50 protein-coding genes, 1 tRNA gene and 3 pseudogenes are annotated in these 46,853 nt (G+C 42.3%); 45 read left to right on the forward strand and 9 right to left on the reverse strand.

What is annotated here, in order from left to right; translation table 11 throughout:
* From HGJ98_RS16355 to HGJ98_RS16510, 33 genes and pseudogenes are all read left to right on the forward strand, one after another.
* A partial coding sequence (locus HGJ98_RS16355; RefSeq protein WP_291352730.1) for an RNA polymerase subunit sigma-70 occupies positions 1-420 on the forward strand: 420 nt, incomplete at its 5' end.
* A gap of 79 nt (positions 421-499) precedes the next feature.
* Positions 500-1,312: a virulence-related protein gene (locus HGJ98_RS16360; RefSeq protein WP_291352732.1), complete on the forward strand. Its 813-nt coding sequence runs from the start codon at positions 500-502 to the stop codon at positions 1,310-1,312.
* Positions 1,313-1,491: 179 nt separating this feature from the next.
* A pseudogene (locus HGJ98_RS22445) lies at positions 1,492-1,593 on the forward strand (DUF6329 domain-containing protein); the annotation flags it as partial.
* 45 nt (positions 1,594-1,638) lie between these two features.
* Positions 1,639-1,800: a DUF5049 domain-containing protein gene (locus tag HGJ98_RS16365; RefSeq protein ID WP_291352814.1), complete on the forward strand. Its 162-nt coding sequence runs from the start codon at positions 1,639-1,641 to the stop codon at positions 1,798-1,800.
* 315 nt (positions 1,801-2,115) lie between these two features.
* Positions 2,116-2,388: a hypothetical protein gene (locus HGJ98_RS16370; protein WP_291352734.1), complete on the forward strand. Its 273-nt coding sequence runs from the start codon at positions 2,116-2,118 to the stop codon at positions 2,386-2,388.
* Positions 2,385-3,542 carry a DNA modification methylase gene (locus HGJ98_RS16375; RefSeq protein WP_291352735.1) on the forward strand — a complete coding sequence of 386 codons (1,158 nt, stop codon included), beginning with the start codon at positions 2,385-2,387 and terminating at the stop codon, positions 3,540-3,542. Before HGJ98_RS16370 ends, HGJ98_RS16375 begins: the two co-directional genes overlap by 4 nt.
* Before the next feature lie 3 nt (positions 3,543-3,545).
* Complete coding sequence (locus tag HGJ98_RS16380; RefSeq protein WP_291352736.1) at positions 3,546-4,229, forward strand: HNH endonuclease signature motif containing protein; 684 nt, start codon at positions 3,546-3,548, stop codon at positions 4,227-4,229.
* A 108-nt stretch (positions 4,230-4,337) separates the two neighbouring features.
* Positions 4,338-4,664, forward strand: a complete 327-nt coding sequence (locus HGJ98_RS16385; RefSeq protein ID WP_291352737.1) for a hypothetical protein — start codon at positions 4,338-4,340, stop codon at positions 4,662-4,664.
* Between the two features lie 213 nt (positions 4,665-4,877).
* Complete coding sequence (locus HGJ98_RS16390; RefSeq protein WP_291352739.1) at positions 4,878-5,633, forward strand: NUMOD3 domain-containing DNA-binding protein; 756 nt, start codon at positions 4,878-4,880, stop codon at positions 5,631-5,633.
* Positions 5,634-5,687: 54 nt separating this feature from the next.
* Positions 5,688-6,140 (forward strand): hypothetical protein, encoded by a 453-nt coding sequence (locus HGJ98_RS16395; protein ID WP_291352741.1) that lies wholly within the window; start codon positions 5,688-5,690, stop codon positions 6,138-6,140.
* On the forward strand, positions 6,127-7,428 hold the full coding sequence (locus HGJ98_RS16400; protein WP_291352743.1) for a terminase TerL endonuclease subunit: 1,302 nt from the start codon (positions 6,127-6,129) through the stop codon (positions 7,426-7,428). The genes HGJ98_RS16395 and HGJ98_RS16400 overlap by 14 nt, the downstream gene beginning before the upstream one ends.
* Before the next feature lie 81 nt (positions 7,429-7,509).
* A pseudogene (locus HGJ98_RS16405) lies at positions 7,510-8,706 on the forward strand (phage portal protein).
* 4 nt (positions 8,707-8,710) lie between these two features.
* A complete protein-coding gene (locus HGJ98_RS16410; protein ID WP_291352745.1) occupies positions 8,711-9,388 on the forward strand; it encodes an HK97 family phage prohead protease in 678 nt (225 codons plus the stop codon).
* Positions 9,389-9,413: 25 nt separating this feature from the next.
* On the forward strand, positions 9,414-10,670 hold the full coding sequence (locus HGJ98_RS16415; protein ID WP_291352815.1) for a phage major capsid protein: 1,257 nt from the start codon (positions 9,414-9,416) through the stop codon (positions 10,668-10,670).
* 40 nt (positions 10,671-10,710) lie between these two features.
* Complete coding sequence (locus HGJ98_RS16420; RefSeq protein ID WP_291352748.1) at positions 10,711-10,977, forward strand: phage gp6-like head-tail connector protein; 267 nt, start codon at positions 10,711-10,713, stop codon at positions 10,975-10,977.
* A gap of 24 nt (positions 10,978-11,001) precedes the next feature.
* The gene (locus HGJ98_RS16425) at positions 11,002-11,307 is read left to right on the forward strand and encodes a phage head-tail adapter protein (RefSeq protein ID WP_291352750.1); all 306 of its coding nucleotides are present in this window, start codon (positions 11,002-11,004) and stop codon (positions 11,305-11,307) included.
* Positions 11,300-11,680 carry an HK97 gp10 family phage protein gene (locus HGJ98_RS16430; RefSeq protein WP_291352752.1) on the forward strand — a complete coding sequence of 127 codons (381 nt, stop codon included), beginning with the start codon at positions 11,300-11,302 and terminating at the stop codon, positions 11,678-11,680. The genes HGJ98_RS16425 and HGJ98_RS16430 overlap by 8 nt, the downstream gene beginning before the upstream one ends.
* A gap of 1 nt (position 11,681) precedes the next feature.
* Positions 11,682-12,017, forward strand: coding sequence for a hypothetical protein (locus tag HGJ98_RS16435; protein ID WP_291352754.1), 336 nt, complete (start codon positions 11,682-11,684; stop codon positions 12,015-12,017).
* A gap of 2 nt (positions 12,018-12,019) precedes the next feature.
* The gene (locus HGJ98_RS16440) at positions 12,020-12,592 is read left to right on the forward strand and encodes a major tail protein (protein ID WP_291352756.1); all 573 of its coding nucleotides are present in this window, start codon (positions 12,020-12,022) and stop codon (positions 12,590-12,592) included.
* A gap of 11 nt (positions 12,593-12,603) precedes the next feature.
* Positions 12,604-12,945, forward strand: a complete 342-nt coding sequence (locus tag HGJ98_RS16445; RefSeq protein ID WP_291352758.1) for a hypothetical protein — start codon at positions 12,604-12,606, stop codon at positions 12,943-12,945.
* Complete coding sequence (locus HGJ98_RS16450) at positions 12,902-13,132, forward strand: hypothetical protein (protein WP_291352759.1); 231 nt, start codon at positions 12,902-12,904, stop codon at positions 13,130-13,132. The genes HGJ98_RS16445 and HGJ98_RS16450 overlap by 44 nt, the downstream gene beginning before the upstream one ends.
* A gap of 228 nt (positions 13,133-13,360) precedes the next feature.
* Positions 13,361-13,930 carry a hypothetical protein gene (locus HGJ98_RS16455; protein ID WP_291352761.1) on the forward strand — a complete coding sequence of 190 codons (570 nt, stop codon included), beginning with the start codon at positions 13,361-13,363 and terminating at the stop codon, positions 13,928-13,930.
* 152 nt (positions 13,931-14,082) lie between these two features.
* Positions 14,083-17,052: a phage tail tape measure protein gene (locus HGJ98_RS16460; protein ID WP_291352763.1), complete on the forward strand. Its 2,970-nt coding sequence runs from the start codon at positions 14,083-14,085 to the stop codon at positions 17,050-17,052.
* A 1-nt stretch (position 17,053) separates the two neighbouring features.
* Positions 17,054-17,899 carry a phage tail family protein gene (locus tag HGJ98_RS16465; RefSeq protein ID WP_291352765.1) on the forward strand — a complete coding sequence of 282 codons (846 nt, stop codon included), beginning with the start codon at positions 17,054-17,056 and terminating at the stop codon, positions 17,897-17,899.
* 11 nt (positions 17,900-17,910) lie between these two features.
* On the forward strand, positions 17,911-18,660 hold the full coding sequence (locus HGJ98_RS16470; RefSeq protein ID WP_291352767.1) for a hypothetical protein: 750 nt from the start codon (positions 17,911-17,913) through the stop codon (positions 18,658-18,660).
* Positions 18,661-18,662: 2 nt separating this feature from the next.
* Entirely contained in the window at positions 18,663-20,030 is a 1,368-nt protein-coding gene (locus HGJ98_RS16475; RefSeq protein WP_291352769.1) for a siphovirus ReqiPepy6 Gp37-like family protein, read from the forward strand.
* A 12-nt stretch (positions 20,031-20,042) separates the two neighbouring features.
* On the forward strand, positions 20,043-22,403 hold the full coding sequence (locus HGJ98_RS16480) for a hypothetical protein (protein WP_291352771.1): 2,361 nt from the start codon (positions 20,043-20,045) through the stop codon (positions 22,401-22,403).
* Positions 22,404-22,416: 13 nt separating this feature from the next.
* Positions 22,417-22,905: a hypothetical protein gene (locus tag HGJ98_RS16485; RefSeq protein ID WP_291352773.1), complete on the forward strand. Its 489-nt coding sequence runs from the start codon at positions 22,417-22,419 to the stop codon at positions 22,903-22,905.
* Between the two features lie 12 nt (positions 22,906-22,917).
* A complete protein-coding gene (locus HGJ98_RS16490) occupies positions 22,918-23,760 on the forward strand; it encodes a hypothetical protein (protein WP_291352775.1) in 843 nt (280 codons plus the stop codon).
* A gap of 12 nt (positions 23,761-23,772) precedes the next feature.
* Entirely contained in the window at positions 23,773-24,120 is a 348-nt protein-coding gene (locus tag HGJ98_RS16495) for a hypothetical protein (RefSeq protein WP_291352777.1), read from the forward strand.
* A 2-nt stretch (positions 24,121-24,122) separates the two neighbouring features.
* Complete coding sequence (locus HGJ98_RS16500) at positions 24,123-24,260, forward strand: XkdX family protein (protein ID WP_291352779.1); 138 nt, start codon at positions 24,123-24,125, stop codon at positions 24,258-24,260.
* A gap of 91 nt (positions 24,261-24,351) precedes the next feature.
* The gene (locus tag HGJ98_RS16505) at positions 24,352-24,762 is read left to right on the forward strand and encodes a holin family protein (RefSeq protein WP_291352780.1); all 411 of its coding nucleotides are present in this window, start codon (positions 24,352-24,354) and stop codon (positions 24,760-24,762) included.
* Positions 24,755-25,504 carry an N-acetylmuramoyl-L-alanine amidase gene (locus HGJ98_RS16510; protein ID WP_291352782.1) on the forward strand — a complete coding sequence of 250 codons (750 nt, stop codon included), beginning with the start codon at positions 24,755-24,757 and terminating at the stop codon, positions 25,502-25,504. Before HGJ98_RS16505 ends, HGJ98_RS16510 begins: the two co-directional genes overlap by 8 nt.
* A gap of 209 nt (positions 25,505-25,713) precedes the next feature.
* Here HGJ98_RS16510 and HGJ98_RS16515 read toward each other — a convergent pair whose 3' ends face one another.
* The gene (locus tag HGJ98_RS16515; RefSeq protein ID WP_291352784.1) at positions 25,714-26,046 is read right to left on the reverse strand and encodes a hypothetical protein; all 333 of its coding nucleotides are present in this window, start codon (positions 26,044-26,046) and stop codon (positions 25,714-25,716) included.
* A gap of 146 nt (positions 26,047-26,192) precedes the next feature.
* Between HGJ98_RS16515 and HGJ98_RS16520 the strand changes: the two genes are divergently transcribed.
* The gene (locus HGJ98_RS16520) at positions 26,193-26,423 is read left to right on the forward strand and encodes a hypothetical protein (protein WP_291352786.1); all 231 of its coding nucleotides are present in this window, start codon (positions 26,193-26,195) and stop codon (positions 26,421-26,423) included.
* A gap of 377 nt (positions 26,424-26,800) precedes the next feature.
* On the opposite strand, the gene HGJ98_RS16525 is transcribed toward HGJ98_RS16520, so the two are convergent.
* Positions 26,801-26,873: transfer RNA gene (locus tag HGJ98_RS16525), tRNA-Thr, on the reverse strand.
* 127 nt (positions 26,874-27,000) lie between these two features.
* Positions 27,001-27,399 carry a response regulator gene (locus HGJ98_RS16530; RefSeq protein WP_291352788.1) on the reverse strand — a complete coding sequence of 133 codons (399 nt, stop codon included), beginning with the start codon at positions 27,397-27,399 and terminating at the stop codon, positions 27,001-27,003.
* A gap of 346 nt (positions 27,400-27,745) precedes the next feature.
* Here HGJ98_RS16530 and HGJ98_RS16535 point away from each other — a divergent pair, with 346 nt between their 5' ends.
* Positions 27,746-28,090 carry a hypothetical protein gene (locus HGJ98_RS16535; protein ID WP_367142739.1) on the forward strand — a complete coding sequence of 115 codons (345 nt, stop codon included), beginning with the start codon at positions 27,746-27,748 and terminating at the stop codon, positions 28,088-28,090.
* A gap of 86 nt (positions 28,091-28,176) precedes the next feature.
* Here HGJ98_RS16535 and HGJ98_RS16540 read toward each other — a convergent pair whose 3' ends face one another.
* Entirely contained in the window at positions 28,177-28,449 is a 273-nt protein-coding gene (locus HGJ98_RS16540) for a hypothetical protein (protein WP_291352790.1), read from the reverse strand.
* Between the two features lie 311 nt (positions 28,450-28,760).
* Here HGJ98_RS16540 and HGJ98_RS16545 point away from each other — a divergent pair, with 311 nt between their 5' ends.
* Positions 28,761-29,183, forward strand: coding sequence for a DUF3795 domain-containing protein (locus tag HGJ98_RS16545; protein WP_291352791.1), 423 nt, complete (start codon positions 28,761-28,763; stop codon positions 29,181-29,183).
* Positions 29,184-29,326: 143 nt separating this feature from the next.
* On the opposite strand, the gene HGJ98_RS16550 is transcribed toward HGJ98_RS16545, so the two are convergent.
* Entirely contained in the window at positions 29,327-30,379 is a 1,053-nt protein-coding gene (locus tag HGJ98_RS16550; protein ID WP_291352793.1) for a DUF3231 family protein, read from the reverse strand.
* 348 nt (positions 30,380-30,727) lie between these two features.
* Between HGJ98_RS16550 and HGJ98_RS16555 the strand changes: the two genes are divergently transcribed.
* From HGJ98_RS16555 to HGJ98_RS16580, 6 genes are all read left to right on the forward strand, one after another.
* Entirely contained in the window at positions 30,728-31,354 is a 627-nt protein-coding gene (locus HGJ98_RS16555; RefSeq protein WP_291352795.1) for a hypothetical protein, read from the forward strand.
* A 117-nt stretch (positions 31,355-31,471) separates the two neighbouring features.
* The gene (locus HGJ98_RS16560; protein WP_291352797.1) at positions 31,472-31,945 is read left to right on the forward strand and encodes a hypothetical protein; all 474 of its coding nucleotides are present in this window, start codon (positions 31,472-31,474) and stop codon (positions 31,943-31,945) included.
* Between the two features lie 235 nt (positions 31,946-32,180).
* Positions 32,181-33,464, forward strand: coding sequence for a recombinase family protein (locus HGJ98_RS16565; protein WP_291352798.1), 1,284 nt, complete (start codon positions 32,181-32,183; stop codon positions 33,462-33,464).
* Positions 33,409-34,746: a recombinase family protein gene (locus HGJ98_RS16570; RefSeq protein ID WP_291352817.1), complete on the forward strand. Its 1,338-nt coding sequence runs from the start codon at positions 33,409-33,411 to the stop codon at positions 34,744-34,746. Before HGJ98_RS16565 ends, HGJ98_RS16570 begins: the two co-directional genes overlap by 56 nt.
* Before the next feature lie 148 nt (positions 34,747-34,894).
* Positions 34,895-35,860, forward strand: coding sequence for a hypothetical protein (locus HGJ98_RS16575; RefSeq protein WP_291352800.1), 966 nt, complete (start codon positions 34,895-34,897; stop codon positions 35,858-35,860).
* A 482-nt stretch (positions 35,861-36,342) separates the two neighbouring features.
* On the forward strand, positions 36,343-36,852 hold the full coding sequence (locus HGJ98_RS16580) for an RNA polymerase subunit sigma-24 (RefSeq protein WP_291352802.1): 510 nt from the start codon (positions 36,343-36,345) through the stop codon (positions 36,850-36,852).
* Between the two features lie 518 nt (positions 36,853-37,370).
* Here the strand turns inward: HGJ98_RS16580 and HGJ98_RS16585 are convergent.
* Entirely contained in the window at positions 37,371-38,432 is a 1,062-nt protein-coding gene (locus tag HGJ98_RS16585) for a DUF3231 family protein (RefSeq protein ID WP_291352804.1), read from the reverse strand.
* Between the two features lie 1,631 nt (positions 38,433-40,063).
* Here HGJ98_RS16585 and HGJ98_RS16590 point away from each other — a divergent pair.
* The 3 genes and pseudogenes from HGJ98_RS16590 to HGJ98_RS16600 all read left to right on the forward strand — a co-directional run bounded on the left by HGJ98_RS16590 (position 40,064) and on the right by HGJ98_RS16600 (position 42,467).
* A pseudogene (locus HGJ98_RS16590) lies at positions 40,064-40,971 on the forward strand (substrate-binding domain-containing protein).
* Between the two features lie 639 nt (positions 40,972-41,610).
* Positions 41,611-42,057, forward strand: coding sequence for an NAD(+)--rifampin ADP-ribosyltransferase (arr, locus tag HGJ98_RS16595; protein WP_291352806.1), 447 nt, complete (start codon positions 41,611-41,613; stop codon positions 42,055-42,057).
* A gap of 104 nt (positions 42,058-42,161) precedes the next feature.
* Complete coding sequence (locus HGJ98_RS16600; protein ID WP_291352808.1) at positions 42,162-42,467, forward strand: YciI family protein; 306 nt, start codon at positions 42,162-42,164, stop codon at positions 42,465-42,467.
* Positions 42,468-43,128: 661 nt separating this feature from the next.
* On the opposite strand, the gene HGJ98_RS16605 is transcribed toward HGJ98_RS16600, so the two are convergent.
* The 3 genes from HGJ98_RS16605 to HGJ98_RS16615 all read right to left on the reverse strand — a co-directional run bounded on the left by HGJ98_RS16605 (position 43,129) and on the right by HGJ98_RS16615 (position 45,612).
* Positions 43,129-43,896 (reverse strand): class I SAM-dependent methyltransferase, encoded by a 768-nt coding sequence (locus HGJ98_RS16605; protein WP_291352809.1) that lies wholly within the window; start codon positions 43,894-43,896, stop codon positions 43,129-43,131.
* A gap of 11 nt (positions 43,897-43,907) precedes the next feature.
* Positions 43,908-44,861, reverse strand: a complete 954-nt coding sequence (gene rsgA, locus HGJ98_RS16610) for a ribosome small subunit-dependent GTPase A (RefSeq protein WP_367142740.1) — start codon at positions 44,859-44,861, stop codon at positions 43,908-43,910.
* A gap of 121 nt (positions 44,862-44,982) precedes the next feature.
* Positions 44,983-45,612 (reverse strand): TetR/AcrR family transcriptional regulator, encoded by a 630-nt coding sequence (locus HGJ98_RS16615; protein ID WP_291352812.1) that lies wholly within the window; start codon positions 45,610-45,612, stop codon positions 44,983-44,985.
* Between the last annotated feature and the right edge of the window lie 1,241 nt (positions 45,613-46,853).

Here is a 46,853-nt window from a genome sequence, read left to right on the forward strand (position 1 = left end):
AAGAAAATATTCGAACTGAGAGGTCAGGGTTTTGGCTATAAAGCTATTGCAGGAGAGCTAAGCCTTTCGAGCGACACAGTAAAAAGTTTTTGCAAGCGTCATCATTTAAATGGACATAGAGACGTCGTAAGCCTTAACATTCAGGTGATGGAAAAAAAGAATTGGATTTGCCCTCAATGCAATAAACCTATTAAACAAAAGGCTCGTGGAAGAAATAGACGCTTTTGCTCCGATAAATGCCGGAGAAAATGGTGGAATGACAACCCCCAGGATAGAAACAGAAAAGAAACTGCAATCTATAGCTATACATGCAAGCATTGTGGTAAAGAGTTTAGCAGCTATGGAAACAAGCGTAGAAAGTATTGCAGTCATGACTGTTACATTAAATCGAGGTTTTGGGAGGAAGACGATGTAACCTAAGAAAGTCCAATAAAATTACTTGCAATTTTCTGTGTTTAGAGTGATAGATAGACTACACAAAACACAGGAGGGATCACCAATGGATAAAAAAGAATTATTAAAGCAGCTCGAAGAACACTTTGGAGAAAAGCCCAAGTACATGGGCGCACCTAGTTTTGCTTATCAAGTGAAAGCGGGAGATGACGTGTACATCATTGACCGAGAGGGGAGAATCAAAAACACTGAAGGGGAAGAAGTTGAGTTTGGGAAACTTCTTAGTTTTGAAAGTAAGACAGATGCATCTGAAGCCTCTCCAGCGAGTACAACGGAAGTAAATATCCCAGAAGCGGAAACCCCAGTTGATCGCTTGGAAGTCATTCTTCTGATGGGGGAGCATAATTGTTTTACCCTAAGAAATTTAGTCAACATGATTGCCAGCAAACAAAGCCTAATCCAACAATCCTTAGACTTAAAACATGCAATTATTGATCAGGACTTTGCTAAAGCCATTAACGAAAAAGTCATCGCGATCATCGAAGATTTTGAGTCTATTGTTCTTGAAATCGGGCCTGAAAAATGCCCGGGAATAGGCTTTGACTTTGATAATAAAACCATCACGTTTAAATTCTTCGAAGGTGAACTAGAGCCGGATAGACTAAAAGCCTACACAGATTTAGTCACCCTTATCAATAAAAACGCCCAAACTCTAAAACACGCTTCGATGAAGCCAACCATCACAGATAATCCCAAGTTCTCATTCCGCACATGGCTATTAAGACTCGGAATGATTGGCGGAGAGTACAAATCCACCCGTAAGGTGCTGCTTGCAAACCTCTCAGGTAATAGTGCTTTCAGAGACCAACCTTCACGAAAGAACGATTCGACAAGTCAGGTTAAAGGGGGTCGAGCATAATGGGAGTGCACTTTGCGAGAAAGTTTGGTACGATCGAAGATCTAAAAGAGATTGTCGGCAGGGACATGGGTTACGAGTTCATCATCGAAGAAACGGTCGAACTAGAGCCAGCGGAATATGAGGACTTTACCAAGAATCTACTAGGCGACTACGAGTTTATCGCTCGGCATAAAGGCAAGATGTGGGTTGATGGCAACGAGGTTTGGCACTGCCTTCTGGTCAAGGCTAAGGGAGCCAAAGAGGGGGTCCTTGTTGAAAGCGAAGGCTACGATTACGCACGGTACACCGCCTACTTTGCAGAAGAGGGTTTCATAACCGATCGTCTGATGGAACAGATTCTAACCATCCGCTGCGAAGGGAAGGTTAACATGCTTGATACCGTAGGCGTCCAGCGGGAAGGTTATCAGAAAGATTTCTATGAGTTGGTGATTTTCCTTGAAGAGCATAAGAAAGAGTATGCGGAGTTCATCATGACGGGTCAACGATAAGTAACATATAAACTGACTTAGGGACTTTCCAAATAGAGAGTCCTTTTTTCTTGTCCAATTCTAAGGATGAGTGGGTAAAGTACATCGCGGACAAAGACGCAGGGGCGGGAGCGGAGCGATGAAAAAAGGAGGCGGGAGACCATTGCTAAGAGCAAATGGCCTCAGGTTAAGGACCGACTTATCCTGGTCGAGAAGTGGGCCCGCGATGGGCTTACCGAGCATCAGATCGCCAAAAACCTGGGGATCCACCAGAGTACCCTAGAGGAATACAAACTAAAACACCCGGAAATAAAAGAAGCCCTTAAAAAAGGGAAATTGCCCTTTATTGCAGAGATTGAAAACGCACTGGCCAAAAGAGCCCGGGGGTTCGAACACACGGAGACCAAAACCTATATCAAAGTTGAAAACGGTAAAGAGGTCAAGTACCAAGAGCATATCAAACGATATTATCCGCCCGATGTTGCTGCATGCAGCATCCTATTGAAAAACAAAGACCGTGGCAACTGGAGCGATAACCCCATGAAGCTCGACATGGAGCGCGAATTTCTTGAACTCCGGAAGAAGATAGAGGAGATGAAAGCATTTTGATCATCACAGAACTCCCGATAGGTGAGCTTATACCCTACGAGAACAACCCCAGAAAAAATGACTCAGCCGTCGAGGTAGTGGCCCACTCAATTCAGGAATTTGGTTTTAAAATCCCGGTCATTATCGATGCGGAAAACGTCATTGTTTGTGGTCACACTCGGGTTAAAGCTGCTAAAAAGCTTGGACTCAAAACCATTCCCTGCCTTAGAGCAGATGACCTAACCGAAGACCAAATCAAAGCCTTTCGTCTAGCGGATAACAAGACCGCCGAATATGCCGAGTGGGATTTTGAGAAACTTGAGGTTGAGCTCAAAGGTATCGACTTCGATATGACTCTCTTTGACTTTGAACCTCCAGAGACTGAGGTCGCCGATGACGATTTTGATCTTGAGGAAGCCCTCGACGAAATAGACGATCCTGTCACCCAGAACGGCGACGTTTGGCTCCTGGGCCACCACCGCTTGGCTTGCGGCGACAGCACCAAACCTTCAGACATGGACAAACTGATGGACAACCAGCAGGCTGACTTGGTCCTAACAGATCCTCCGTACAATGTCGATTATGAGGGGGGAACTAAAGATAAACTTAAAATCCAAAACGACAAAATGAACGACGACAAGTTCTTGCAGTTTTTAACGGACGCTTTCACCAGGATGCACGAGCACTCCAAAAAGGGGGCAGCGATTTATGTCTTTCATGCAGATAGCGAAGGGTACAACTTCCGGAATGCTTTCAAACTGGCTGGATATTCTTTGCGCCAGTGTTTGGTATGGGCTAAGAATTCTCTGGTACTGGGTCGGCAGGATTATCAATGGCAGCATGAGCCCATTCTCTACGGTTGGAAGGACGGAGCAAGCCATGTTTGGTATGGAGATCGTAAGCAGACCACCTTGATCAAATACGATAAACCACAACGAAACGCTGACCATCCGACCATGAAACCGGTTGGACTTTGCGGTTATTTCATCGCTAACTCTAGCAAGGAAGGAGATATTGTGCTCGACCCCTTTGGTGGCAGCGGCAGCACCTTAATGGCCTGCGAACAAAACGGGCGGAGTTGCTACACCATGGAGATGGACCCAAAATACTGCGATGTCATCGTGCACAGATACGAAGAACTTACCGGGCAGAAAGCTCAGCGAATTGGAGGGTGAGCCTTGGCTAAGTATTCTGTCCTGCAAACCTTCTATGCCTCAGACGCCTGGCGAAACTTCAGATTACTTATTCTCAACGAGCGCGGGTTACGCTGTGAATACTGTGGTGAACGAGTTGCCCAGTCTAAGGAACTAACATTGCACCATAAGACCGAACTCACTCCGGATAACTACGAAGATGTAACGATTGCTCTTAACCCAACAAATATAATGGTTGTCCATCACGGCTGCCATAACTCTATACACAAACGAAGCGCTGCCAAACTGGTTCGCGCTGTTTTTATGGTTTACGGTCCGCCATTAGCAGGTAAGAAAACCTACACCCAGGATCGGATGTGGCCAGGGGATTTGATCGTCGATATTGATGCCATCTACACCGCGATCTCCGGACAGCCCTGGTACAGCAAACCGGACAGCCTGCTGAAGAATGTAAGAGTCGTACACAGCCAGCTCCTTGACAACATTCGCACGCGCTTCGGACGCTGGGACAGAGCCTGGATCCTTGGCGGATACCCTGACAAATACAAACGTGAGAAGTTGGCCGACGATCTCGGAGCAGAGTTGGTCTTTATAGAGGCTAGTAAAGACCAATGCCTCGAGCGATTAAAGACCGATCCGATCCGAAAAAAGCATGAGGCAGAATGGACGGGTTACATCGACAAGTGGTTCCTGCAGCACACGAACTGACCATCCCCCCCCATAGCACTTGAAAGCCCTTCAAAAGGGAACCGGGTAGGGGGAGGCATCTTTCACGCATGCCAAGAATTTTGAAAATCCCAGGAGGTTTTGGGAAAAATGACAAAACTGGAAGTCCAACAAAAAGAATTGGATAAGTTAACGGAGATTTTTCATGATGTCGAAGACTCCAAACGTAAACTTATCGAAGGTTTAATTGAGGATGCGGCTTTCCTCAAGGCGGAGAATCATGTCCTTAAACAGGCGATCACTGAGACTGGCATGGTCAGGCTTCACCCCCAGCATCCAGAGATTCAAAAGCCGGTCGAAACTGCCAAGCAGTACTTAAAGAATGTGAATACCTATGCCGTAGTCATCAAAACTCTGAATGGGGTGCTGATGAAGAACCTCATCGAAGAGGATGACGGTTTGGATGAGTTTGAATAAGAGGAATATCAATAAATAAAAAATCCAAAAGAAATAAGGTTATGTGAATAATTCAAGCCTCTGTTAACTTGAATCTGGGTCTTAATATCTCAATTTATCTTTCCGGCATAAACAACCGGATATAAAGGGCGGCTGGCTTCCTCTATGGGCTCGTCTTTTCCGTGTGCTAATAGGAGAAGAAACGTAGGGGGGGGATTTGATATCTTGGAGAGTATGCGTAAATATGCGGTATATGCACATACAAATAAAATCAATGGAAAGAAATACTTTGGAATCACAAGTACTCATACTAAAGAGAGATGGAGAGACGGAAGAGGTTATATTAATAACCAATACTTCAATAGTGACATTGAAGAATATGGGTGGGATAATTTTACGCATGAAATAATTTCAAGTGGAATACCAAAGGAATCTGCAGAAAGACTTGAGCTTGATCTAATAGCTATGTATAAAACGATAAATAGGCAGTTTGGGTATAACATTAAGTCAGGTGGAGATACCAGTTTGCATTCGGAAGAAAGCAAGGCAAAGATGAGCGCAAACCATGCAGATTTTAGAGGTAAGAATAATCCTATGTGCGGTAAATGCCACTCTGATTCTACACGATCTAAAATTGGGGAACGAAGTAGGGGAAGGTATTTTTCTGAAGATGCACGTAAGAAGATAAGTATGGCGGTTAGCGGGCGTAATAACCCTATGTACGGCAAAAGCCATTCTGAAGAATCTAGGAAAAAGATTGGATTATCTAAATTAGGTGAGAATAATCCAGGTGCGCATTCAGTAGTAAATCTAAACACAGGGAGAGTATTTACGCTTGTAAATGATGCTAGTAAATTTTTCGAAATCTCTCACTCTACTATTGTAAATTGTTGCAGGGGTAGGCGTAAGTCGGCAGGTAAGCACCCCGAAACAAATGAGCCATTACGATGGATGTATCACGAAGACTATTTGAAAATGAGTAATGTTTAAAATGGTGCGCAATGCACTGTTTTTTCATTTATAAAAGGTGGTGATGTCGTAGTCATGCTTGACGAATTAAGAAATAAGTATCAGAATTCATTCCTCCTTGAATACATCTACAAATGTAAAGGCGGAGAGATCATCATCGGTCATGAGTTAATGCAAATGCTGGATGTTTTGCTTAAGCACTTTGAAGATCCAAATATAATGGTTGATTTCGCGGATTCCAACAAAAGAGTTCGCTTCATCGAAACTCAGTGCAGGCATTTTGAAGCACCATTTGCTGGTAAACCTTTTATTCTTATGCTTTTTCAAAAAGCATTTATAGAAGCAATATACAGTTTTAAAATATTTGATAACGAAATTGGCAGATATATTCGCCTTTATCAGGATGTCTTATTTCTAGTATCAAGAAAAAATGGGAAAACCCCGTTGGTATCTGCGCTGAATCTAGCAGATTTCTTTTGTGGCCCACTTGGGCTAAAGATACTTTGCTCCAGCAATGACTACGAATGAACAGGCTGATCTGATGTTTCAGGCGATTAATGCTATGCGGGAAGAGAGCAAGGCGCTGACCAGTGTAACTCGCAAGAATATCAAAGGTATATTCTTTGGCAATCCCCAGAAAGCGAGACACAACGGCAAGTTCTCCTATAGAAATAAAGGCTGCATCCGCAAAATATCTGCCAAAACAGGCGCCAAGGAAGGGCGTAATATTGGCATTGGTTCGGTGGATGAAGTACATGAAATGAAGGATAACTCTTCAGTTATGCCGATCCGGCAGGCGCTTTCCACTCAAGACGAACCCTTGTATTTCGAGTTGACCACGGAAGGCATGGTCAATGAAGGTTATCTGGATGAACGACTCAAAGAAGCGCGTCAGGTTTTAGCCGGAGAGCTGGAACGTCCTCGTTGGTTAATCTGGTTGTATACCCAAGACAGTGAAAGCGAAGTTTGGCAAGACGAAACAACCTGGGTCAAAAGTAATCCCGGCGTTGGAACCATTAAAAAATGGAGCTTTCTACGGAAAATGATTGAGGAAGCTCAGACCAGTCAAAAGATGCGTGTCTTTGTCCTCTCCAAGGACTTTAATATTAAACAAAACAATGCTTCAGCTTGGCTTACACCGGAGGATATTAACAATCCTGAGACCTTCGATATGGAGGAGTTCAGAAACTGTTTTGCTATTGGAGCGGTTGACTTGTCTAAAACAGGAGACCTATCCAGCGCGAGAGCCTTACTAATGAAACCGGGCTCCAGTAAAAAATACATGCTCCAGCAGTACTTCATTCCGCAGACGAAGTTGGAAGGTTTATCTGAAAAAGAGCGCAAGCGTTATGAGCTATGGGTGAGGGAACGACGTCTTGTCGTATCCGATGGAAACGAAAATGACTTCAGGCACGTGACCGCCTGGTTTGTCAAACTTCATAAAGAGTTTGGGATCCGCTTCTTTAAGATCGGCTACGATAAATGGTCCGCCATTTACTGGGTCAAAGAAATGGAGTCTTATGGCTTCGATTGTCAAAGGGTAGCCCAGGATTGGGGCAGCATGTCAGAACCCATGAGCCTGGTTGAAACTGACTTGAAGAGTAAACTTATCAATTACAACAATGATCCTATCGATAAAATGTGTCTAGAGAATACAGCAATGAATATCAACTCCAAAGCCGAAATCATGCCCATGAAAGTTCAGGGCAAAGAAGACAACAAGATTGACGGTGCAGTGACCATGATCATTGCCTATCGGATTTATATAGACAATCGGACGGACTTCTTAGAACTAGTTAAACGAACGACCGCATGAAGGGAATAGAAGGGTGGTGAATCAGTGGCCCTTACCGATTTCATAAAAAACATATTTACCTCGAAGCCAGACAGACGGCAGATGCAATACGCCAAATTCCTGGATGGAGGGTATCCCATCTTCAGCCAGTTCGGTCAAAACATCTATGCCTCCGATGTGGTCCAAACCTGTATCGATGTCATTGCCACCGAATGTTCCAAGCTGATGCCCCGTCACATCCGAACCGATAAAAACGGAATGCAGACAACCGTGAGTAGCAGCCTTAATAGGCTGTTTAAATTTGCCCCGAATGAACTCATGACCACCAAAGACTTCCTCGAAAAAATCATCTGGATCCTTGAGATGAACTGTAATGCCTTTATTTATCCAGTCTATGAGACGAACTTCGACAGCCAAGGAAAGCCCTATATTAATTACGCCGCGTTCTTCCCCTTAGACCCTAGACAAGTGGATTTTGTTCAGGACTCCACCGGCAAACTCTTCGTTGACCTACGCTTCGAAAGTGGAGATAATGTCATCCTCGCTTACTCGGATGTAATTCATCTACGAAAGAAGTTCAGTGTTAACTCAATCATGGGCGGAGGTAGGAACGGCCAGCCGGATAACGCGGCACTGTTGAAAGTTCTAGACATCAATGACATTGTTCTTCAGGGAATCGGCAAGGCGATTAAGACGAGCCTATCCGTCCGAGGTATTTTAAAAATCAACACCATGCTGGATGACGAAAAACAACAGGCTGAGCGCGATCGGTTTGAGGCTAAGATTGCCAGCGGCAAGACCGGCATTTTGCCCATGGATCTCAAAGGCGATTACACACCTATTACCCCGGACCCTAAGCTCATCGATTAGGATACGATGGAATTCCTGGAAAACAAAGTCCTCAATTACATTGGTGTTCCGGCCTGTATCCTCAGGGGAGACTTCACGGACGAGCAATACCAAGCGTGGTATGAAAAGAAATTGGAGCCTATCCTCATTAGTTTGGGTCAAGCGTTTTCGAAGACGTTGTTTACCCAACGAGAGCTAGATGTGGGAAACGAAATCATCTTCTATCAGCGAGACATGATGTACTTAAGCACAAAGTCCAAGCTTGAGCTTGTGAAAACCACGGGTGAACAGGGGCTGCTATCGGACAACCAAAAGTTAGCGTTGTTGGGATACCCACCGATTACGGGCGGAGAACGAATTACGCAGAGCTTGAACTATATTGATAAAAGCCTAATATCGGCGTACCAAATGAATCAGTCGAAAGCAAAAACAGAGAGTAAGGGGGATTAAAGGCTTGGGTCAGAAGACAAAAGAACGGTGGGAAGACAAGCTTAATCGGTTCTATGAGGTTCAAGAAATCAGAGCCTTGGAACCGAGTCAAGACGAGCCAGAGGCTATCGTCGAAGGCTTTGCGATCCCTTATGAGGTTGAAACGAATGTAGGCAATTGGTTTATAGAGGTTATTAAACGCGGAGCTCTTGATGGCGCAGACTTAAAGGATGTGCCATTTTTTATTCACCATAATGGCCGAGCAATTCCACTGGCCAGGAGTCGGAATAACAATGCCAATTCGTCCATGCAACTTATGGTCACCGAGCGAGGCTTGGAATTCAGGACCAAGCTCGACATTCAAAATAATGCTGAAGCGAAGGCCTTATATTCTGCGATTAAACGGCAGGACATCACCGGGATGAGCTTTTCATTCTCCGTCAAGGAAGAGAAGTGGTTCAACCTCGACAGCGACCTGCCGACCAGAGAGATCTTAAGGTTCAAGAAGATTCATGAGATATCTGCATTGTGGTCCCCTCAATATGTGGAGACAAACATAATGGCTCGAAACGACGCGCTGGATAGCGTAGATAAGCAGGCATTGGATAATGCCCGGTCAAGAGCGTTCGAACAATCCAAAAACGAGCATGCACTGGAACTAGAGAAGTTAAAAAATCAAAACCGGATGAAAGGGCAAGGGTGATACCGTGAAAAAGAAACTATTAGCCATGCTGGCGGCGAAAGAAGCGAGAAAGGCTGAACTAACCACAAGGAGTAATGCCTCGACCGATGTCGCAGAGGTTCGTTCCATCGGATTAGAAATGGATACCTTAAACTCAGAAATTGCAGAGCTTCGCGGCCTGCTTGATGAGATCCCTGACGAACCAACACCACCTGCTGCCGATCCTGAATTTCGAGGCGAGCCAAAACCTGGGACAACCGGCGAACAACGTAGCATGCCCGTAGGTAGGTTCAATGTCCTGGCCACATACGGCACAGAAGGCGGCCAACCCCAAGAAAAACGTTCCGTCGATCAATACGATACTCATGAATACCGTTCCGCCTTCATGGATTATGTCCAAAGGGGTATTAAATCCGATGTCCTAGAGTTCCGCGCGGATGCCACGACGGGAACGGGTGATATTGGCACCGTCATTCCGACCACGATTCTCAATAACATCATCGAGAAGATGAAAGACTATGGAACGATCTGGTCAAAGATCAATAAGACCAGTATCCTAGGCGGTGTGGAGCAACCAACGTCGGCACTTAAACCTGTGGCTACCTGGACAACCGCAGGGACGGTATCGGATAAACAGAAAAAGACCACGGGAAGCATTTCTTTCTCGTATCATAAGCTCCAATGCCGAGTCGCTGTTGAGCTTGTGGCTGGAACGGTTGCTCTGCCGGCCTTTGAGTCAGCGATTTCTGACAACATCTATGAGGCGATGATTGTTGCCCTTGAACAAGCCATCATTTCGGGTCCTGGTATTGGACAACCTCTCGGTATCGCCAAGGATCCAGATATCCCCGCAGCGCAAATTGTTACGGTTGCAGCAGCGGATCTTGGAGAATACAACACTTGGACCACACTTCTTGCCAAACTACCACGGAGTTATCGAAATGGTGCCGTCATTATTATGAATGATGCCGACTGGAACAAGTATATCGTCGGGATGGTAGACGTTAACGGTCAGCCGGTCGCTCGAACCACGTATGGACTCGATGGCACTCAGGTCGAACGATTCCTGGGTAAAGAAGTAATCCCTGTGGAAGAGTACTTGCCGTCCATCGATGATGCTCTCATGGGTGACGTTATCGGTATCGTCTGCAAGTTGAAAAGCTACATGGTCAATACCAACATGCAGATGACCTTTAAGCGCTACTTCAACGAAGACACGGATGAATGGATTAGTAAATCGACGATGATTGCTGACGGTAAATTATCGGACAAAAATGGAGCCCTTCTGATCAAGAAGGCTTAATTTTTTTTGTACCAAATTCGAATTTGAATGAGGTGATCCTATGACAGACGCCGAGCTCTTAATCGAATGTAAGATCGGTCTGAATATCCAACCGGATAGCACAGCCTTCGACGGAGTCTTGACCCAAAAACTTCTGGCTGTAAAGTCCTTCATGAAACGAGCCGGAGTAGTCGACGAGATGTTGATTGACGATTTAGCGGTAGGCGTCATGGTCATGGGTGTTACTGATCTATGGAACTCAGAAGGCGGGGGGATTAAGTTTTCTCCCGCCTTTCACATGCTGCTAAGTCAGCTGGCCATGGGTTAAGGGAGATGGTGGATAGTGGGTAGAATGGATCAAGTGTTAGTGTTAATCGGCGTAACGATTGATCACCGCAACACGGATGAAATAGGGAATCCAATCGAAACCATAACGGAACGATCGATCCTTGCCGAAGAGCTCTCGGTGGGATCAGGTGAGTTTTACAATGCAGCCGTCGCAGGCTTAAGGCCAGAAAAACGATTTGAAATGTACACCCGGGAATACCAAGGCGAAGTGAAGCTTAAGCACGAAGGCATCACCTATCGCATCATCCGCACAGAAGGCCGTAGCGAAAAGATTCGCCTTAGTTGTGAAAGGGTGGCTGCTGATGGCTAGCATTAGAATCGATCAACTGGCCTACGAACTAGCAAATGCTATCCGCGAATACACAGAAGACGTTACGGTTTCAATCGAGAGAGAAGTTGGGACTATCGCCGATAATGTGTTAGCTGAAACGGAAAGACTGGCACCAAAGCGAAAAGGGAAATATGCCGCCAGCTTTGTGAAGACGGACAAGTCTCTTTCGGGTCATCAACGATATGTAATCTGGAACAAGAAATACTATCGTCTCGTCCACTTGCTTGAATTTGGACATGCCAAACGAGGGGGCGGTAGAGTTCAGGCTTATCCTCATCTTGGGCCTGCGCACGATAAGTATGCCCCTCAGATGGTAAGAAACATTGAACGGATTATAAGGAATGGTGGGTAATATGACTCAAGTTGAATTAGTAACAGCATTAAAAAGCTTGGGCATGCCGATAGCCTATAGCGAATTTAAGTCAACCCTTGAGAACCCCGCCCCACCTCCACCGTTTATTACGTATCAATTCACGGATGATGATGATCTCAGAGCTGACAACCAAAACTATGTTGATATTGGTAATTACAATATAGAGCTTTACACGGACAAGAAAGATTTAGCCAAGGAAACGTTAGTCCAGGATAAGTTAAAAGAATTACGCCTGACTTATTCCAAAAACGAGGCAAAGATAGAATCGGAGGATTTATATCAAGTGATCTATAGAATTCAGCTGATGGGAGGATAACCATGGAAAATAAAGTAACCTTTGGTCTCGAGAAAGTCCATATCGCCTTTAAAGACCTTATAAATGTAACTCAACCAGCTTGGGAAGCTCCCATTGCCATACCTGGCGCGGTTAGCTTTAAGCCGAAAGCTGAAGGAAAAGACAGCACGTTCTATGCAGACAATGGGTCCTATTATGTGAGCACCAGCAATAACGGTTATAAAGCAGACCTAGAAATGGCATTGGTTCCCGATGCTGTGCTTGCGGAAATGCTAGGCTGGGAAATTGACAGCAACGGAATGCTCGTTGAAATTGCCAACGCAATTCCTAAGCCTTTCGCCCTCTTAGGTCAAGTCTTAGGGGATCAGAAGAATCGGCGTTTCGTATATTTTGATTGTACTGCTAGCCGTCCGTCCAAAGAGCATAAAACGAATGGAGATTCCATCGAACCGGCAACGGATGTTCTTTCATTGGTAATTAAACCGATGGAAATCGGAGGTAAAAACGTCGTTAAGGGTACGATGGAACTCTCCGTAACAAATGCCACAGCCTATAACGCATTCTTTACAGCAGTTACGATACCGGCTGCAGCCTAAGGAGGATCCCAATGAAAGAGCTAATGATCGGCGAGACGAAAGTAAGGGTCAGAGCAACACCTCTGGCCCTCTTGTATTACAAACAAGAATTCCATTCGGATCTTTTGGGTGATTTAACCAAAATGAAAGGGATCGAGAAGGATTCTTCGAAACTTGATACCGTTTTTTTGCTGCAGATTACCTGGGCGATGGCAAAAGCGGATGCCTATCCTCAACCGTTTCCAAGCTTTGAAGGATGGCTCGTGTCTTTTGAGACTATTGATTTAACCGAACCAACCTTTCTCGCGGCCTCAATGGAGGAGGTCGCCAATGGCTTTCTTGGGAAGAATAAAAGATGGAGAGTCAAAGGATAGTTGGGTACCAGAACGATTAGACCTAGAATTATTAGCCATAGGTAAGCGAACGGGCTTGAGTTTTGCAGAAATCAATGAGTTTAGAGTATGCGACTTACTTGCTTACTCTAAATCGTATGCTGGTGACGGGGATAGCAAGGAACGGGATGCCACACAGAAGGACATTGATGCATTTTATAGGGATTAGTATTATGTAGTGTCTAATCTAGTTAGGCTTTGTTTAGCGAACAAATTAATTCCAAGCTCCGATGAGAAAGAACAATTTTTTTTACTTAATTAAGTAACATATATTTTATAAATTACCATGTTATGTACACTGTAGAAAATCTTACATGGAAGGAAAGTGCAAGTTTAACAAAGACTAATTAACAAACTACTAGTTGGTTAAATAATTCAATTAAAGAGGAGGTTTTAAATGAACATTCCTAAAACGAAAGATCGTATGATGCTTGGTATCATTGCAGGAGTGTTTTCGTTTATAGTTCAATCTGCATTTGATTATGCATCTTACAAACAGGACATTTCAAAGCGAAATTACTGGAGTACCGCTGCAGGCGTTTGGGTAAAGAGTAATAGGCAGGCTAAAAAATGGAATGGACAATTGTTAGGTGCTTGGATGACGTTTGGTTTAAATGCAGTGAATGGGATATTTATGGTATGGAGCTTAACTAAGGTTGGCTTAAAAAAATGGCCTATAAAAGGTGTGATGTTAGGTTCGATTACTGGAGGAATTACAAATGCTCTATTAAGTGGTTTTGCAAAAAATAAAGTTGCACCCAAAGACAGCAATAGTACTTTATCATACACTTTGACCAACGCAATCACCGGACTAGTTGCTGCTTGGACTATTGTGAGTTTTGGGGATCAATCACTTTTCAACGAAAGACGAGTTGTTGCTAATATCTCCGCCGAAGATATCTTGCCAACCTCATTGATGAATATCAATGAAATTGATGATAAGGAATCCCAAGCGTATTTTCACTAATTTCAGTTTAGGAAAATGACTAATCTTTTAGAGATTATGTCATTTTATATTCTTTAGAAAATCTAAGATCTACTTTGGAGAATTAAAAGAGAGCAAATACTTTTTCGTAATATCAAACGCCTTAACGGCGTTTTTCTTTTGTCATAAAGGTGGTGATTAAAATAGCAGCAACTATTAAAGGAATTTCAGTCTTAATCGAAGGTGAAACAACTGGACTAACGAGGGCCTTGGCCGATGTCAATAGATCAAGCCGTGGCATTCAGGGTGAACTCAGACAGGTTGAAAGGCTACTTAGATTTGATCCAACGAATACCGAATTACTTACCCAAAGACAAACCTTATTGGGCAATGCGGTGGCCAATGCCCGGGAAAAGCTTGACCGTCTCCGTGCTGCCCAGGAGCAAGTCAATGAACAGCTAGCAAGAGGGGATATTGGTCAAGATGAGTATCGTGCCTTTCAACGAGAAATTGCTGCCACAGAGCAACAACTTAGACGCTTTGAGGAGCAAGTGGCAAGTGCTAGTAGCGAGATCAACGAGTTAGGTGATACTGCAGAGAGTAACGCCAACAAATTAAGTGACGTCGGCGAAAAAGTAAAAGGTATCGGCGAAACGATGGCTGTTGTTATTACAGCGCCTGTCATGGCTGCGGGTGCGGTCATGCTCAAAGGGGCAGTGGACGCAGAAAATGCGCAAAACAAGTTACAGGGACAGCTTGGTATAACTGCTGAGGAAGCGGAAAACTTAGGCGACACTGCAGAAGACGTCTGGAAGAATGGCTTTGGAGAAAACATCGAGGAAGTTAACAACGCAATCAAAGACGTTAGGTTAACTATGGGCGCATTGGCTGATGAAGAGTTACAAAACATTGCCGAAGGTGCAATGACCATTGCCGACTTATTTGATCAGGATATAAAAGAAGTCACCGCTGCTGCTGGTGTAGCCATGAAGGCATTTGGCATCAATGGGCAAGAGGCGATGGACCTTATCACCGTGGGCTTTCAAAAAGGCGGAGATTATTCCGGCGAACTCATCGATACCTTGCGGGAATATAGTCCCCAGTTTGCCTCAATGGGTATGGCTGCCGATCAAATGATGGGTATCCTTATCTCTGGTGCACAGGCCGGTGCTTGGAATATGGACAAAGTCGGAGATGCCGTGAAGGAGTTTAATATCCGAGCTCAAGACGGCAGCAAGACAACCGCCGAAGGTTTCAGTGCTATTGGCCTATCGGCTAAAGAAATGGGAAGTTCTATCTCTGCGGGCGGAGAAAAAGGTCAACAGGCATTTATGGCAACTATTGCTGGACTAGCAGCCATGAGAGATCCGGTTGAACAAAATATTGCAGGCGTTGCTCTATTCGGGACCCAATGGGAGGATGTCCGGGCAAAAGTCATCGTGGCCATGGCAGACGGGATGAAGGGTCTTGGCGAGTTCAAAGGTGCCACAGAGAATGCCTCAAAAGCAGCTTACGAAACGAATCCAGCGCGAGCACTTACCGAATCACTTCGAGAAATGCAGGCTGCAATAGGACCAGCGCTATTGCCTCTAGCAGATATTATGACCAATACCGTAGCACCAGCGATTAAATCCATGGCCGAGTGGTTTAGCGAGCTGTCCCCAGCTGGCCAAAAGACAGTCCCTGCCATTATCGGGATTACCGCTGCTATTGGACCTTTGATGATAGTACTAGGACCACTCATACCACTTGTAGGTGGTGTAGCAGGGGCGCTCGGTGCCGTGAGTGCCGCAGCTACGGGAGGCGCCGCTGGAGTTGGTATTCTGACGACGGCTTTTCCAGCCCTAGGTACGGCGTTGACGGCACTTACCGGACCGGTTGGAATAGCTGTAGCGGGAGTTGCGGCTGTGGTTGCCATCGGAGGATCCTTAGTAAGTTCTCTAAATGAAGAAGTTATTCCAACCGTGGATTTGTTTGGCGATGAAGTATCAGACTCTACTAAAAAAGCGGTTGAGTCTTACTTGGATATGGACAAAAAACTAAGTACATCCCTTATGTCATTCAAAGCAAATAACACAACCATCACCCAAGGGATGGCTGCCGAGATGGTGGGTACCTTTGAGAAAATGGGTGCAGATATTAAAGCGGGAAGGGATAAGCATTACGAAGAGGATCTGGCTAATCTAACAAAGTTTTATGCTGATCAGGGCCTTTTGGACTCGCAAGAAGCTCAAAACGCTCTAGATAAGATGAAGCAAGCCCATGGGGCAAAGAATAATGAACTAACTTCCTTCCAAGCAAGAATCAAAGAAATCTACGAAAAGGCTGCCGCCGATCATCGGTCAATAACTCAAGAAGAAGCAGACCAAATTAAGAAGATCAAGGATGAGATGGAGCAATTAGCAATTGAGGCATTAACGAATTCAGAAGCTGAACAAAAGGCAATCCTCACCCGCATGCAGCTTCAAGCCAAAGATATCACGACTCTGCAGGCAGCCGATGTCATTGCAAACAGTGCGAAACAGCGAGATGAAACAACACATCTCGCTAATGAACAGTATGAAAAGGTTGTGGCATCCATTACGAGGCAACGAAATGAGGGTGTCATAACCTCCGATGATCAAGCCAAGAAGATGATTCAGGCCGCGGAAAGAACAAGAGAAGCATCGATAACAAAAGCCAGAGATATGCACGAAAAAGTCGTGTATGAACTTCAGCAACAAAACAAAGATGTTGCGGAGCAGATCAACGAGCAGGACGGTACCATTAAAACCGGGTGGGACAAGCTTAAAGAATGGTTTACTAACAATCCAATTATCCGCTGGATTATCACGAAGACATCCGGCAGTTCAGGTTCGGATGATAAGGTCGACAATAACTATAACGGAACGAACTACTTTCCTGGCGGACTTACGACGCTTCATGAGAAGGGCTATGAAATCTACAACCTCCCAAGGGGCACCAAGATTTATAACCATGAAGCTAGTGAAGATTTGGTGTTGAAAACAGCTCAGGAGGTTGCACGTGGTGTTCTGGCTGGTAACCAGGATAAGCCCAGCGGAATAACCCAATATATCGCCATTGAGTCTCCAACTCCGCTTTCACCGTCAGAAACGGCACGTCAAGTAAAGAATGCCAGCAGACGCCTGGCGCTGGAGTGGTAGCATGCCAAACGTAACTTACACTAACGAACGCGGGCAGAGTGTCGAGCTTAGGGACTCTGCCCCTCTCTTGGTGACCCGGTTTGACGGGCTAGGGAGTGTTCAACATGAAATCCTGAGACAAAAGGCGCCTTATCAAGATGGTTCAACGGTGACAGGTGGAACGTTGGCCGAACGGGAGCTAACCATTGAAGGTGTTATCTTAGCGACTGATGAGAATACCTATCGAAGACAACTCCTGCAAGCCTTTAACCCTAAGCTAGGCGGGATTCTTCGGTATGAAAAAGGATCAGTTGTCAAAGAAATAGACTGTAAAACAGAACTGGCCCCGGCATTTCCAAGCAATTTCTCAGTTAACCATCAGGTCTTTCTCATAACACTTCTTTGTCCTAAGCCCTTTTGGCTGGATATTGAGACTGAAACGGATGAAATTGTAACTTGGATCGGAGGAATGACCTTTCCTCTGCGCTTGCCGACCATCTATGCCACGAAAGGACCTAAGAGAATCAACATTATCAACCAGGGCGACGTGGAAACGCCGGTGAGGATTGAGTTTAAGGGTCCAGCGACGAACCCTCGAATCACGAACCAAACAACCGGAGAATACATTCAGGTTAATCGGACCCTGCTGAACACTGATAAACTCATCATCACAACGGATTTCGGAGCAAAGCGAGTGGAAATTGAGGATGAATTAGGTGCTAGAACCAACGCGTTTAACTGGATCGATCTTGGAAGTGTGTTTTGGTCGCTGCAGGTAGGTGACAATGTTGTAGAGTATTCAAGTGACGACCAAGTCGAGCCGGCTGCCGTCTTAGTAAGCTATAGAAACCGTTATATCGGGATTTAGGGGGTGGAAATGTGGAGCATTATCGGTTTTTTAACAGCGCTGAGGGGGATGAACGGTTATACCTTGCAAGTGACTACGCGGAATATTTCAGCCGGTTTTTGTCGGATGGGTTATATGCAGAGAATGGTCAAGCCGGCTTGAACGTTAAACCTGGAAGTGATTTAAGTATTATCACAGAGCCAGGATTTGGTTTTATTCGCGGTTATATGTATCACAACGATATAGATCTTATTAGAGTTTTAGACCCAAGTGATTCCATGTTGGATCGGATTGATCGAACCGTTCTGCGCTTTGATGAAGTAGCAAGAACAATTACAGTTGTCGTTAAGAAAGGATCCTTTTCTAGTACCCCCCAAGTCCCTGCATTGGAGATAACAAGCACGGTCAAAGAGCTTGCTTTAGCTCAGACGCGGATCCGAAGGGGTGCAACGACCATACTTGCCTCAGATATCACTGATGAGCGACTAACAGCCAATTGCGGTCTAGTATCTAGTTTAATCACCATCCCAGCCCAAGAAATGTGGGACGTATGGAACACTACGCTTGATCAAATTGAATCAGCCTGGGCATCGAAAACATCGGTTGTTGACTCTGAATGGGCTAATAAAAAGGCCTTAGTGGATAGTGAATGGGATAACATCCAGGCCGACTGGCAAACGTGGTTCTCTTCAAGGCAAAATGATATTGGCTTAAGGGTTTTAGTAGGACCGACTGAACCGTCAGGAATTGTTGCCGGCGACATTTGGTTTAAAGAGGTGTAACAATGCAACCGATCCGGATCATCGACACATACTTTAATCTATACTCGGAACTTGACGACTATGAAAGCCTGATCTGGACCCGACGTTGGCATAAACCTGGAGACTTTGAACTACACATTTCAGTAGCCAAAGCAAACACTGAACAATTACAAAAAGGAAGAATCCTGGTCGCCGGAGATAAGGCGGCTTTTATTTTGCACAGAGAACTATCCGTCGGAGAAAACGGCGAAGAAGTCATCCTAATAAAGGGGCCATCCATATCCTCGATGGTCGGAAGACGGATCACTCTACCACCGGACGGACTGGCCTATGATCGTATAAGTACTAACGCAGAAGAAGGGATGAAACATTATGTAGGTGTGAACTGTGTCAATCCGGTTGACGTAAGGCGAAATATTCCCTCATTGGTTATCGCTCCGAACCGTTCAAGAGGCCCTATCATTGTTTATCTGAGCCGACTCAAGACGTTGGATGGTGAGCTAGAGGCTATATCGCTTTCTAGCGGATTGGGATGGGGTGTTACTTTAGATATTGCCAGTAAGCAGTGGGTATTTGAAACGTACGAGGGTCGTGATCTTACTGCTAGCCAAACCGAAAATCCTCCAGTGATCTTCGCGGTGGATTTTGACGCGGTGAAAGCACAGACGTTCATTGATAGCGATATTGGGTATCGAAATACCGGCTATGTTGGAGGCCAAGGTGAAGGAGAAGAACGGCAGATCATAGAGGTTGGTAACGGACTTATTGGTCTTGAGCGTTTAGAGACGTTTATCGATGCACGGGACATCGAAGATGGCGCTGATCTTGCATTCCGAGGGCAGCAAAAACTCTCTGAGTTAAGTGAAATCCAAACGTTCGATCATCAGATTTTGACCAAGGGTCCTTACACTTACAAAGTCGATTGGGATCTTGGTGACATCGTCACCGCCATGAACCGTAAATGGGGCGTAACGTTGGATGCACGGATCACCGAAGTAAAGGAGATTTATGAACCCGACGGTTTTAAACTTGAAGCAACCTTCGGAAACGAAGTTCCGACGCTTGTTGAGAAAATTAAACGAGTATTGGACAATCCGCTGGTGGAGAAATCAACCTTGGCTGTTGAGAATATCCCGACCAAAACTTCACAACTTGAAAACGACGTCGGATATATAACAGCTAGCGAAGCTCCCCAAGCATCAACGTATATCCATACACAACTATCCCCATCACAGATATGGACCATCAACCATGGCCTGGGGCTTTTTCCGTCGGTAACGGTCGTAGATAGTGCTGGAAGTACCCTAGTGGGGGAGGTTAAATATCTATCTAATGACACCATTGAACTATTCTTTAGTTATGAGTTTAGCGGTAAGGCTTACCTGAATTAAGGGGGAGATATCTTGCAGATCTTAACTAATATAGATCTAGCAAAAAATGAATTACAAAACGCAAGGATACAGAACCTAGCAGTTGATCCGGCTAGTCCCGTTCCAGGCCAACTATGGTACAGCACAGCTGACAATACCTTCTACGGCTGGAATGGTACCATAAAGCTTAACTTAGGACAGGTATTAACTGGGGCTAGCATAGTAACCCTGATTAATGCATGCGCATCCCTGATAGACGACGATAACCTAAGCGCCAATGTTGCCGATGCCCTTACCAAGCGACACTCCCACTCTAATTCAGCCGTTCTCAATGCTATGGAAGTCGCATTCACCAACGCCTTAAAAACTAAGCTTGACGGAATAGCTACGAATGCTAATAATTACTCCCATCCCACGGGTGACGGCAATTTACACGTCCCTGCAACGGGTACCACTAACAACGGTAAGGTCCTGAAGTCCGGAGCTACCGCTGGAAGCCTGTCGTGGGGCACCTTAACTAAGACTGACGTAGGGTTAAGTGCCGTCGACAATAAATCCTCCGCTACCATACGAAGTGAGATCACCAGCTCTAACGTCACGACTGCCCTTGGATTCACCCCGGTGAAAGACGGGGGAAACACTCCTGAGTTTCGTGAAGGCCTGGAGTCGGAGAGGCCTGTAGCCTCGAATAGCGGTATCGTATTCTTTGCCAGGGATACCAAAAAGATCTGGAAGGATACGGGCGTATGGACCCAGATGGGAGGCCAGGATCTGCCTATAGCTTCTGCTACTGTTCTTGGAGGTATTAAGGTTGGAGCTAACTTATCCATTACCGATGGCATACTGAGCGCCAATGATAACCCCTCCAGCTTTCTAATTAAACAGGAGTTGTTCACTGTGGGACTCGGACAGGTCACGTTTAACTTGACTAAGGGGTCCTATAAACCCGGAACGAACTCACTCTTTTGGTATATGTTCGGGCAGAAGCAGGATAACGCCGCTTTAATCGAATCGTCAACCACGAGCTTCCAAATTACGGGGGGATTAGACGAGGGTACTGAGATTTTGGTGGAGTATATTGAGATTCTTAACTCCCATCCATTTCCCTACCACGCTAATGAGCACCTTAGTACCGGGGCGGATCCGATACCAAACGCTACCACCACTCAGGATGGCCTCATGAGTCCGGCTGATAAATCCAAACTGAATGGTATAGCTGCTAACGCAAACAACTATTCACATCCGTCTACCCATAGCGCGGATATCATCGTGGATGGAACAACCAATAAGGCATTCACGGCAACAGAGAAGACAAAGCTAGCGGGTATTGCTACGGGGGCCAACGCTTATACACACCCGGCAAATCATCCCCCATCCATAATCACTCAAGACGCTTCCAACAGGTTTGTAACGGATACCGAGAAGAACACCTGGAATGCCAAAGAAACTCCCTCAGGAGCTCAAGCTAAAGCAGATGCTGCCCTCTCAAGTGCTAACTCGTATACGGACACGAAGGTAGCCGCATTAGTTGATTCATCCCCGGCGACTCTGGACACCCTCAACGAGCTAGCTGCAGCCATAGGGGATGACCCTAACTTTGCCATTACCTTAACGGATTTAGTTGGAACCAAGGAGACCCCAGCTGGAGCTCAGGCGAAAGTCGATGCACACGCCAACCTGACCACGAACCCCCATGCCGTTACGAAATCTCAGGTAGGTTTAGGAAGCGTTTCAAACTACGGGATTGCTACTCAACTGGAGGCAGAAGCTGGGACGGTTAACACGGAATATATGACCCCATTACGGACGAAAGAAGCCATCCTGGCCCTACAATCTGTGGATTCCGTAGCAGGCAGAACGGGGGCTGTAACTCTCACGAAATCAGACGTGGGGTTGAGTACTGTAGATGACGTACAACAGGCCCCAGCTACCAGGACAATCACAGCTGGGAACGGGCTAACAGGGGGCGGAGACCTAACGGCAAATAGGACCGTAACCATGGGAACTCCAGGAACTCTAAGCCCAACCACTACAAACGCCGTTACCTCCACCAGCCATACCCACAACATCGATACCGCAACGCAGGCCGAAGCAGAGGCCGGAACATCGACGGCCAAGTTCATGACTCCTCAGAGGACAAACCAAGCATTCGCCAAATTCGTCACGGATAACAGTATTGCCAAGAAGGGGGCTGCCAATATCGGTGACGGAGTAGCTACGGTCTTTAATATCGCCCATGGCTTAGGTACTCTTGATACCACCTTCAATATCCGAGAAACATCAACGGGGTCCATGGTGCTGGTAGAAGCTCAGACCATAGACGCTAATACTCTTAGGATATCCTTTCCCTCGGCACCCAGCTTAAACCAGTATCGAGTAACGGTTACCGGATAGGGGAGGTGATAAAATGAAGCTATTCGGGATAGGTCCAGACTTGTCGTATAACAGCTTTAAGGTTTGGAAAGAGGATAATTTCAACCCATCCACCAAGGTGGATAAGTCCGGGGATACCATGGGCGGAAAGCTCGGATTACCGGCCAGTACCGTTGATGGGGCACCCCTGAATATTCCCCATGGTACTACTCCAACGACCCTAGTCAACGGGGATATCTGGACCACTACATCCTCCATAATAGCCAGAATAAATGGGGTAACTCGAACCATGGCTCACACTTCTACCTGGAGTACGGTATCTCAGGCAGAGGCAGAAGCTGGGACGGCGACAACGAATAGACTGTGGACCGCTTTGAGGGTTGCACAAGCTATTGCAGTACGTCTGCCAACAAAGCTATCACAGCTTGAGAACGATATCGGGGCCGGGGCAGGCCTAAATATTATTCCAAGTCCCACGGAGCCGACACTTAACACTGGAGATTGGTGGTACCAAGAATTATAAAGGAGGTAGGTCATGGCTGAGAAAAATCTGCAAATGCGAAGAAAACTAGCTGACGGGAATTTTGACGATTACTTTCCCATAACTAAGGCTGTTAATGTAAAAATGGATGACGGATCTACGTTGGAATCATCCATACTTTTTAGACGTACTGATAAAGGGCTACCTTATGACAATAAGGTATTGGGTAACTGGTCAAATACTCATTGGCCCTTTACTAGTCCTTTGAAGGATGGGATATTATACGCTTCTGAAACGGGTAATAATGTCGTAAAATCCAATGATGTAACAAACAGGGAATCTGGCTCACTATCCCCCTTCAAAAGCCCTTTTGGAGGACAGCATGCTTTTTATAACTCCGAAGATGGTTATGTATACTTTATAAACCCAAGTTCCGTACTTCATAAGGTTTTATTCTCTGCATTAAACCCTAGCACCACCCCCACTACTACCTCTGGCACTATCTATTTGAATGGCGGTAGAACTTATCCACTTATTATAGGTGGGCAAATTTATATTGTATGGTACGGTGTTAATGCTGATTGGTCAACGAAACTTTATCGTGCCACCTGGGGTACAGTGACACCCACTTTAATTGCCACAATTTATCCCGGTCAACCCCAAGCGCCTACGTTCGTTTCGACTGACGGAACCTATATCTACATCCTAATTAGCTCTCCTAATGGCGGATATAGGATTACCAAATATAATACCTCAGGAGTTCTATTAACGACTCATTATATAGATACAACCTTTTTAAAATGGATAGTAGGTTTTATCTATTCAGGGACTCCGGGACTATTTTATCTGATATACCAAGCCCATGATATGTACTTTTCAGCCAAAATAAATATATAGGGGTGTATTAGGATGTTTTTTTATATATATGCCTTAAAGCATAATGACGGTACTTTTCAATATCCCTTTGGTATGGGATTTATCCAAAACCCCAAGTATGTCGGCAACGATATGGCCTTTAAGAGCGAAGAATCCCTACCCGACACAGAGGGCTTAGTTGCTATAACTGAATTCGAGTATGACGAATTTGATAGGGTAGATAATCCTCAACCGCTCGTGAAACATCCTACTGAAATTGACCTCCTGGGCCAACAGCTAGTCGAGAAGGAACTCCAAATCCTAGAACTTCAGCAGGAGAATCAGATACTTGGACAACAGTTGGTTGATATCGACTTAAGATTATTGATGGGAGGACTGTAAGAATGACTGATTTTGAGCGTATTAAAATGTATTACGATAAGGGCTGGGCAACAAAGAATCAGGTTGCACGGTACGTTTCTTTTGGGAAGATTACCTCTAATGAGTACACATTAATTACTGGAGATGCCTACACTGCATAATTAGCCTACCAAACTGGCAAGCGCTTACTAATTTAAAGAAAACGCCGTATGTAGGGCGTTATTTTTATGCCCAAAATGAGGAGGGTGAAGCGTGAATATAAAAGAATTTAGCCTGAACACTGTTGTAGCCATCGGAGGAACCATCGTGAGCGCATGGTTGGGAGGGTGGGATGCTGCATTGAATGTGCTTGTTGTGTTGATGATCTTAGATTACACAACCGGCTTCTTGGGGGCTATTAAGCTTAAAAACGTAAACTCAGAAGTTATGTGGTGGGGTGGCATCCGAAAGGGTGCCATTCTTGCCGTCATCGCCATGGCGGTCCTACTTGATCAGATGATGGGTAATCCCGAGCCGATTTTGCGCACGATGGCAATTTACTTTTATGTTGCAAGGGAAGGTGTTAGTGTAACTGAAAACTTAGGGATTCTAGGGGTCCCTTTACCGTCCGCGCTTAAAAGGGTGCTTGAGCAGCTGCAAGAGAGGAGCGATAAAAATGGATAAACCAACAATTAAGTGGATAGGGTCGCCAAACTTCAGCAGCTCGAGAGGTTACAGAACAATAGCGATTGTAAATCACATCATGGAAGGTACTTTAGCCGGTACCGATTCATGGTTTGCAAATTCGGCAAGTAAGGTTAGTTCCCATTTTGGAGTGGGTAAGAACGGCGAAATCCATCAATATGTCGATCTTAAAAACCATGCATGGGCCAATGGTAGCGTCAATAAACCGAATTGGCCTTTGCTTATTCCTGAAGTTAATCCGAATTATTACACCGTTTCAATTGAACACGAAGGAAAAAGTGGAGAGGTAATGCCGGAAGCGCAGTACAAGGCAACACTGGCTTTACATCGATGGTTAGTTGGAACTTTGGGGATACCGGTAACGAAGGATACTATTATCGGGCATCATAGGATTGATTCTATAAATAAATCAAGGTGTCCAGGAACAGAATTTCCTTGGGATCGACTATTTATGGATTTGCAAGGAGGAAGTGACGCGTTGAAAGTAGCAGTGTTGTTATATACGAAGGAGGATTTTTGGGCGGGTTATGATGTCGCTGTGAAAAATGGTAACTGTGCTATCTTTGTTCGTCCGGCAGATCTCTCAGTGCCAGCCGAGGCCAAGGGCGCTCAGAAACTGATCGTTGTCGGCGGACCAACGACCCATCATCCTAACGAAGTGCTGCTGAGTGGAAATGACAAATATGAAACCGCTGCTGAGGTGGCAAAGTACCTAGGTTAAAAATTACTTCCTATTATATAGGGCAATATTTTAAGCAGGTCACTATGGCCTGCTTAGTTTAGTTTCTCTTCGATAATGAGAGTTTAACAAAAGGTTTAAAAAGGAGCTACCGTTATAAGGCAACCCCCTTGTCCAACATTATGACTACGCTTTTATCATGACCGTTTAACATATAGAGATTATAGTAAACAAAATGGTTTAAAATAAATTTAAGGGTTATTAGCTATCTTGTTTATCCATTCTGTTGCAATATTATGAATGTCCTTTTGTGACCTCTTGTTATCATCCTCAACTATTACTTTGAGGTTCGGAATAATAACAGATAACCCATAGCTCGGAATTGTGATTCTAAGAGGTTCAGGCATATCGATACAAAACAGGTTTTTTTCACTATTATAGTGTTTATCTACCTGCAGTAGAGAACTGGTTCTTTTAACATTATAGACTGTCGATTTTAAATCAGCCTGAAGCCTTTCTATATATGATGGTCTATACATATCACGAGTGATTTTTACCACGGAACTTCCAAAACTAGTATTCATCGATTTCCCTCCTCGCTTGAACGCTACTTTAGCATATGTTAATATCCAGCGTGGTGTTAGAAAATTATGGAAAAGCCCTAGAGCTTGTCACGTTTGTCCTTATCATTGCGTAGATTATAGTATCCCAAGAGAGAGGAGGGGCTTAGATGGCGGGTCAAGGTCAATGCCCACAAGGTTGTTGTACTGGTAATGAAATACTGTGTATTTCTATTCCATGTCCAATATCAATAGTTCTATTAGGAATTAGCTTGCAACTTGAATTGCCGTGTGTCAGATTAACATCTCAACAAGTGTTAACTGGTACCCAGGCTGCCCAATCAGTTAATGCATTGACTGGTATAATAGGTGCAGTGGGTAATATTCTGCCAACAACATAAAGATTAATTTTTAACCCAAACTAGTATCCCGAGAAGGCGGAGCAATCCGCCTTTTTCATAAAAACCAGGCTAACATTTATGAGGGCGGATGACTTTTGGTAAAACAACGTTAGTTAATAATTTCTAACGACAAGTGTTATGCGGTAGAATATATCCGAGACAAATAATCTTCGCTAAAAGATGACAAATGCGAAAGTTAAATAAGTTTACCTGAACCTAGAAAGGTATCTATACAGTTGGTTGAAAATCCTTCCTATTATATAGGGCAATATTTTAAGCAGGTCACTATGGCCTGCTACATTTTTGGCGAAGTGAATAACCAATAACATTCAAAGAACCGCATAAATGAAAAATATACCCAACGTTGGTTGTTTAGTTGGAGCTGGTGATGGGAATCGAACCCGCAAGCTGAAAACAAATCAACTACTCTTCCAATCGAGCTGCACCAGCGTGTATTCTGTCAAGAGTATTAAATAATTCATGTCTAAAATAATAGGGTTAGTAAGAAGCAGGTAGCTAGGCCTGCTTTTACATTTTGAGGAGATGTCTAAATAGACATGCAAAACCATTATAGCGATTACATTAGTCTTAACTTAGAACCCTTATGAGAACTACAGAGTAAAGAATGCAAAGTGAAACGCAAATCTTCAAGGTCAAAAGGTTTGGGAAAAAAGCATTTCACATGGCCTTTCTGGATAGCAGTCATGAGAGCTTTGTCTTGAGTAGAACCACTCATTACGACAACTTGCGTCTTGAGACGAAGTTGTTTAATTTTGTTTAGAGTTTCGATTCCACTTAAACCAGGCATTTTTAAATCCAAGAATGTCAGTTTTGGTTTCTCTTCTATAATAATTTGTAGAGCTGTATATCCATCGGATGCCTCTTTAACGCGAAAACCTTCCTGAGATAAAAATTCAGACAGGAATTGACGTACACCATAATGATCATCTACTACCAAAAGAATATCTTTACTCAAAGAAAATCATCCCTTTTCTATATTAAATGAGAAAGACCTATACTTAAGTAGAAGCCAAACTTATCGGTGGGAACCCAATTATTAGTGTGCACCACTAGAATACTTCGTTCTATAATACGGAGAATCCTCTAAAAATTCCATATAATTATCTAAGTATTCTGAATACATTAGCAAATGGTTCCTTGGCAAACTATTCCATTGATATCCTTACACTATGTGGTTATAATATAGAACATAGGTTCGGTGTATAACCAAATGCATGTACTGGGGGTAGGTTAAGTGAACGATGTTTGCGCCAATTGTAATCGAAAGTCTTATTGTCTTGAGCCCTGTGAGGCGTGGTTAATTGCCCATAATCAATGTCCAGTATGTCGGAATAAACTCATTCATGTGGGTGGCTGTACGGAATGCATCACCGGGGATTGGGCAAAGTGTGGTTAATATGAGAATAGTAATGGATCCTATCGAAATGATTGCTTGGTTTGATATTCCAGGCATGCCTCGACCCATCCGCTTTCGGCATCATGGTAATGTCGTGAAAGTTGAGATGGTTATTAGAATCTCTGAAGAAAAGCTTGCGGGGAATCGTATGAAGGTTTATGAGTGCCAGAGCAATATTAACGGTCAGATGCACCGGTTTGAGCTTAAGTATGAGATAGGTACGTGTAAGTGGTTTCTGTATAAGATTTAATTTAGATAAAAACCCCCAAACGCTTTCAAGCAAATGAGGGTTTTCGATTTTTTCCTTCTTACCAACCTTGCGAATTTGGGTATTTATTACTGCCATGGCCAGGGAGTACCAAGCCTTAACCCAAACCCAAGTAAAGCAGCAACTATTATAACTATTAAAGCTACCATTGGTGTAACCCATTGAGCACGAGAAGCTCTTGGAACACATTCAACCGAGCCATCAGGATAATAAGTGCAAATTTTATCTGGAAAATAGCAAATAGCGATTTGAGTTTCTTCATCAAAAAAACAATACATAGCGACACTTCCTTTTCTTATTTGAGTGGGAACCTGTCTGCTATATTTTATGCGTTTGTCCATTAATGGTTCTGATCAATACTGTCCCCCCAGGATGGACACCAATCGATAAAATCAATATATTGAAGGCTTAATTAGCATAGATAATTGAAGCAATAACGAGTAATCGGAAGTTCATTGTTATTGTTAAAAACACGAAATAACGCAAGAACGAAAACGCATAGATCGGTCGTAAAGCCTGATTTTTGCGTTTTTTGATGTTTGGATTTGGTTTTAACTTTACATAGTTGTAGTTATCGGACTCAAGCGCGAAACAAAGGAAAACTATTCCTTGATGGAGAAGTATATTCCGAAAACAAGGGAGGTATGTAAGTATGGACTATCAAAACATGACTGCACCCTGTGGATTGGACTGTTTTAATTGCCCCGTTTATCTGGCAAATAGCAATGAAAAACTGCGGGAGATGGTTGCCGCTGGGCTTAATGTTCCACTAGAGAAAGCCGTTTGCCACGGCTGCCGTAACGAAGCTGGAGTAATTGCCGCCATTGGTCGAGATAAGCCTTGTTACGTATATCAATGCATCCAAGAAAAGGGGATTAGCCTTTGTTGCGATTGCTCTGATTTTCCCTGTGACTACTTGCATCCCTACGCTGATCAAGCAGCCCAGAAGCCGCATAATACTAAAGTGTTCAATTTATGTCTGATAAAGAAGATGGGGTTGGAGAATTGGGCTAAGGAAAAAGCTAGAAATGTCAAAGAGACTTATTATAAAGGTAAACTGAAATTGGGTGACTAGCAGATTCACGGCAAAATGACGAAATGGTATGAGGAGATAAGCGTGTTAAATAAGGGTAGGTACATATTGAGGCGAATAATAATATGCCACTAGTTGGATAACGGGAAACAAGTCTCTAGTAATGGTTAGAGGTAGCAGGATGTTCAGTGTGTTAATACTTTGCGATTAACAGCTTCAGGAATTTTTTCAAGCCATCCGTTCTTAATTAGTAAATCTGCCCCATCCTTGGCGATTCTAAGTATATCCGCTATTAGTCTAGCATAAGTTGCTACAATATCTTTCCTCATCATTCTCGACAGACCTGTGCCTAAAGCGTTAAGGATATGGGCAACTATTGTTGTGGCATGGAATAAAATTAACCGGTCACTAAATGGTGACTCTCTTGAGTCAGTAACACGATAATCTAATATTTCGGGACTAGGTAAACCATCCTGTTCTAAGATCGGACGAAGTATATTAATATGTTTCTCGGCTAATTTTGCACCTTCGTTGAAAAAATCCCTAATTTCCTCAGAATTTACTACTTGAGCAAATCCCAATTTCAATGCTTTGTATATCACTTTAATTTCCAAGATAGCTAATATATTGCTAATTTCTAAGGCGTTTAAAGTTCTATTTGTACTAAAAAAAGAACCATAATAGGCCTTGTCATGAACGAATTCTACTCTATCTGGGACAGCAATATACGGTGTTTTGGGATAGACCCCTTTTGCTAGGAGAACATCATCGGCCTTTTTGATGGTTTCTCTAGAACCGTCAATAAACGTATAGAATAACTGTCGGATATCCGAACGTGTTGATTCTGCATAGGCTAAATAATGATTTTGAAAAATGTACTTTGTCATAAGTTTTGTGTACAAAACCCAATAGGTTTCATCAAATAATTTCGGAGCTGTAGGATTGATATCCTTTTCTCCAAATGCTTCTGGTATAGGGTGTTGAATTAAGTTGAATATATTTTCAATCCGCGTAATATTTTCGCTAGAAAGCTCCAATGCAGATTGGATAACATTAAGGTAATCAGGGTCTTTTATTGTAGTAACAATATGTTTTTGAAAGCACAATGCCATACTTTCAGCCATGTAAGTTGACCAAAGGTGATTGATCTCGGCTACCGTCGGAGGAATATCAACTAAATTATGTTGTAGCAGACTCGAAGGGACCTGCTCGTATAGATTTTGGTTTGCTTGTTCCATATTACAGACTCACTCCCATTTTCGCTTTGCTTTCCTTATTATGATGTAAACATAAGATATTTATTTACATCGTAATAATTATACTTGCTTAATAAGAAGTTACATGCTGCCTATTGGTTACAGGATTAATTAATCATAATTAAACTAGTACTAGTAATGAGGGATATCAAATTTCTGCTAATGCTTAATACTGCTCAGTAAGGTTTTAATAGCACCAGATTCCTTATTGACTGGAATGACTGGTGCTATTGTCATAACGGTCATTATAAGACTCAAGGAACAAAATAAAGGAAAATTATTCCTCGATGGCGAATAGGTTTCTGGAATTTATTGTGAAGGAGGAGGTAATTGATAAAACTTTTGGGGCACGACAAAGTAATTATTCGTTTTATAAGTCTATATAGTTTGGGTTTAGCATTATTGTATATAAGTTGGACCTTAACCTATTTCTTAATACCTGAAGGTGTTTTACGAGAAGTTTCGATCTTTACCAAATTAGCAGGAGATTCTGCAGCAGATACAATGGGACGTGAATTCATGCAAATCTTTGGTGTAAATCTTATCGGCTCGTCATTTATTATTTTCGGAAATTATATTTTGCGTGTAAATAAATTTCCCTTTGGATATCTAGTGCCACTAGCATGGATGATTATGTACGGTGCAACTTTAGGTACGAACTCGTTCTCTATTGCCTTAGAAAAAACTATGGCTCCTACATTGGCTGTATTTTCGCGAAGTGGACCATATGAAATGATGGCAGGGGTACTATTAGCTGTAGCTACTAATTCAATCTCAGTTAATAAATCAGAGAGTTTCTTTTCTAAGTCAAAACCAGTTCCTAACGATGAACGAGTGCCTATTACAAAAGAGCAATGGGCTGCAATAGGGATTGCTATCTTGATACTTTCTGGGGCAGCTTTGCGTGAAGCGTATATGATTATAAATTTAGTATTTAATACTAGTGCTATGTCGTAACAGTCATTATCGAACACTAGGGCGTAAATACAGGTAAATTCTTCGTCGATGTATGCACCAAGAAAAGGGAATTATGCAAACAAGTTAAAAAATGCAAAGCTTCAAGGAGGATCCGTTATGTTCGGTCCGATAGTAACTGGTATATTGTTTTCTTTAATTATGATTGGTATTAGTCTGAAAAAACCAAATGCAGCGCGAATCATTCTGGGCATATTCTTCTTAATTATGGCTATAGGGGTAAATGGTTCAATCACGTTACTTAACCCTCATTTATATGTAGACTATGGGCAGGATGCATTAATATCCCTATATCGTGAACTGTGCTTAAATATTATCTCAATCAATCCTTCAATATTTGGTTTGTTACTGGTTATTTATGAAACTACTATTGGCCTACTAATGCTCCACAAGGGCATATCAGTAAAAGTAGGCATGGTTGGGGCTATACTTTTTTTGATTGCAATATCTCCTGTTAGTTTAATTCAGATCCCCTGGCTTGGGCTTGCAATATCACCCGCTTATCTCTTAACAAAACATTTTGACACAGCATTATGGGAAGTTATATGGACAAAGTTTTCAAGAGTATCCTAATAGGGCAGAGTGACGGTTCAAAATTTATGTAAGTTTATGCATGATAAATAATTGACAATTTTGCAGGATGTAGTCGGCTAAGGTGATTTCTATTCACAGAACAGCTGCATATTTTCAAAGGCTTTATCATAGTAGCCTCTTCTGAATACCGGAAGAGGTCTTTTTCTGCTTGACTTCTATCAACTTCAGAGTGATGAATGGTAGTGTCAAATTGATAGAAAGGAGATTAAACCTTATGCGAGTAAGGATCATTGAACCAACCGTAAAAAAGCATCCTTCCAAAAAACGTGTCTGTGCTTATGCAAGGGTATCCACGGATCAGGGCAAACAAGGCGAATCGCTGGAAAACCAAATAACCTATTACGAGAACTTGATTTCTTCAAATCCAGACTACGAATTTGTCGGTGTTTTCGCTGACAAAGGGATGACAGGAACCAAGGATAACCGACCGGAGTTTCAACGAATGCTTGGTCTCTGCCGAGAAGGAAAAATAGACATAATCCTAACGAAATCGATCTCAAGGTTCACCAGAAATACAGTGGTCATGCTTCAGGCAGTAAGAGAACTTAAGGACATTGGTGTTGAGGTCAGATTCGAAAAAGAGAATATACACACTCTATCAGGGGACGGTGAGTTGATGCTTACCGTCCTCTCTTCATTTGCGCAAGAGGAAAGTAAGAGTGTCAGTGATAATGTTAAATGGCGGTACCGTAAGAAGTTTGAGAACGGGGAACTTATCATAAATACTCAGCGCTTTCTAGGCTATGACAAGGATGAAACCGGTCAGTTGATTATAAACCGTAAAGAGGCGGAAATTGTAAAACGAATTTACACTGAGTACTTGGCAGGATATGGTGCCTTTAAAATAGCCAAGTTGTTTAATTCAGAAGGCATCCCAACTATCACCAGTGCAAAATGGAATGAATCAACCATCCTAGATATTCTCAGAAATGAAAAGTACAAGGGGGATGTCAAACTCCAAAAGACCTTTACCCAGAACCATATCAGCAAACTGAAGAAGAAAAATAAAGGCGAGATGGATAGCTTCTACATCGAAGACAACCACTCGCCTATTTTGTCTAAGGAAGTATGGGAGCAAGTTCAGCAGGAAATGAAAAAGCGAGCTGAAGCGAAAGGGAACGTTAAAGGTTCGGGGAAATCCCAAAATCGCTACCCTTTAACAGGTAAACTATTCTGCAGTAAATGCGGATCACCTTTAAGGCGAAGAACTTGGAACAGCAAACATTCCTGCCGAAAGATTGTATGGCAATGCAGCAATTATATTGAAAACGGTAAGGATGCATGCGCAGGTACGTCTATTGAAGATAGCGTTATTTCAAGAGTTAACATACAGGGACCAACCATCATCAAGGAGGTTATGAAGAATGGCAAGAAATATTACCGTTATTCCAGCAAAGAACAGGACCAGTCTAGCGGAAAACCTAGAACCCCAGAAAAAGAGAATGGCGGCGTACTGCCGAGTTTCTACAAGCCAGGACGAACAGTTACAAAGTTATGAAGCGCAGGTGAGATTTTATACCAGTTACATCAATAACCATCCTGATTACAAAATGGCCGGAATATACGCCGATGAGGGAATATCCGGTACCAATACCAAAAAGCGTGAGCAGTTTAACAAAATGATTGAGGATTGCAAGGCCGGAAAAATTGATATGATTATAACCAAATCTATTTCTAGGTTTGCTAGGAATACATTAGATACTTTAAATTACGTTAGATTACTTAAGGCGTTGAGCATTGGAGTCATCTTTGAAAAGGAAAATATTAATACTCTAGACGGTAAGGGAGAGGTGCTTCTTACAATTCTCAGCTCGCTCGCGCAAGAAGAAAGTCGGTCGACCTCTGAAAGTTGTACCTGGGGCCTACGTAGACGGTTTGAACAAGGCAAGGTTATGGTGAATCATACTAAGTTTCTGGGTTACGATAAGGATAAAAACGGAGAGTTGGTTATTAATGAGAAGCAAGCCAAAATCGTGACACGAATATATAATGACTATCTTAACGGTAAAGCACCCAACGGGATAGCCAAAGAACTTCAAAACGAAAAGGTTCCTAAATGGGATGGCACCTACAAGTGGTACGAAAGCAGCATCCGCAAAATACTGAGTAACGAAAAGTACAAGGGGGATGCCCTCCTTCAAAAGACTTACACCGTCGATTTTCTTTCAAAGAAGAGAGCTGAAAACGATGGGGATGTTCCTCAATACTACGTCGAGAACAGTCATCCTGCCATTATCGATAAAGAAACCTGGGAAGCAGTCCAGCTTGAGATGGAGAGACGGAGAGCATACGCTGAGAAGCATGGGATCCAGAAGGTTTATTATGCTTCTGGTGACAATCCCTTTGCAGGAAAAGTTACTTGTGGAGTTTGCGGTAGGGCTTATGGCAGAAAGGTTTGGAACTCAACGGATGAAAGGCTCAGAAGGGTTGTCTGGCGATGCAATACAAAGTATGGGGTTAAGGGAAAAAAAGGATGCGAGAGCAGACATATTGATGATAGGGTTTTATACCAGGCCTTTGTTGGAGCGTTTAATGCCGTGGTTGAGAATCGAGCTTACTTTATGAAGAAGTGGGAAGAGCAGATTGAGAGTGATAATGCTCTGAAAAAAGTTATTGCTAAGCGATTTATTGAGATATTCAAGGCGGCAAAGCTGATTGACCAGTTTGAAGTAGATTTGTACTTTAAACTAGTTGAAAAGATAACAGTTTATGATGGCATGTTGGTTGTAAGTTTGCTTGATGGGTTTAAGGTAGAGTGTGAGGACTTTTCAGGAATTTAAGTTTAGACAACAGGACAAGATAAAATCTTCTAAAGACTATAAGTAAGCTTGTACCTATAAAGTTAGTGGTGGGATATATTGTAAAGTAATATGTAAAAGGAAAAGCCTTCTTGCTAGCGAAATTTAGTATGAAAGGAGCAAGATAGGTTTGCGTACACATCGAATTAAGTTAGCAGGATTAATCCTTGTGCTCTTGTTGCTGATAACAGGTTGTTTGCCTACAAAAAGTACTCAAGTTGTTAGTAAGACTGAGGAGCAACCGGCAGAAAATGTTGAAGAAAAGGCGGAGATAGGGGAACCTGATTCTAATACTAACAATCCTAGTGAAGTGGAAGACAATAAACCGGAACAAATTACTTCCAACTCAATAGTAGATACAGCGCCGGTAAGTGTATCTCAAACAACACAGCCAAAGAATAACGAGCCAGTGTACACGAGGGAAACCATTAAAACACCAGATGGGCTTTACACCATTGAAAGACCCCTGCTTCGCTACCCAGTGGGAAATATCCAGCTACCCCTTAGGCAAAGTCTTACAGTTCAATGGGAGGGGACTGCGAAAGGTTATTACCTGAGCTTAATAAGACCGGGAGACGGTTATTCCAAAGGGACTGAAACAATAATAGAAGCATATCTTGGAGATGTCCGATCTTATACAATCCCTGCTACTATGTTCCTCGGAGGGGCTGAATATGCATTTAACTTGTTTGCAACTCCTCCACTAGGTGTTGAAAGAATGTACCCGCATTGGACGACTGTTAGACCCGTTAATCTACCAGGCAAACAGGCTATAATTAAAGTGGATAATGATATTTTGCGTGCACCAACTATTATATACCCTGATGAGAATTTCGAACTCCCACTGGCCGATCTTACTTTAAAGTGGAAGTTCGAATGGAACGATGTTCGTGGAAGGCCATACATGGAATTGGAAATAGAAGATTCAGATGGGCAACGTGTAATCCTTGAGTCTTGGGTTAACAATGAGGGGAAAAATTATTCCTACACTATACCAAAGGCACGTCTGGTTTCAGGGGAGGCCTACAAGATTAGATTGATGTTAACATTTAATGGTGTAAGTCAAACTACTCGAAGTAGCTTTAAGATAAAGTGACTATGCATCAGGTGGACAATATCAGACTATGAGGTACTAGATCACTAGTTTTTTCAAGTAGGGTGAGAGGGTATAATACAGACTATTGTTAGCCAACTGTGGTGAGTTTTTTACCTTTGGTTGGCGTCCTTTTTATTGTAAAGTGTTGTCATAAATAGTATTAATAAGCTAATGATGTCCGTCAATAAATAGATGGATTAATTAATGATGCAAAGCTGCGCTCGATAGGTATTGGGATTTGGTCTCAGGTGACATTCATAAAGAGCTTGGTATTGGTATGCAAAAAAGATGCCGAAGGTTTGCAGAATCATGTATGAAAAGATGAGAACAAATGATGAAATTTACACACGACACCTAGTGGTAATAGATTCACTATAAAAATAAGGTTCTATTTGACATAACGTTTAGCCTTTTTAAGGTAATCCCTTCTTGACATCCATCGCTTTTTGAGTGATGAATGCTTGTCAAGGAGGGATATTGGCATGACAGAGGAACAAAGGCAAAAAATTAAAATGCTGCGATATCAAGGGCTTGGCTATAAAAAAGTCGCAGATGAAGTAGGGCTGTCACGAGACTCGGTTAGAGGTTATTGTTTAAGAAATGGTTTAGGTGGTAGTGGAATAGAGTTAGTTGCAGAATACCAAGATGTGATGCAGGATGAGTTTCTGCATATTCTCTGTCTTAACTGTGGTTCGGAGATTAAGCAAAATGAAGTTGGGCGAAAGAAGAAATACTGCTCACTGAGCTGTAAATATAAGTGGGAAAAAATTCACCGGAGGTCCTATACTCTTACTTGTGAGTATTGTGGAAAAGGTTTTAAATCCTTAGGGGTTAACGGACGAAAGTTCTGCAGCCAGGATTGTTATCAAAAGAATCGCTTCTGGCGGGAAGAAGATGCTGCAGAAGTAGCAAAGAAAATTCTAGAGTTTAAGAAGGTAAACCGTTTGCCGAAATGGCTTAAGGATCTACTGTTGGCTGGTAAAGAAGAATAAGAGTTTCCGGGGAAATAAGATTTTAATATTTCAGAGCTAGCGTTTGACCTCTGTTAGTTCGGTGACCCAAAGAGTTGAACTTTTAGAGGTGACATTATGCAAATAACTGCAAGAAAAAATAAGCATAAGCTGAGTGATAGTTTGTAGGATAATCAGAAGTAAGTTGTGTTTAAATCAACCGTGATATTCAGCAATATTGACTAACAAAGTCAATGTTAAAAACTGAAAAATCGGTATATAGAATAGGTGTAGGTGTATTACACATCTCATAACAAAATTGAAGAACATTAATAAATCGGTTCGATACCCCTTAATACTATTTTCAGAGCGTCCCAATATAACGTTTAGATACCTGAGATTTCGACCATTGACAAGTCTTGTTTGACTACTTAACAAATCACTCTCCCCTTGCTAAATGTTGACAAATTAGCGAGGAGAGTGATTTCGCTATTTAAAAATACTAACAGGATTACCAAAGCTTAATCTTTGTAGATTATTGGCAGGGTTATTACGCTTTCTTATTGAACTAACTCCTTACGGTCAGCAGTTTCAGGAACCTTTTCAAACCATCCGTTTTCTATCATTAAGTCAGCTCCATCCTTTGAATCCACAAGAATCTCAGTCAATATACTAATTAAAACATTATTAATGTCTTTTCTAGCTGAACTGGTTAACCCATAACCGACATCTAAAAGACAGAATGTCGTCACTGCCGATGTGTGAGCCAGTATTAGCTTATCGCTAAATGGTGATTGTTTAGAGTTAGTCAATTGGAAATTCGACGAAGTGGGTGTCGGTAAATTTTCTTCTGCTAAAATTTTACCGAATTTCAAGGCTTGTTCTTTATGCATTAAACTTCCATTATATAAATAATTTTTAATCTTATCGGAATTAACAACTTGGCTAAATCCCAATTTTATAGTTTCCAGGGTTAACTTTACTTCCATGTTGTAGAATAAATGACCGATTTCTAAGGCGTTTAGTGGTCTTTTCCCTCCGAAAAATGAGCCGTAATAATTTTTGTCATGAACCATTTCTGTCCTGTCAGGCATGATAATATGAGGGGCCTTGGGAAGCAACCCCTTTGCCATTAGCACATCAGTAGCCCTTTGGTTTATATTCCTTGAATTATCCATAGCTTCAGAAAAGAATTGCCTAAAATCAGAACGTGAACTTCGTGACAATGATAAGCTGTATTTAAGCCCAATAAAAACATTCATGAGCCGTGTATATGTTAGAGAGAAAGTCTCAGAGAATAGTTCAGGAGCACTATTATCCACATCTTTGTCACCGTAGCCTTCTGGTATAGGTTCATTAATTGAATGAAAGAGATTTTCCATGGAATTTATATTTTGGCTTGATACATCAAGAGCTTGTTGTAATACTGGTTTTATATCTGGGTCTTTTGATTTAGCCACGAAAAATTTCAACATACATACAGACATGTTTTCAGCCATGTAACTGGCCCAAAGGTTCCCGATTTCCGAGGCATTTGGAGGGATATTTTCTAAGTTATGCTGAATAGCTCCGAACGGTACTTGTTCGGAATAATTTTGATTAGCTTGATTAACAGTGTTCATAATTACCTCCCAGGCTAATTGTCTAATATATTTTGTGTTATTCAATCACAAGATATTCAAGTTGGAAAACAAACCTACTCAGCTTTTATCAAAAAGCTTTAGAAGAAAAGGCTACCGTTATTGTAAGTATCTATTAAAATGAATTTACATCTATTAACCTCTAATTAAACACTTACCTGGACTTCCCCAAATTCTTAAACCCTACAGTAGAATGCCGCCCATCTCAATCAGAGGATGGACGGCATTCGTAGGATAACTGGAAGTTGATTCCAATTTAATTATTATCGTATCGGACGTTGGCATTTCTACACTTTTATAAAGACAAAAAATAACTTCATTGTCCTTATGTACTGAGAAAACCTTCCGTGTCCTAATTTGAAAAAAGGGGGTGTCGCAAAACTACTTTAAAAAGTAGTTGCAACGGCCCCTTTTTTATTTCTTATACTTAACCTTTGCAATAACCGATTGCCCTCGGAAGTACATCAGCCACCTGTAGGGTACTTTGTCAGCATTTACACACCCTGTATTTCCCCTGTGTGTCTTTTAATATCGTCTAAAGCCCTAAAACACTATGCCTCAGCAACTGGTAAAGAATTTGTTCTTCGGAAACGTTTGCACAATAACAAATAGGGAAAGGGGAAGGAATATTTTCCTTAAACCAAGTTCCACTTTTTAATTACTCTCGGTTAATTACCTTCCCTACGGTTTAATAACCAACTTCACATACTGGGGTTCGACAAAACTGTTCTATTCAGGTTAACAGTATTTATTCAAATATTCTGTCTTTACCTAAACCCGAGCATGCTTACAGATTGACAGATTGAACTATATATATTAAAGTTATATTGGTTTTAGTTTGGTGTACTTTGCTTTAGTTCCATGAACTTGGTTTGAGTTATCTAAGAAATCTAACATTAGTTTAAATAATTTCGAAAGCATACCTTTGTGAAATTACGAGCACCTAACTAGAAATTATTTTATGCTTCTTTAGTGTTCGTTAAATTTTACATAAAATAAATAAAGAGGGAGTTGAATTAATGAAAAACGTAAAAAAATAGTCTACTCGCATTAGTAATCTTAATACTCTTGGGCCTTGTAGCTTGTTCACCTAAAGCATTTACCACACCAGCAGAACCAACCAAACTAGAAATTACTTACGTAACAGGCAAAAAGCTAACCTTAGCTGCACCTGCAACTAAAATTGTGGGCTCCCATAATCCCGAAAGGATAAGATATTAATTCGCCACGAAAAACTAAGGAGTAAAATAGAGTAGATTAAAAACACGGGACTAATGGCGAAAAGCTCGGTTTTTGTAACACTTGCGACGCTAAACGTAGATAATTTAGAGGAAGCGAGCAGATTTTTATATTGGCAGTAGAAGAAAACTACCTTGACGAAATAGTCTTGTATATCAAAGATTATGTAATGAAGAAAGATGGACTATATTCCTTTAAAGAGGAATAACTGTGTACTCGATTTTACAAAACTCAATAAAAAACTGCCCTTTTCCAGACCAATCTCTACAACGCGGGACGCGAAAAATGACCTATGATTGGAGAGCCCCCCCTACGTCACCCTCTAGTACGTAAATCGTCATTCAAAAAACGCTTTATTAGGAGGAAATAAAGAGATGAAAAAGAAACTAAGACTTCACCTTAACTTTGGCTTCGTTCTACTTATGATCGCTCTCATAATGACCGTCGTCGGGTGTGGAACAGCTAAAACCCCCACCACTCCTGCACCACAAGCGACGGAAACGCCAAAGCCTGCAAGACCCGACGTAATTTTAGCAACCACCACAAGTACACAAGACAGCGGTTTGCTCGACCTGCTCATCCCTGCTTTCGAGAAAAAAACTGGCTATAAAGTAAAAACAATCGCGGTTGGAACAGGAGCCGCTTTAGCCATGGGTGAAAAGGGGGATGCTGATGTATTATTAGCTCATGCACCTGCCGCAGAAAAAAATTAGTTGATAATGGAACAGCTATCAACTATCAGCTCGTGATGCACAATGATTTCGTCATGGTTGGGCCCTCAACAGACCCGGCCAAGGTTAAAGAAACTAAAACTACTACAAACGCCTTAAAGGCCATTTATAATAGTCCCGCCATTTTTGTTTCCCGTGGAGATGATTCTGGAACAGATAAAATGGAAAAAGCCTTATGGGCAAAGGCTAATCTCACACCTATTCAGAGTAAATATCAATCAACCGGTCAAGGGATGGGACAAACACTCACTGTGACCTCCGAGAAAGAGGGCTATACTCTCACAGACCGTGCAACTTTCCTAGCCGCCGGTAAAAACCTAAAACTTGAGATCGTCTTAGAAGGCGATGCTTCCCTCTTAAATATTTATCATGTCATGCAAGTGAACCCTGACAAGTTCCCGAAAGTGAATGCAGACGGAGCTAAAGCCTTTGTCGAGTTTATGACAGATAAAGATACCCAAACCCAAATCGGAACCTTTGGAATAGAGAAATTCGGTCAGGCCCTTTTCTTTCCTGATGCAGGTAAAAAGATGGAGGACCTCGGCAAGTAATCCTTCTACTTCACGGATTAGAAAAAATAAAGTGCGTTGGTGTGAGAATTTTCTTCTCAACCAACGCATTTGAATATTTATTTATCAAATGCTTGAAGCAGAAGCTTCCTAGTAAATAGACTGTATTACCAAAGTTCCAATTATTCTTATTTGTACCAGTTCTTCCTAACCGATTTTACTTCCGCAAATTTAATTAATGCCTAATCGGAATTGAGACTCCTTCAGTATGTATTGTTCATACAGGGGGGTATCTGTTATTAAGTTTCGCGCAAGGATAAGATATAGTGGGTATACGCGAATTGATTTAGCGAGATGTCGTTTTCTTGTGAGACAATAAAGCTAGGTAAAATGGGCATTCTAGCCTGCAAATCATTTTGCGAGAATGTATTACTCACGCCCCCCTTGCTTTTTTTGACTATAGGGGGTACACTTTTTTGCAAAAATCCCTATTTCCGCGTATCAGTATCACTACTTTGCCCAGACACACATAGAGACGGTAGTTCTCCTCAATAGAAAACACACCACTATATAGTGTATAAACTCAGTCATATCAACACTATATCTTGTGGTTTTGGTGAAAATGGATATGTTTCCGTGGACTTAGGGGGTAGAGTGGGTAGACATTGGAGGAATATGACAATGGAACAAAAAAATAACGAACAGAATCAAAGCGGACAAGGGGCAACGCCATTCGCTCAAACTTATTTTCATGGAACAAAGGCAGACTTAAAAGTTGGGGACCTGATTGAAGTTGGTTACAACTCAAACTATGGGCAGAGAAAAAATGCGAAATACATTTTCTTGTCTGCAACATTAGATGCCGCAATTTGGGGTGCCGAACTCGCTATTGGTGAAGGAAGAGAAAGAATCTATTTAGTAGAACCAACAGGAAAAATTGAAGACGACCCCGATTTAACAGACAAAAAATTCCCAGGTAATCCCACTAAATCTTATCGTTCCACTGAACCATTTAGAGTTATAGGGGAAGTTTCGATTTGGCAAGGACACACAACGGAGCAAGTTAAAGCAATGAAAGATGCATTAGAGAGACTTAAAGAACAAGGAATTAATTCGTTAAATGACTAAAGGGGATTGAGTGGGGTATCATTTATTCTGTGGTCTTTCTTATTTTTTGTAGGTAAAATTATAGGTATGGAATAAAAGTCTACTTTGATAGAGGATGTGAAAAAATGCAATTCATAGTTACAGCTTATGACGGTGCTGATGAAAAAGCATTAGAAAGAAGATTAGCCGCAAGGGAAGAACATTTAAAATCGGTAGAAAATCGTTTCAAATCCGGAGAGCATTTGTATGGATGCGCTCTACTTGATGATGAAGGTAGGATGATAGGCTCGGTGATGATTGTAGACTATCCTTCAAGAGTAGAGCTGGATAATTGGTTGAAGGTAGAACCTTATGTCGTGGGAAATGTGTGGCAAAGAATTGACATAAAGCCTGCCGCAGTAGCACCATTGTTTATGGAACTATATAAATAGAAGTATTTAATTTAGGCAGCAAAATGATTTGCCATAATAATGTAGTAAAACCATATAAATTTACTTGCTTTAGCTAGGCTTTTCAACGATTTGGGGAAGATTGAGCATCGTTTTAAGCGGTGCTTTTTGTATTCTTTAGCATATTTGAAGGTTTCAAATACATATTGTACAATGGTTTCGATCGAAGTTCTTTAAAATTGCCAGGATTTTAGGAATTCAATCCCCATAGAAATTTCAGTAAACATCGCGGTTTCGTGCTATCTAAATTATCCAAAGTTAGGGAAATCGGATCATCCGAGCTATCCATTCTTACATACTTAAGCTCCTTTAGGAGTTCTTTTTTGTCCCCTAACTTCGGATAATTTGCTATGGATAATGTGAACCTTAATTTAGTTTATAAAAACAACCTTTTTGGTATTAATAAGTGAACCTATTACGGTTCATTTTTAAGGACGGCTCGAAAATTCAGGCATAATTATAAACCCTATTACTGGCAGACAGTAATAGGGTTTATCTCTTACATTAATAGATTATATGTTTAGCTTATCCTTATAGTACTTACCTCCAAACAAAATATAAAATTATCTAAGCGTCGTACTCCTATCACCGTCCATAAACCGTTCATTCTTTCAACGCGTTCCAACGGAAATCCATTATTATTTTATACCTTTTTTCCAATATAAAATACATATCCATAATACTGTTTGTATTTTGAGTACAAGTCTGCCTCGCGCCTCATAAATGCAATCATATCCTCAACGTTTTTATTTCCCGCATGTTTTTTCAGGAATTCCTCTTGCCTTGCTTTTTGCGGAATAAAATAATAGTCTGTCCAACAACTTTCTGGCAACGTAAATGCGGCAACAGGAATATAACCTGTTTTTTGCATGATGGAAATATTATGCCCTATTGTGTCCATTTCAGGAACTGCGTCCAACCACCACTTCTCAATTTCAGCGGGGCGTTCATCGGTAAACCATGACTCATATGTTACGGCAATATAGCCATTTTTTTTGAGGAAGCCTTTCCAGTGATTCAAGCCTTTTGCAAAACCTATACTGGCAATAGCCCCCTCAGACCATATAAGATCAAATTCATCATTCTGAAACGGCAAATTATCCATTGAACCGACAATACCTTTTACCCTGTTCTGCAAACCAAGTTTTTCAGCTGTTACGTTAAGTTTATCAATCGATCCGGCGTAAAGGTCGAGTGCGGTGATGGTTGCTTCTGTATTTTGTGCCAGAACTATTGTTTGAAAGCCTGTGCCGCAGCCTAAATCCGCAATTTTTGTTTTGTTTGAAAGATTTCTGATAAAACTTAATGCCCTGATGGTTTCTTCGGAGCTGCCGGGACCTTGCCGTTCAAGTTCTGTGAAAAATTCATTGATGAGGGCAATACCAAATTCGTAGTTTGTTATTTCTTCCATTGTCATACTCCTTATCTTCTAATTATCCCTTTGGCTTTATCTGCCTTTACGGTTTTTGCTATGTTTTTGCGTTTCTGTTCCTTTGCCACAAGGTAGCTTTCAGCGTCCTCAGCATAAGCGTTTTCAGCCTTTAACTTTTGATAGGACTGCCAACGCTCCGATGATAAATCCCCGTTTTCAATGGCTGCAATTACAGCGCAACCCGGCTCGGCCGTATGACTGCAATTCTTAAAGCGGCATTTAACGGACAATTCTTCTATATCGGAAAAAGTTTTGTCTAACCCCTCGGCAACGTTCCATAATCCAAGTTCACGCATACCGGGTGTGTCGATTATCAACCCACCGTTTGGCAGTAAAAACAATTCGCGCCTTGTGGTGGTATGCCGTCCTTTATCGTCATTCCGTAAGCCGTTTGTGTCAATTCGGTTTTCCCCAAGCAGACGATTGATAAGCGTAGATTTTCCAACGCCGGACGAACCAATCAGCGCTATAGTATGACCCTCTTTGATATACGGCAAAACCTGTTCGTATCCGTCTTGTTCGATTGCGGAAGTAATTAGAATATCCACGCCCATAGCAACAGCTTCGACAGAAGATAGCTTTTCGGTAGTATTCTCGCACAAATCAGCCTTTGTCAATACCACTACCGGCGCAGCTCCGCTTTCCCAACAGATAGAAAGGTAACGTTCCAAGCGGCGCAGGTTAAAATCATTGTTGAGCGACATACAAATGAAAACCGTGTCTATATTGGCGGCTATAACCTGTTCTTTATGTGCCGGTCCGACCGCTTTACGAATAAACATGCTTTTTCGCGGAAGTATATGGTGAATGATAGCGTTACCCATGCTTTGGGCGCAGTCAATCATCACAAAATCACCGACAGCGGGGAAGTCCGAAACGTTCTCAACCTCATAGCGGAATTTGCCGGAAGTCTCCGCAAATTGCTCCCCTTGCGCACTTATCACGCGGTAAAGCCCTTTTTCCTGTGATAATATTCGGCCTATAATAAGGTTTGGATGTTCAGTTGTCAATATCGCAAATTGCTCTGAAAGACCATATGCGGTCATGTTATTTTTTTCACACCAATTACTCCTTTTGTTTCCGTAGAATGGAGTTCTTTTCTATAAACCGCTCAATGTGCGCCGCTAATAGCTTACCAGCCTCTTTCTTGTCAGGCGTTGTATCTGAAACGCTTACCAACAAATAAAGCGGCGCGTAAAACTCAACCGCAAGCTGTTTCGGGTTGCTTTTGTTCCAAATGCCTTGTTCCATCATTTCGCGGAATAAATCTTCCATATAGCTGACCGGCCCGCTTACAAAGCATTTTTGATACAGTTCCATTATTTCCGGGTTTCTGTATTGCTCCAAAGTCAACATTTTTCGGAAATTACTGGCAAACTCGTCTTCCGTCAAAAAATAAAACTGCGCCTCAATAAAAACCTTGATTTTATCCACAGCAGTATTGCGGTAGGCCGACGGTGATTTATCAAATGTTTCCTCCGGCACTTCATATTTTTTCGCTCTTTCAACATCAATCTCATACATGCGCTTCACTATGCTGTCGAATATATCTCGCTTATTCTTATAGTGCTTGTATAAAGCCCCTTTTGTCATGCCAAGCTCCCCGGCAATATCGCTGACCGAAGCAGCCTCATATCCATCCCGCGCAAACAAACGAAGCGCAGTATGCAAAATGTTTTCTTTAGTGTTGGCCATTTAAAAATCCTCCAATAAAGTAAACCGTCGTTCACCGCCATTATAGTAAACTACCGTTTACTTGTCAATAGGTTTCAGTCCAGCAACACATAGTCATATTGACATTTTTCGCAGTCAAGTTAGTGTTTCAGGACGCTTTCGCGGGTCATGGAGTTTCACTTCTTGAATTTGGGAAAAAAAGTAGACGCTCTTATCCGAACGTCTACTCATTGTCATATATCAGTTTTTAAGGGAGTTTCAGCTTTTTTACTACTTTCATCTCTGATTTGTCCTTGATTTTTCCATCATGAGCATTGATAGCTGACCTCCTTGAATTATCCGATGGAGAGTTGCATACTGAAATTGAAGTGGGGCTTCGAGTTCCTGAAGAGGAGGTTAAGTTGATGAAAATGAAATTCTTTCCCCAGTCGATTCTGGGAAAACCATCTGTCTCACTGGGATTGCTCACGGCGATTTCGCAACTTTAGGAGCTTCAGGCAGAGCATATAAAGCGGTCCAACTCCAAAGCCGGCCATGAGATAGTTGGCGACGAAATTTACCGTCCTCGGGAGGAAAGCAAAATGTTCAGCTGGAATGTGCCGGACGGGATGAACTGAAAAAACGGATTTCCGATATGGGCGATTTCCTAAAATGCAATTGAGCCAACCGGAGGTGGCTCAATTGCATTTCCTTATCACCAGAGTGCATACTGAAGTTGGATAAGTGATTCTGACTAGATACTTAATTCTTTTTGTGGGTAATTTAAAACCTTAACTCAAAATCCAGCAACATATACTCAGATAAGCGGATGAACATCAAAACGGTCAGGAGCATTCATTATCCAGACTTCTCCAAATTCTTAAACCCATAAGTAAAATACAGCCTCACCTTGGTTTTCATAAGAAACACGTTAGTAGTAACACGAAGTAGGATGGAGTAAAGAAATGACCGCAAACGAGTTTTTTAACAAGTGTTTATGCGTAGAAAAGGGCTAGGATTAGATTTGTCCTAGCCCAAACTGTCCCTACAACAGTACTAACAAAAGTAAAACAATTGCAATGAATGCAATGAGTGCAAGACCAATGACAAGTATATTACTGTGATGGTGATGGTTATCGCTCATAGATATCACCCCCTTATGACATTAGAAGTGAAAGATTGAGTTTACATTTATAAAATATGCTGTTTGTCCCATAAGTGTGCAAGCTGGTTGCCAAGGTCCAATCTATGGCTGCCTATGTACCGTTCATGCATGAAAAGAA

It is taken from the genome of Desulfosporosinus sp. (assembly GCF_014237355.1).
In the GTDB taxonomy this organism is placed as follows: domain Bacteria; phylum Bacillota; class Desulfitobacteriia; order Desulfitobacteriales; family Desulfitobacteriaceae; genus Desulfosporosinus.

Excerpts from the sequence above, each read along its gene's own strand:
- HGJ98_RS16570 (WP_291352817.1), top strand. The coding sequence starts at position 33,409 with ATGGCGGCGTACTGCCGAGTTTCTACAAGCCAGGACGAACAGTTACAA.
- HGJ98_RS16515 (WP_291352784.1), bottom strand. The coding sequence starts at position 26,046 with ATGAATACTAGTTTTGGAAGTTCCGTGGTAAAAATCACTCGTGATATG.
- HGJ98_RS16455 (WP_291352761.1), top strand. The coding sequence starts at position 13,361 with ATGAACATTCCTAAAACGAAAGATCGTATGATGCTTGGTATCATTGCA.
- HGJ98_RS16495 (WP_291352777.1), top strand. The coding sequence starts at position 23,773 with ATGTTTTTTTATATATATGCCTTAAAGCATAATGACGGTACTTTTCAA.
- HGJ98_RS16425 (WP_291352750.1), top strand. The coding sequence starts at position 11,002 with ATGGATCAAGTGTTAGTGTTAATCGGCGTAACGATTGATCACCGCAAC.
- HGJ98_RS16615 (WP_291352812.1), bottom strand. The coding sequence starts at position 45,612 with ATGGCCAACACTAAAGAAAACATTTTGCATACTGCGCTTCGTTTGTTT.
- HGJ98_RS16565 (WP_291352798.1), top strand. The coding sequence starts at position 32,181 with ATGCGAGTAAGGATCATTGAACCAACCGTAAAAAAGCATCCTTCCAAA.
- HGJ98_RS16605 (WP_291352809.1), bottom strand. The coding sequence starts at position 43,896 with ATGGAAGAAATAACAAACTACGAATTTGGTATTGCCCTCATCAATGAA.
- HGJ98_RS16585 (WP_291352804.1), bottom strand. The coding sequence starts at position 38,432 with ATGAACACTGTTAATCAAGCTAATCAAAATTATTCCGAACAAGTACCG.
- HGJ98_RS16400 (WP_291352743.1), top strand. The coding sequence starts at position 6,127 with ATGACTACGAATGAACAGGCTGATCTGATGTTTCAGGCGATTAATGCT.
- HGJ98_RS16415 (WP_291352815.1), top strand. The coding sequence starts at position 9,414 with ATGCTGGCGGCGAAAGAAGCGAGAAAGGCTGAACTAACCACAAGGAGT.
- HGJ98_RS16600 (WP_291352808.1), top strand. The coding sequence starts at position 42,162 with ATGCAATTCATAGTTACAGCTTATGACGGTGCTGATGAAAAAGCATTA.
- HGJ98_RS16520 (WP_291352786.1), top strand. The coding sequence starts at position 26,193 with ATGGCGGGTCAAGGTCAATGCCCACAAGGTTGTTGTACTGGTAATGAA.
- HGJ98_RS16420 (WP_291352748.1), top strand. The coding sequence starts at position 10,711 with ATGACAGACGCCGAGCTCTTAATCGAATGTAAGATCGGTCTGAATATC.
- HGJ98_RS16510 (WP_291352782.1), top strand. The coding sequence starts at position 24,755 with ATGGATAAACCAACAATTAAGTGGATAGGGTCGCCAAACTTCAGCAGC.
- HGJ98_RS16395 (WP_291352741.1), top strand. The coding sequence starts at position 5,688 with ATGCTTGACGAATTAAGAAATAAGTATCAGAATTCATTCCTCCTTGAA.
- HGJ98_RS16540 (WP_291352790.1), bottom strand. The coding sequence starts at position 28,449 with ATGGACAAACGCATAAAATATAGCAGACAGGTTCCCACTCAAATAAGA.
- HGJ98_RS16475 (WP_291352769.1), top strand. The coding sequence starts at position 18,663 with ATGCAACCGATCCGGATCATCGACACATACTTTAATCTATACTCGGAA.
- HGJ98_RS16365 (WP_291352814.1), top strand. The coding sequence starts at position 1,639 with ATGGAACAGATTCTAACCATCCGCTGCGAAGGGAAGGTTAACATGCTT.
- HGJ98_RS16435 (WP_291352754.1), top strand. The coding sequence starts at position 11,682 with ATGACTCAAGTTGAATTAGTAACAGCATTAAAAAGCTTGGGCATGCCG.
- HGJ98_RS16550 (WP_291352793.1), bottom strand. The coding sequence starts at position 30,379 with ATGGAACAAGCAAACCAAAATCTATACGAGCAGGTCCCTTCGAGTCTG.
- HGJ98_RS16430 (WP_291352752.1), top strand. The coding sequence starts at position 11,300 with ATGGCTAGCATTAGAATCGATCAACTGGCCTACGAACTAGCAAATGCT.
- HGJ98_RS16450 (WP_291352759.1), top strand. The coding sequence starts at position 12,902 with ATGGCTTTCTTGGGAAGAATAAAAGATGGAGAGTCAAAGGATAGTTGG.
- HGJ98_RS16440 (WP_291352756.1), top strand. The coding sequence starts at position 12,020 with ATGGAAAATAAAGTAACCTTTGGTCTCGAGAAAGTCCATATCGCCTTT.
- HGJ98_RS16465 (WP_291352765.1), top strand. The coding sequence starts at position 17,054 with ATGCCAAACGTAACTTACACTAACGAACGCGGGCAGAGTGTCGAGCTT.
- HGJ98_RS16485 (WP_291352773.1), top strand. The coding sequence starts at position 22,417 with ATGAAGCTATTCGGGATAGGTCCAGACTTGTCGTATAACAGCTTTAAG.
- HGJ98_RS16360 (WP_291352732.1), top strand. The coding sequence starts at position 500 with ATGGATAAAAAAGAATTATTAAAGCAGCTCGAAGAACACTTTGGAGAA.
- HGJ98_RS16490 (WP_291352775.1), top strand. The coding sequence starts at position 22,918 with ATGGCTGAGAAAAATCTGCAAATGCGAAGAAAACTAGCTGACGGGAAT.
- HGJ98_RS16385 (WP_291352737.1), top strand. The coding sequence starts at position 4,338 with ATGACAAAACTGGAAGTCCAACAAAAAGAATTGGATAAGTTAACGGAG.
- HGJ98_RS16500 (WP_291352779.1), top strand. The coding sequence starts at position 24,123 with ATGACTGATTTTGAGCGTATTAAAATGTATTACGATAAGGGCTGGGCA.
- HGJ98_RS16580 (WP_291352802.1), top strand. The coding sequence starts at position 36,343 with ATGACAGAGGAACAAAGGCAAAAAATTAAAATGCTGCGATATCAAGGG.
- HGJ98_RS16560 (WP_291352797.1), top strand. The coding sequence starts at position 31,472 with ATGTTCGGTCCGATAGTAACTGGTATATTGTTTTCTTTAATTATGATT.
- HGJ98_RS16545 (WP_291352791.1), top strand. The coding sequence starts at position 28,761 with ATGGACTATCAAAACATGACTGCACCCTGTGGATTGGACTGTTTTAAT.
- HGJ98_RS16445 (WP_291352758.1), top strand. The coding sequence starts at position 12,604 with ATGAAAGAGCTAATGATCGGCGAGACGAAAGTAAGGGTCAGAGCAACA.
- HGJ98_RS16390 (WP_291352739.1), top strand. The coding sequence starts at position 4,878 with ATGCGTAAATATGCGGTATATGCACATACAAATAAAATCAATGGAAAG.
- arr (WP_291352806.1), top strand. The coding sequence starts at position 41,611 with ATGGAACAAAAAAATAACGAACAGAATCAAAGCGGACAAGGGGCAACG.